This is a genomic window from Microbacterium resistens NBRC 103078 (assembly GCF_001552355.1).
Lineage (GTDB): Bacteria > Actinomycetota > Actinomycetes > Actinomycetales > Microbacteriaceae > Microbacterium > Microbacterium resistens.
Window position 1 is genome coordinate 1 of sequence record NZ_BCRA01000012.1, and the last position, 50988, is coordinate 50988.

The window sequence follows — 50988 nt, forward strand, 5'->3', positions numbered from 1 at the left end:
GGCCCCGCCGCCGCGGCCCCCGCACCAGCCCCAGCACCCGCCGCACCGGCTCCACCACCTGCGCCGCCAGCAGACGCTCCGGCGCTCCCACTCGACGCGGCGGCTCCGCCTCCGGCGGCAGGGGCGGCGGTCGATGCTTGTGGCGCACCACCTTGCGGTGCCGCGCCGGCACGTGAGGTGGTGTCGTCGGCTCCGTCGAGCACCTTCTTTGCCCCGTCAGCCTTGGGCACGGACGGGACGGGCACGGGGCGGTTGAGGGCGGACTTCGCTTCTTGCTCCGCGCTCATCGAGTGGTACATATCGAACCCGATGAACGTCACGAACTTATACGTCATGTACGGGGCGAACGCGGCGATGAACATCAGCACGACTCCGGCGATGGGGTCACTGATCGACGCGAGATCAAGTTCAATGGGGGCGGAGACTTGGGTGATGGCGACGAGGAAGATCACCACGAGGACGAGTTTGGAGAGGATCAGGGCGATCACGAACGTCGCCCACTTCCCGAACCATCCCTTTGTCGCATCCCAGGAGAACCCGGCCAGGGAAATGGGGGCGAACACGATCGCGACCAGCAGGAGTGCTTTGCGGATCAGGAGCGAGAACCACACGATCGCCGCCGCACTGATCGCGAGCCCGGCGAGGAAGATCGTGACGATCGCCCCCACCCCGGGAGCAGCGATGTTGATCCCCGCGAACCCTGCGGCGAGGAGGGTGATGCGGTCGCCGATGGATTCCATCGTGTTCCCCGTCGCCTGCACGATCCCGACCGCGAGCTGATCGGTGATCTCTAAGAGGAGTCCGGTGAGGCCGATCGCGACGAACGAGCCGAGGATGCTTTTCGCGGCTCCCAGGGCGGCGCGGGTGAGGGCGGTGGGGTCGCGGTGGATGAGGCCGGTGATCAGTTGCAGACAGAAGAAGATCAGCACCACGAACACTGCCACCCCGAACAGGATGTTGTACACCCCGACATAGCCGGGGTCTGACACGTCGACGAGGGTGGTGGTGTCGAACACCGCCCACACCGCCTCGAACAACCAGGCAGCCGCTCCGCCCATGGCTTGGGCGAGCCAGTCGAACGGGGCCGCGATCAGAGTCGCGGCCCCTTGGCCGACGGTGTCGCACACGGCCGAGATCACCGGCACATCACACACACTCATCGCATCCTCCTTCCCGAGCGAACGATGGGGCTAGACGGCTTGGCCGACGCCCCAGAAGAAGTTGATGAGCGTCACCGACGCCCCGCAGATGATCGCCGCCCCACAGGACACGAGCACCCCGACCTTCCCGCGCGACGCGAGGTGCGGGTTCGAGGAGTTCGCGCCGAAGCCCCACACGATCGCGGAAACGATCAGGGCGAGGACGGAGAGGATCAGGCCGACGGTCATGACCGCGCCGACGATGATGCGCAACTGCTCGATACCGGGAAGCCCAGTACCGTTCGGATCAATATCAATCACAGGGTGCTCCTTCAGCTCACACCGCCCCCAAGGAGGCGGACTTGCCAGCCAGGTGCACCACAGGCCCCTCGATACGCTGTGTTGGATGGAGAATCCCGACAGGACACCACTCACCGAGCGGAGCGACGGCTTCAACTACGGCTATGCGATGAACTGTGCCTGCGGTGAAGTCTCGGTTCTCCCCGCGGATGACTATTTCGCCGAAGCAGATGGCGCGCACATGAAGTGCTCGCACTGCGGAGCCAGCATCCACTTTGGAATCGCCGTCGCCGCTCTCCGCGATCGGAACGATCCTGCGCTCGATGACGACGCTGTTGCCCGCTTCGCCTGGTACCACACCAGCTCCGAGCCAGACTGGCCTTCGACGGACTATGCCCGCCGCTTCGTTGAGGACATGGAACAGGCAGTCCATCACCCGATGAACCGGGATCACTATGTCTCGTTTCATACAACGAAGGCGCTACATCTTGGCACCTACGAGACAGCAATCGAGAACATGCTCCGGCGTATGCACGATGAGCACGATGGCGGGGCGCAGTTCTACCTCTACCGCGTCGCGATCCGACTCCTTCCCGGACGAATCAACTCGGGCTATCGAGACGAGAACCACGATGACGCAGCCCAGCTCACAATCGCTGAGCTCGACCGAGATGACCTCGAGGCTGTCCGATACCTCAATGTCCACGAAGGAACAGGCGTCCTTTCGCTCGCCGTGCGACCAAACGTCATCGCTGCCGTTCAGCGCACTGCTCTTCCTCTTCACGAGATTGCACTGCCCCCAGTCCCTCAACTTCTCGACCGAGAGATCGAGACTTTGGCGCAGGCGAGAGACGAGATGGAACAAGCGCAAGCCAAGATCGAGTCAATCCCTCACAGTCGCCGTCGGATGATGTACTTCGGGGTCTACGACGACCCGGACGGACTTGCGAAGAAAGCCGGCGATCTTGAACACCGATACATCGAGTTGTGGAACCAACTCGAAGAGCGTTTGGCTGAGAGCTACTTGCCGGGAGTATCGAAGCCGATTCGGCGTGACTTCAACGAAGCGATGGCAAGCTGGAAGAGCGCGAACCCGACTGTTGATGCCGACGGATTCGTTGCGAGATATCGAACAATGGCCGCTCTGCTTGAAAGAAGTTCGGAAGTGATCAGGTCCGTTGCTGCTCAGCCTTCACGGTCTCTGCTTTCGCCTTGATCGTGAACGTCGGAATCAGCCGGCGAGGAAGAGTGGCGCCTACAGGCCTTCGCCGACGCTGAGGAGGAAGTTGATCCAGGCGACGCCGGCGCCGGCGAGGGCTGCTGCGCCGAGGGCGACCCAGGCGCCGAGGCGGGCTTTGGTGGCGGTGTGTGGGTTGCCGGTTGAGGAGGCGATGGCCCAGATGATCGCGGAGACGATCAGCATGAGCACCGCGATGATCAGCACGAACATCAACAGTGCGCCGATGACGGTGCGGAGGTCGTCTGCGGCGCCGACGCCGCCGAAGTCGGGGAACACGCCCATCAGCGCCCACCACCATTCAGGGTGCAGGATGCTCGTGAGGTGTTGCCGCCGGTGATGCCTTCGGCGTCGTGGTCGGTGAGCCATTGGTCGGCGTCGATCGCGGGCTGACCCTGGCCGCCGGGCCGGATTTCGAGGTGCAGGTGGGGGCCGGTGGACTTCCCGGACGATCCGACATCGCCGATGTGCTGGCCTGCGGTGATGGTCATGCCTTCGGTGACGTGGATGCCGTGCTCCCACATATGCGCGTAATAGGACGCGATACGTTCCCCGCCGACGGTGTGCTCGATGATGATCAGCCCACCCCAGTTGCCGGTGTATCCGGCGTGGGTGACGATCCCGTCAGCGACGGCGAAGATCGGGGTGCCGTCGGCGGCGCCGAAGTCGCTGCCGGAGTGGAACGCGGTCTCGAAGGTGATCGGGTCGGTGCGCCACCCGAACGGGCTGGTGCGCACCCAGGTGCCCTCCGGCAACGGGAACACCACCCGCGTGGTCTCCGGGATCACCACCTCACCACCACCGCCTCCGCTTGACGGTGCGGGTGTGGTGAGGGCGGTGAGGATCGCTTCGGCGACCGGCTGATAGTTCTGATACCGGTCCGGGTACGCCGACACCTCGACCGCCTGTGCAGCCTCGCCGGGGTCGAGCTGCTGCCACCCCGGAATGTCGAGGAGCCCGCGCGGTGAGGGGTAGTTGGGGCCGGTGGGTCCGCCGTAAAACGCCCTGGCTTGGTAGTTCGGGTCCATGAGCTCAGGCACGGTGCCCCATCCGGCTTGCGGGCGCATCTGGAACAGGCCGAGGGAGTCGTGGTCGGAGGCGTCGCCGTCGTTGGGGTAGTTCGCGGATTCGGGGTAGGTGCCGGTGTTGGCGAGCATCCGCAGATGCGACTCCGTGAGCGCCGCCATCAACGCGATCACCACACCCGGACGCCCCACCCCGTCGGTCTGCCCACCGACCGTGATGATCCTCGCGGCATGAGTGAGCTGCTGCCGGTTCAGCGTCACCGTCTCGCCGTTCTTCGTGGTCGCGGTAAGCGAGTCCGGGATCGGCCCCACGATCAACGACCCGGGTGCGCAGGCGGCGATGGCGGGGTTGGCGAGGACAGCGACGGAGAGCAGCACGGTCGCGGGGCCGAAGCACACCGCGGCGATGGCAAGAGAGGCGAGGAGTTTCTTGAGCATGACGGGTCACCGCAGCGGGTTGTCGAGTTGCGACAGTCGCAAGAGCGTGCAGGTCTCGGTGATCGGATCGGCAGGGGCTGGTGCGGGGTTTCGTTCGGGGGTGCAGGTGAGGAACACGGTGAATGCCACGTCGTGCGTGGTGGTGACAGGGTCGGTGCCCCAGTAGCCGGTGCGGTGGCGGGTGCCGGTGATCGTGTACGCGATCGCACCGTCGGGAATCTGCCCCGGCGCCGCCTGCGCAACTGCGTCCTCCCACACGGTCGGGATCTCGATCGTGTCGATGGTCAGCCACTGCCTCGTCTGATGCATACGCAACTGCGCCCACGCTTCTGTGGTGGGCAGGTAGGCGCGGATGTCGGTGGCTGCGGCGTCGGCTTCCTCGTCGGCGGTGACATCGGCGAGCATCTGCGCATAGTCCGCGGGTCCGTATCCGCTGGTGGTATCCCAGGTGAACAGCGCCTCCGCGACCGCGGCCGCAAACTCCTCTGGCCCGCCAACAGTGACTACCGGCTCCGGACCCGCAGGTGTGTCGGCGGGGTGCGTCGCTGCTGGGCTGTCCGTTGCGACTGCGTCTGCGAGTTCGGTGGTCTGGGGTCCACGGATGAGTCCGTAGACGCCAACGCCGACGAGGATGAGCAGGATGATGGCGCCTGCGATGGTGGCGATGAGCATGGTGCGGCGGCGGCGAGCGGTGGGGTCCATCCTGGTGTCCTTCCCGGCAGTGTGCGGATCACCAGACAGGTGCGCTCGGGCGTTCAGGCGCCGGAACCGACTCGGTGGGTCAGGCGGTGTGCCGGCGCGCGTCCCGTGCGGCGCGGGCGACATCCAAGAACGTGACTGTCGCGGCGACGGCCTGCTCGAACATGACCCACTGCTCGTGCGAGAGGGCGAGGCCGATGGCTTCGGGGTCGTAGCGTTCCGTCCAGGTGGAGAGTTCGTCCCAGAGGTAGACGAACGACCGCACTGGCAGGAACTCCCGTGCTGGTTCCTCGACGGCGTGGAGGCGTGCGGATGCGAGCTGGTTGGGGCGCTTTTTCGTCGCGGTCTTCGCGCGCTCGACCGCGATCTCTGCCAGGCGTTGCAGGTCCGCGGGCCTGGCGGTGTGTTCGAGTTCCCGCAGGCGTGCTGCGCCGGACGCGGCGGTATCGCGGATGCCTGCCGGCTGTGCTGGGTCGGTGGCGAGGGTGTCGAGTTCGGCCAGGCATTGTGCGGCGCGGATGCGCTGTTGTGCCCCTGTGATCGACCCGCCCGCGTCGATTCGGTCAAGCTCCTGGGATGCCCGTTCTCGGACATTGTCAGTCTGGGAGGGATCGGTGGCGATCTGCTGCAACTCGTTGATGCGTTCCAGCGAGGTGTAGGCGTTGCGTCCGGTGACCATGAGTGCGGCTTGCTGGCGGGTTTCGCCTTTCTGTGGTGCCGCCACGGTGGCGGCACCGTGTGACCTGGGGTTTTCTTGGTTCGAGGTGAACCGTGACGCTTCCTGTCGGCCTGCCGCGTCCTCGGCCATGAGGGCTTTCAGCTCGGCGTAGAGGGTGGCTTCTTCGGTGCGGGTGAGGGGCTTGTGGAGCAGGTTGTCGTCCTGTTCAGCGAGGAGCTGCCCAAGGGTGGTGGAGATGCCTGAGCGCACCCACACGTTCACGGTCTTCCAGCCGAGCTTGCGGATCGCGGCAAGGCGGCGGGCGCCGCAGATCAGCATCCCGTCCGGAGTGATCGTGATCGGCTGCAACAGTCCCTCGCGCGCGATCGACTCCACCAGCGGGTCGAGGTCGCCAAAGTCTTCCCGGTGGCGGCGTCCTGACCAGATCGAATCGACGGCCCGCTCCAGCTCGATATGCCCCGGCTCGCTCATGGCCGGCCTCGCATGATGCCAGGGGCGGCGACTTTGATCGTGGCCCCCAGTTCGGTGTCATCCATGAGATGCCAGAAGGCTTCACCGATCAGGAGGCGCAACAGCACCCCGCGGCCCGCATTCGTTCCGGCCAGGTGCGCGTCGGGAGAACCGAGGATGATCCGCAGCAGCCGATACCAAGACGGTGCTGGGATGTCCAGGAGCGCGCGGGCGTGACGATCCCGACGCAGCGACTCATATGCCCCGGCGCGGGAGACGGATTCTGCCAGGCGGGCGCAGATGCACTCGATGCTTGCGCGAGCGAGTTCTGGTTCCCACCCGTGCCAGCACAACAGCGCGATCGTGTCCTCCACCGCCGATTCCACCCCGGTCGATCCCGATGATTCGATCTCGCTACCGGTATCGGTGGCGTCGTCGTCGGTGAAGGGGTCGGCGCGGAACGCGGGGTGGTAGTCGGTGAGCGGGTTCTCGCGGTCGGAGAAGCGTTCGGCGTCATGGAAACTCGAATATCTCGGGCGGCGTGCCTGATGCACCGAGCACAGCAGCCCGTTCGCACGGTTCTCTGCGATGCAGGTGATCTGCACGGCGCGGGTGATGACCGCCCATGGGTCATCGGCTCGGCGGACGGCGGCGGTGCGCATCGCCTCGAATGCCGCTGTTGCTGCCTCCCACGGGTCCAGCCCGTGCTTGCGCGCGAGGGCGGCGTATTTCTGGGCGGCGTGCTGCATGAGCGCGGCCGCTTCCGTGTCCGTCCGCCAGGCGTCGTGCCCCTCAGTGTTGAGGCGGGTGAGGAGTTCGCGGAGTCGTTCTGAGTTCTCGAAACCCTGCCCGCGGCGACCGGGGCTTGGGGTGTGGTGTTGTGGCATGGTGGCACCTCCTGACAGGCAGGTGCGCGCCGGCTCCCCACCGCCCCCGTCGCGCCACCGTCTTCTGCGCATGGCGGTTCACCCCAGCCCGATCCCGGACGGACGCACCCACGACGATGAGCGCGGCCGATCCTGAGGCTCGAACACATCGAACGACTCGAACACCGCAGGCCCCGCAGACGCACGCTCAGCGCGGCGATCCCGGATGTCGCGAACACCGTTACGGGTTGCTCGGTAGGCGTGGCCTGGCGCACGGCGGGCACGGTGTGCGAGTTCGGTCTGGAAGTTGATGCCGCGGCCAGCGATCCGGGGGCTGCTCGACGCGATCAGGTCAGTCGGCCTCACCCACGCAATCCCACGCCCCACCCGCGAACCAGGACCAGTGCTGGTGGTGAGCGAGGGGTCGCGGTGCACGGCGAACGCCGACCTCTCCGCCTCCGCACCCTCCACCGACCCGGGTTGCGTCTCCTGTCTCTCGGCACGGTCGGCTGCTACGTCATCGTTCACGATCTCTCCTCCTTCGTTTCACTGCCGAACCAGCGGCCCACGGTCGACGGGTGCACGCCCAGGTGCCGGGCGATCTGCTTGTTCGACCACCCCTCCGCCTCCCGGAGCCGGGTCGCTTCCGCCCGCCGCGCACTCACCGGCAGCACCTCGACCGGCGACGTTGGCGTCGGTGCGTCTGCCAGAACCGACACGGCTCTACGGGCCTCTGCCTCAGTGCGCTCACCCAGCGCCAGAGCCGACGGATTCTCACGTGCATCGGTAGCCGTCGTGGCGGGGCGGGTGAGAATGACAGTGAGGTGCGTGATCGCCAGCAGCACCAGCGGCGGGATCGCCGCGACCGACGCTGCAAGAACCGCCGGTACGTCGGTGTCGGCGGCGAGGATCGCGTGGATCGCATTCGCCGTCACCGACACCACCGCGCCCGCAGCAAGGAGCGTCCACGGGTACCAGGTGGGGCGGTGCTGGCTGGCGAGCGCGACGACGGCGACGGTCGCCACGACGATGATGCCGTCCACGATCAACGGCCACGCCCACGCCTGCCCCGAATCAATCCCTGACCGCCGCGCCAGATCAGCAAGCGCCGTGAACGACAACCAGAACGCCCCCGCGGCGATGAACACCGTGCCCGTGATCGCCGTCACGACCGCCAAGCGGCGTCCCCGCGACAGCAGCATCTCCGCAGGGCTCATGGCAACACCCGCCCCGGTGATTCGCGCACGAGACGCCGCCGATCCGACACCGGCTCCGCATCGGCATGGCGCATGGGGTGGGTGGTGCGGTAGGCGGAGCGGATCGTCGCCATAATCTCCCGCGACCCCAACCCCGCGTACTCTGCCGCAGGCCCGAGCGCTTTGAGCGTCGCATCGGGCGGGGTGCCGGCCTCGGCGAGACGACACGCGGCCCAGAACAGGCCACGGTTCCGCTCACCCTCACCACGCCCCGCCACCCAACCGGCAAGCACTTTCGCATCCGACCCCCGCCGCTCGAACCGAGCAGCGCGCGCATGGCCGATAGAGAGCGGGGTGCGGGAGTCGAGGAAGTCTCGCAGCCGTGCCGCATCCACCGGTGCCGGGGTGTTGCCGGCGACGATCAGCCGGTACGGGACCCGCACCCCGCCGGGGCGAAGCACCTTTGAGGGTGGGGCGATGATGTAGCCGCCGTCGCCACGGAAATCGACATGGGCACGCGGCGCCTGCCACGACGACTGCGACCGCTCGGGGTCCGCCGGGTAGTAGGCGTGCAGCCCTCCGGAAGGCGTGCGGACTAGCGCGGCCCACCCTGTCGCGAGGCCTTCGCGATGTGCTGCGCGGAACGCGGAGAATCCGGTGCCGGTGGCGTGCACGTCGACATCGACGACCTCCACCCCGAACGCGGCACCGGTGGGGATGCCGATGTTCGCCGCCGGCCACCTCGACCACCACGCTGCAACCTGGGTGGGATTGGCAGTGGCGTCGTGGAAGCCGCGGCGCACCAGAGGCCGCTTCTCGCCCGGCACACACGGGAACACCGGGACCCCTTGGGCAGCGAACCGTGCTGCGGCCTCCGGAAGCGGCATCCGACCGACTTCGGAGAACAGGTCGATGGCAATCATCACAGGCTCCTCGCCGAAGTGGCGACCGGGCGACGGGGCTCCTCTGTCAACGGGTCAGCGGCAGCTTCAACCGTCGGTTCAGGTCGCCTCTTCGCGGCGGTGTCGCGGGTGAGGCCGGGAGGGTCACCGTTGCTGATCTGCTCGGTGGGGAGTTGATCGAGAATCGCGGCAGCGGTCTTGCGGACTCGTTCGCCGGTGGCTTGGACGACTTCGACCGGGGACTTCTCCGGCACCGTTGCCGCCCACCCCGACACATACGGAATCGTGTAATCGGAGGTGTCCATGCCGTGAGCGGCAGCGACCATCAACGCGACAGAGTCCGCCTCCACCTCACCGATCCCACGATGACCGGACGCATCGTGATTGTCGGGTCCGTGTAGGAGGACATGCGCGAGCTCATGAACGAGGGTCTTCACCTGTGCCGCTTCGGGCATGTTCTCGCGCACGGCGACGGTCTTCGCCCTGAAGTCGGTGAGACCGTTGGCGCCGTGGATCATGCCCTCGTGTGGCACTCGCAACACTGCGAACCCCTCCGCCTCCACCAGCCGGGCGATGCCGTCCCAGAGCCCGTCGGGTGCTTCGCCTTCGAGGAGTCGCGGCGATGGTGGTGTGAGGATCGGGTCGCCGGCGGTTTGGGAGACATCCCAGACGTACGCGGGCCGAACGCCGACCATGCGGGACCGAACCGCCTCACCGGGTTTCGGCTTCTCGAACCGGCCGAGCCTGCGCCACGATTCCGCCACCTTCGGAGTGAACGACGCGAACCTGCCGGTGACGGGGGCGAGGATCATGTACCCCGACTGGCCCTTCTCGACCTTCCGCCCGAGCGCCTGCCACTGCTTGAACCCAGCCACATACGTCGGCACCGGTCCCGGCACCCTGCCCGCCTCGAACGCGCTCTGGTGCTGCACGAAGATCAGCAGGGTGTTGTTGAACGAGCGGGCCCGGAACCTGGCGGCGAACTCCAGTGCTTGCTTCCAGTCCTCACCTGACACCAACGACTCCACCCCGTCGGTGAGCTGTTCATGCAAAGCATCGAGCTTCGCATCCCGCGCCGCCCGCTGTTCCTCAGTGGTTGCCATCGTCGACCTCCTTCCGCAGGCACCTGCACACGGCGGGTGACCTCTGCGACCAGAAGGTGCGCGAAGGGACTCAGGGAACGCAATCGAGACGGACGACGGACAGATTGTGAGCGACCGCCAGGTGCATCGCTGAACCCGACGTGGTCAAACTCGGTTTACATCATTCTCTGGCGACCCGAGGATCTGCGCACCAAACATGAGCGTTTCGCCCGGACATCCGCGCGTTCACTCAGGGTTGGAGTGTGCCGGAGCAACACTGCTGATTCTGCGGTACTCGGACGGGGACACACCGATGCTCCTGCGGAACTGACGTGCAGCGAAGTCAGGATCGTTCCAACCCACCCTGGCGGCGATCTCCGAGATAGGTGCGTCCTCCACGCGCAGGAGGTGAGCCATTCGTTCGGCACGCAGCATCGTCAAGTACGAGATCGGTGACTTGCCAAACGCATCGACGAATACTCGGCGCAGTTGAGACACAGAGAGATGCGCTCTTGAGGCGAGCTCGCCCACGGTCCAGTGGCGATCCAGTTCCTCGCGCAAGGATTGTGCAATAACCAGCACCTCAGGTCGTACAGGGCGGAAGGGGCGATGACGTGGCGCGGTGGGAACCGACGAGTTTCGCCGCGCGACTCCTGTTCCTTCGCTGGTGACCACAATAAACGGAACCAAGACATCGAAGACGGCGGAGACTAGCGATTGCGCCCTATAGAACCGGTCAGGAGGCACTCCTTCGGCGCTCAACGCAGCGAGTTCGTCAAGCCATGGCATCATAAGCCCGGCCCGGTGTTTACCGATGCGGAGGACTTGAGTGGGCTCCGCATAGTGCGTATCAAGAAACTGGCTCGCGTCAGGCCGCTCCTGGAACTGTGAAGCGTACTGCCAGAACACTTGATCGATGACGTAGTCTCGGTCGAGATAGAGCGTTGTGGTCGCTACCCATCCATCTGGTTCGGCGCCACACAGAGTGTTCGCCGCCAGGACAGCAACATCACCGACGCTGACAAAGTGCGCGCCAAACTCACTAAAGAGTCGAGCTCGGCCCGCCCGAATAACAATGAACTTGACGCAATCGAAAGCGATTGGATCAATCGGGTCGTGAGCGACTTGGGTCCGGGCGAGCAACGGCGAGAACGCGGACGCCGACGCAGCCTGCATGCCAATGGGCGGCGCAACCTCTTCCCCCCGAAAATCACTGGTCATAGATGACAATCGAAGGCCACAGGCGACCGAGAACCGAGTACCCCTAACGGTACCCATACGAAGGTTGCCCGAACTCTAACGGCTACCTCGCGCAGCGCTGACCGCGTGCAGGTTGTGCTGAGGGGGAAAGGTCACCAGAACATGGGGAGGAGGGATGCGAGGAATCCGATTGCTGCGGTGCTGAGCATAGTGAGTGCGAGGGTGCGGCAGAGACGCTCCGCGTGGGAGCGTTTGTGTAGGTGAAGCCTCTCGGGCCGACGTTCGGAAACGTATCCGATGACGGTGGCCGAATCGTGGTCACGAAGATCATCGCGGGGTGTGAGGGTGCGCGTACATATGCGTTCCTTCACGCTCCATATCGCGATCCGCTGCTGATCGAGGTCCTCGACGATGGTGACGTTCGTTGGAGTGCGCTGACCATCGATGGCCGCGATGATTAGCGCTGCGATCAGGAAGGGGATGCCGATGACTGCACCGATCCAGGACAGCATCTCGCCGATGATGCCGATGGTGTCGAGAATGTTCATCGCCCGGGGGTGCTGAGCGTCAGGTGGTCATGCCATCGAGCCGATAGCCCATGCCGGGTTCGGTGAGCAGATATGTCGGATTGCTCGGGTCTTCTTCTAGTTTGCGGCGGAGTTGGGAGACATAGAGGCGGAGGTAGCCGGTGTCTTCGGCGTGTTCAGTGCCCCAGATGGTGGTGAGGATGGTTTGGCGGGTGACGAGTTTCCCGGCGTTGCGGATGAGGATATCGATGAACTGCCATTCAGTGGGGGTGAGTCGAATCTGTTTCTGCCCGTCGGCAGTTTCGCGGGTAACGCTGTGGGCGGCGAGGTCGATGGTGACGTTGCCGAGGTGCACCACGGGCGTGGCGTCTTCTTGGGGAACACGCCGTGTAAGGGCGCGAATGCGCGCGAGGAGTTCTTCGACAGCAAAGGGTTTGGTGATGTAGTCGTCGGCGCCCGCATCAAGGGCTTCGACTTTGTCGGCGGCGCCGGCGCGGCCGGACACGACGAGGATAGGCGCCTGGGACCAGCCGCGGATGCCGTGGATGACTTCGATACCGTCGAGTTCGGGCATGCCGAGGTCGATGAGGAAGATGTCCGGGTGATGGTCGATGGCCGCTGTGATCGCCTGGGCACCGTCAGCTGCGGTGAAGATCTCATACCCCTTAGCGGTGAGGGTGATGCGCAGGGCGCGAAGGATCTGGGGGTCGTCGTCGGCGATGAGGATTTTCATGACGGCTCCTGGCTCGTGCGGATCGTAGGGAGGGAGATGACCATGGTGAGTCCGCCACCGGGGGTGTCTTCGGGGGTGAGGGTGCCGTGCATGGCTTCGATGAATCCGCGAGATAGGGCGAGGCCGAGTCCCAGGCCGGTGGTGTTGTCAGTGTCGCCGAGGCGTTGGAAGGGCAGGAAGATGTCGTCCAGTTTCTCAGGCGGGATGCCGGGGCCGCGGTCGATGATGCGGATTTCGAGCCGGTCTGCGAAGGTGCTGGTGCTGACGTGGATGGGGGTGCCGGCCGGGCTGTAGCGGTGCGCATTGGTGAGGAGGTTGACGAGCACGCGTTGGAGCAGGACAGGGTCGGCGTGCGCGACCGCGTCACCGTGATTGAGCGCGAGGGTGACGTCGGTGGGGCCGAGGTGGAGTTCGTCGAGGGCGGGCGCGATGGTCTCGGCGGGATCGGTCGGGATCTCCGCGATGGTGAGCACGCCCGCCTGAAGCCTGCTGACGTCGAGGAGGTCGGTGACCAGGGTTGCGAGTGCCCCGAGGCTCTCCTCGGCGGTGTCGAGCAGTTCCCTCTTCTGCGCGGACGCCAGGTCGGGTCCTGCCGCTTTGAGCCCACCGACCGCCGCGGAGGCGGCCGCGAGCGGGCGACGCAGATCGTGGCTGAGCGCCGAGAGGAGCGCGCCGCGCACCCGGTCGGATGCGGCGATCGGCTCGATCTGTTTCGCCGTCTGGGCGAGGTGCTCGTGTTCGAGGGTCGCGGCGAATTGCGCGGTGACGACGGCGAGGAGGCGTTGCTCGGACGCGGCAAGGTCCGGGCCGTGCAGTTCCAGGGTGGTGTCGTCGGTGATCCGGATGCTGGCGTGATGGTTGTCGGGCAGCGGTTCCCCGGACCGGGCGAGGACGTCTTCGCCGCGCATGAGCCGCACGCCGGGGAGTTGGAAGGCTTCGCGGGTGCGGTCGATGAGTGCTTGGATCGCGTTGTCTCCGCGCAGGACGCTGCCGGCGATTGTCTGGATGAGTTCGGATTCGGCGGCGGAGCGTCGGGCGGCTCGGGTGTAGCGGGCGGCCCGGTCAACGACGAAGCTCACCAGGCTCGCGATGAGGACGTACAGGACCAGGGACAGTAGATGGTGCGGCTGGTGGATGTGGATCGTGTACAGCGGTTCGATGAACAGGAAATCGAGCGTGATGCCTGACAGGACGGCGGCAAACAGGGCTGGCCAGATGCCGCCGACGAGCGCGACGATGACGACGAGGAGCTGGTAGCTGAGGACGTCGGTGGTGATCGAGTCTTCGCTGCGGAACAGGCTCAGAAGACCGGTGAGCGCGGGCCCGCCCAGGAGTGCGACGACGAAGCCGAGGATGCGTCGTTTGCGGGTGAGCGCTCCGGTGAGTGGGGGCAGGGTGAAGCGTTTGCCGGCGGCGGCGTGGTTGACCATGTGCACGTCGATGTCGCCGGATTCACGGACGACGGTCGCGCCGATCCCGGGTCCGGTGAACGCGGCGGTGACGCGTCCGCGGCGGCTGGCACCGAGAACGAGCTGGGTGGCGTTGACCGAGCGGGCGAACTCCACCAGCGCGGTGGGGATGTCTTCCCCGATGACCTGATGGTAGGTGCCGTTGAGTTTTTCGACGAGCGCACGCTGCTCGGCAAGGGTCGCCGGGTTCCCGGTGCGGAGTCCGTCTTGACTGGTGATGTGCACGGCGATGAGCTCGCCGCCGGCGGAGCGGGCCGCGATCCGCGCGCCGCGGCGCAGCAGCGTCTCGCCTTCGGGGCCGCCGGTGAGGGCGACGACGACGCGTTCGCGGGCTTCCCAGGTGCTGTCGATGCCGTGGTCTTTGCGGTATCCCTTCAGCGCCTGATCGACTTCGTCTGCGAGCCAGATGAGGGCGAGTTCGCGTAGCGCGGTGAGGTTCCCGAGGCGGAAGTAGTTGGACAGGGCTGCGTCGATGCGTTCTGCCGGGTACACGAATCCGCCGCTGAGCCGGTCGCGGAGCGCTTGCGGTGCGAGGTCGACGACCTCGATCTGTTCCGCGCCGCGGAGGAAGCTGTCGGGGACGGTCTCTCGCTGGGGGACGCCGGTGATCTGTTCGACGACGTCGTTGAGGGATTCGATGTGCTGGATGTTGAGGGTGGAGATGACGTCGATGCCTGCGACGAGGAGTTCTTCGACGTCTTGCCAGCGTTTGTCGTTCTTCGAGCCGGGCGCGTTGGTGTGCGCGAGCTCGTCGACGAGCGCGATCTCGGGGCGGCGGTCCAGCACCGCCTGCAGGTCCATCTCCTCGAGCGTGACCCCGCGATGTTCGATGCGTGTGCGCGGGACGGCTGGGATTCCCGCGGTCATCGCCGCCGTCGCGGCGCGGCCGTGGGTTTCCACGATCCCGACGACGACATCTTTCCCGTTCCCGAGGAGGCGTCGCCCTTCTTCCAGCATGGTGAAGGTCTTGCCGACGCCGGGGGCAGCGCCGAGCAACACCCGAAGCTGCCCCCGTTTCGGCATGATCAGTCCTCCAACTCGTCCAGGGCGAGGTTCAGTTCCAGAACGTTCACCCTCGATTCTCCCAAATACCCGGCATCCGGGCCCTGGGTGTGTGCCGCGACGAGTTCCCGTACCTGCTCGGCGGGGATCCCGCGTGCGTCGGCGACCCGGTCAATCTGGATCTGCGCGTAGGCGGGGCTGATGTGCGGGTCCAGTCCCGACGAGGACGCGGTGACCGCATCCACGGGGACTTCGGCCTCGGTGACGCCGTTGAACTCCGCAACCTGGGCTTTGCGTTCGGTGATCGCGGCGATCAGGTCCTCGTTCTCCGGCCCGTAGTTCGACCCGGAGGAGGCGCCGCCGTCGTACCCGTCGCCGGCGGCGGAGGGCCGCGGCTGGAAGTACTCCGGCAGCGGGTTGCCGTCCGCGTCGGTGAAGGACTGGCCGATCAGCGACGACCCGACCGGGTCGCCGTCCTGGTTGGTGATGATCGACCCGTTGGCTTGGGCGGGCAGGGCGACCTGCCCGATGCCGGTGATCAGCAGGGTGTAGCCGACACCGAGGGCGAGGGTCAGGAGCGCCATGGCACGGGTGGCGACCCAGATGGTGCGCCCGATTCCACGAGCTTGTGTGTTCATGATGTTCTCTTCTTTCCGAAGGTGTGTCAGAAGCCGGGGATGAGGCGGACGAGCAGGTCGATCAGCCAGATCCCGACGAACGGGGCGATCACGCCGCCCAGCCCGTAGATGGCGAGGTTGCGGCCGAGGATGCTGGACGCGTTCCCGGGCCGGTACTTCACTCCGCGCAAGGCGAGCGGGATGAGGAACACGATCACGATCGCGTTGAAGATGATCGCCGAAAGCACCGCCGAGGCCGGCGAGTGCAGGCCCATGATGTTCAACGCGGCGAGCTGCGGGAACACGCCCATGAACATGGCGGGGATGATCGCGAAGTACTTCGCGATGTCGTTCGCGATCGAGAACGTCGTCAACGCTCCCCGGGTGATCAGCAGCTGCTTCCCGATCCGCACCACGTCGATGAGCTTGGACGGGTCGGAATCGAGGTCGACCATGTTCCCGGCCTCTTTCGCCGCCGACGTGCCGGAGTTCATCGCGACCCCGACATCGGCCTGCGCGAGCGCGGGCGCGTCGTTGGTGCCGTCACCGGTCATCGCGACCAGATTCCCGCCCTCCTGCTCCTTGCGGATGTAGGCGAGCTTGTCCTCCGGGGTGGCTTCGGCGAGGAAATCGTCCACACCGGCTTCCTTCGCGATGGCGGCCGCGGTGAGCGGGTTGTCGCCGGTGATCATCACCGTGCGGATGCCCATCGCCCGCATCTCGGCGAACTTCGCCGGCAGCCCCTCCTTGACGACGTCCTTGAGGTGCACGACCCCGAGCAGGTGCCCCGCACCGGTCGCGTCCTTGGTGGCGACGACCAGCGGGGTGCCGCCGGACTGGGAGATGTGCTCGACATACTCGTCGAGCTCCGCGACCAGCGACGACGGCAACCGGTTCCCGCCCTCTTCCAGCCACGCCATCACGGCGGAGCCGGCGCCCTTACGGATCTGGGTGCCATCGGGCAGGTCCAGGCCCGACATGCGCGTCTGCGCCGTGAACGGGACGATCTCCCCAGTGGTGTTCCGGTCGAACTCTCCGTGCTCCTGCTCGGCGAGCTCGACGATCGACACGCCCTCCGGGGTCGGGTCGGCCAGCGAGGACAGCGCGGCGGCCCGGACCAGCTCCTGCTCCCGCACCCCGCCGAGGCGGACGAACGCGCTGGCGCGCCGGTTGCCGTAGGTGATGGTGCCGGTCTTGTCCAGCAGCAGCGTCGTCACATCGCCCGCGGCTTCGACCGCGCGCCCGGACATCGCCAGCACATTGCGTTGCACGAGCCGGTCCATCCCTGCGATACCGATCGCGCTGAGTAGCGCCCCGATCGTCGTCGGGATCAGGCACACCAACAGCGCGACCAGGACGGTGACGCTCACGGGGGCGGCCGCGTAGGACGCGATCGGGTTCAGGGTGAGCGCGACGACGACGAAGATGATCGACAGCGACGCGAGCAGGATGTTCAACGCGATCTCGTTCGGCGTCTTCTGCCGTGCCGCGCCCTCGACGAGGGAGATCATCCGGTCCACGAACGTCTCACCCGGCTTGGAGGTGATGCGCACCACGATCCGATCCGACAGCACCCGGGTGCCGCCGGTGACCGCGGAACGGTCACCGCCGGACTCGCGCACCACAGGGGCGGACTCACCCGTGATGGCCGACTCGTCTACCGAGGCGATACCCCACACGATGTCCCCGTCGCCCGGGATCAGCTCGCCAGCGGTCACAACAACCACATCACCGAGCGTGAGATCCGAAGAGGACACCTGCGTGGTCGCGGCCCGCTCCGCAGCGGCATCGGCCTTCGAGTCGTAGCCGCTGACGCGGTTAGCCATGGTGCTGGTGCGGGTCTTGCGCAGGGTCTCCGCCTGCGCTTTGCCGCGGCCTTCGGCGACAGACTCGGCGAGGTTCGCGAACAGCACGGTCAGCCACAGCCACACCGCGATCGCCCAGGTGAACGACCACGGCACGACCGTGCCGCCGGAATCGGCAGGTCCGCCGATGAACGGTTCCGTGACGGCGAGGACCGTGGTGAGCGCGGCGCCGACCCAGACAAGGAACATGACGGGGTTGCGCCACTGCTCTTTGGGGTTGAGTTTGCGGAACGCGCCGGGCAGGGCGGCCCGGACCTGTTCCCAGGTGAACCCGCCCTTCCGGGTGGGGGTGCCCGCCGTTTTCGGGCGGGGTTCGGTGATAGTGGACATGGTTTACATCAGCCCTTCCGCTAGCGGACCTAGCGCGAGAACGGGGAAGAAGGTCAGTGCGGTCACCAGGATCGTGACCACGGTCAGCAGCCCAATGAACATCGGACGGTGCGTGGGGAGGGTGCCGGAGGTGGTCGGAACCTTGTCCTGAGCGGCGAGAGAGCCCGCCAGGGCGAGGACGAACACGATCGGCACGAACCGTCCCAGCAAGATCGCGAGCCCCAGTGTGGTGTTCAGCCACGGCGTGTTCGCGGTGAGACCGGCGAACGCGGAACCGTTGTTGTTCGCTGCGGACGTGAACGCGTACAGCACCTCGGACATGCCGTGGATGCCGGGGTTCCAGATCGACGTGTTCTCCACCTCTTCCCGGACACCGGGGATCGCGAAGCTCAGCGCCGTTCCGGCCAGCACCAGGGTGGGCATGACGAGGATGTAGAGCGCGGCGAGCTTGATCTCGCGCGGGCCGAGCTTCTTGCCCAGGTACTCCGGCGTGCGTCCGATCAGCAGACCCGAGATGAACACGGCGATGACCGCGAGGATCAGGATCGCGTAGATCCCGGAGCCGACGCCACCAGGGGTGACTTCACCGAGCATCATGTTCAGCATCGGCATCATCCCGCCCAGGGCGGTGTACGAGTCGTGCATCGAGTTCACCGCGCCGGTGGAGGTGCCGGTGCTGGTGGTGGCGAACAGGGTCGATCCGATGATCCCGAACCGCTGCTCCTTGCCTTCCATCGCGCCGCCGGCAAGGCCGGGGGCGGTGCCCATGCCGGCCGATTCCAGCGCGGTGAGGATGCTGAACGACGCCACGTACAGGATCGCCATCACGGAGACGATCGCGTAACCCTGACGGTTGTCACCCACCATCCGCCCGAAGGTGCGGGGCAGGGAGAATGGGATGACGAGCATCAGCAGCACCTGGAACACGTTCGTCCACGCGGTGGGGTTCTCGAACGGGTGAGACGAGTTCGCGTTGAAGAACCCGCCGCCGTTGGTGCCGAGCAGCTTGATGACCTCCTGCGACGCCGTCGGCCCGCCGGGGATCGTCTGTGTGGCGCCGGTGATCGTGGTGACGGTGGTGAACCCGTTGAAGTTCTGGATCACTCCGCCGATCATCAGCACGATCGCACCGACCACGGCGATCGGCAGCAGAATGCGCAGCGTGCCGCGGATCAGGTCGACCCAGAAGTTCCCGATCGTGCCTGAGCGCCGGTAGGCGAAACCGCGCACCAGAGCGATCGCGACCGCGATACCGACTGCGGCGGACACGAAGTTCTGCACCGCGAGACCGGCGAACTGGACGGTGTAGCCGACGGTGAGCTCCGGCGAGTACGACTGCCAGTTCGTGTTGCCGACGAACGATGCCGCGGTGTTGAACGACAGATGCTCCGAGGGAGCCGTCAGGCCCAGCGAGTACGGCAGCCACTGTTGGAGGCGTTGCAGGCCGTAGACGATCAGCAGGCCGATCGCGGAGAACGCGAGCACGCTGCGCAGGTAGGCCTGCCAGGTCTGCTCGGTCTTGGAATCGACGCCGATGATCTTGTAGATCCCGCGTTCGACTTTCCAGTCCTTGCGGGACGTGTAGACCCAGGCCATGTAGTCACCGAACGGGCGGTGCAGGATGCCCAGGATGATGGCGACGGTGGCGAGGGCGAGAAGCGCGTACACCCAGGTCATCAGAAGCGCTCCGGTTTCACGAGAGCGAACACGAGATACACGATCGCCGCGACCCCGAGACCGGCGGCGAGAAGTTCAAAGACGATCACAGCTTCTCCACCGCCTTCCCCAGCAGCCCGACGACGACGAACAAGGCGATCACGCCGAGCGCGTAGACGATGTCAAGCACAACAAGCTCCATTCGGATAACAAGCGACAGCAGGACCACTAGCCGCGCAACCCGAAACAGCGGGTGCAACTCACGATCAAACACCCGCCCACACCCCCGAAACAGGCGTCCTAACAGAACCCATACGAGGATCGGGCGGACTCTGACGGGCCGCTAACACCACAGGCCCGCAGAGCGCGCCGACGGCACGGACGCGAGTGGCCGCGCCCTCTGCGTGGTGCTGTTAGCGGCAGGCCGAGAAGGCGCATGAGTTCCGTGAGGGGCTGTTCCCTGCCCGGTGGTTGCCGCGTAGAAGTGGAGGCATGACCCTCACCGCCATCCTCCCCTCCCTCAGACGCAGCATCCCCGCCCCTCTCCAACCCCGACGTTGGCCCGAGCACACCGTCCCCACGGTCTCGGATGTCGTGATCGGCGGAGTGTCCCTGAGGCGACTGGTGGACATCACCGGCACCCCGGCGCTACTCACCGGGGACCTGCCGCACCCGAAACCGGCCCAGGCGCACGCCCAGGGGATCGGCAACGACGTCACCGTCCTGGTCTTCCAGGTCACCCTCCGCGTCGACACCGACACCGATAAACGCGTCGCCCTCACCGACTGCGGATTCGCCCGGGTGGCCCCCTACTGGGACGAGTGCCGGCTCATCGGCCGCACGTCGACGGCGAAGAACACCACCATCGAACTCATCCCCGGCGAAACCGGGTCTGCGCCGTGGCCGTACCCGATCGTCACCCTTCCCGCAGACATCCACCAAGGCGACCTTCTCGCCGTCCCCTGCGCCGGCGCAGTCACGCTCAGCGACGTGCGCCCACGCCCACAGGAAGCCTTCGTACGCGCAGATCAGGTCCGGGAACTCGCGGTGACCCGATGAGCATCATGCACACCCTGATCTCGTCCCGGGCGATGGCTCTTGCCGCCCTGTACGAGGACTGCCCACCCTGGCCCGCAGACACCGCCTTCGCCGACCGCGACATCAGCATCGGCGCGCAATCACTCACCGCCCTCGCAGCACAGCGCGGCACCCCCTGTGTCCTGATCGCGCCCAGCAGCGCGTCGGCGCGAGGAGAGGAGTACCGCACCGTCATCGTCACCACCATCCTCGCCCGCACATCGCGCCGCGGGCTGCGGCACCCCTTGGAACTGACGGTCGACTGCGACCTGGCCGCCCTCGACTCCCGCGTCCTCGACGTCCTGCCCCTGCAGTGCCCGAACGCGCGGCACCGCAAGACGACTCTGCTGCGCTCCCCGCACACGCAGACCGCCATCAGGGTGCTGCTTCCGCAGACCTGCGCCCCCGGTGACCTCCTCGCCCTCACCTGCGAAGGCACGATCGCACTCGGGCAGATCACCAGCCACCCCACCCGCATCCACCCGGGCAGTGACGACGAGGAGTGGCAAGGCAGGTGCCTCAAATAATGGACACCATCCGACACACCACCCGCTCGTCCCCGGCAGGCCCGCAGTCTGGGAAGGCTCGTTTGCTCCTCTACGGCGACTCGCTCGACAGCCTCGCCTATCTTGCCATGCCCGTTCCTTACGATCACGACGCACTCGACGACCGGAGAGCGCGAACCATGATCGTGGGAATCCGCGTGCCCGACACGAACCACCCTCGGCAAGCGCTCCGGAGTCAGCTCCGGGCAGCGCATGACATCCTCACGAAGCCGCTGCGCACGCACCCCCTGGTGCGGCACATCTTCTACATCGTCGAAGTCCCGTCTGACTCACCGACCCCTGACCGCGCCGTCAACGCATTGTCCGCAGCGATCTGCGCACACCACGCTGAGATCGAAATGCGCCACGGCCGCGACATCTGCATCACCGGAATCATCACCACCCCCCACACCGACCCCGTGACACTCACCGAACGCGTACACCAAAGGATCACCACCACACCCTTCGAGAGCTACTACGCGACCTCGTGGGACCAAATCGCACACAGATCCATTGCCGCCGCCGCCGCAGAAGCACTTCTCTAGCGTCGCCGAATCCCTACCAGTGGACCCATCGATGGTCACGGGCGCCAGCTCCCAGCGCGAATCCGCGTGCTTACTAATCTCGCGCGGGAGACAGTGCATGCGTCTCCTCGTAGACGGCCATCCACACGCGGTCGTACACGCTTCGCGTGATCCTCCCGTGACGAAGATCCTCTGTTGCGCGCTCCATCAGCAACGACAGCGTCGTGATCATCTCTTCACGATCCTCATCATCACGACGAGGCCAGAACACGAATCGGCTCGACCACGCCATTGCCACCCGTACACGAAGCGGACGTGCCTTCCACCAAAGGAACACTCCGGCCGACACCCCCACCAGCACGATCCCGACCGCCGACGCCTCAGGAGACGCGCCAACCGCGATAAGCACAAGCCACAGCAGCAGACCCATGCTCAGGGCCGCCGGCACGAAAGCACTCGCCAACCGTGCCCAGAACCGTTCACGCTCCGACGACACCGGCGAATACACGACCAGGCGGGACGTCCCCACACCGTGACGCGCGACAGTGTGACAAACGGATCCCCAGCGCACGGGTCGCGGCAACCGGGAACCGCTGGGCTGTCGCGACCGGCCAGCTGTGGGACTTACACGAGACATGCACTGATGCTCACCCGCTCACGGGACCGCCGCGAGAGCGCCATACGGAGCCCATGCAGCAAACCGGCAGATCACCGCGGTTCGCTAACGCATTCCCAACACTAACGCCCCCGTTTACCGGGCACATCCGACCCATCAAACGCCCGAGCACCGCGCCGCAGGGGGCAGCCGGAGCCGCTGATCGTTCCCAATCCCTTGGCTCTCGCGTACGGATCGAGCGCGATATCGGCAGCAGCTTCGCCATGCTCCGCGTCGGTGAGCATGCTGGCAACAAGCAGGTCCTCACAGTGCTGGTGTATCTCAGAAGTTGAGCATCTTCCGGGCCGCTCCCAAAGCCGCGACAGCTTGCCTCGGGAGAACACCGTTCCCGAGCGACGCAAGTTGTTGGTTGGCGGTCAGCCCATGACACGCATCGGTCACCCATCCGGCCGGTAGCCCCATAAGCCATTCGACGAACGGGGGCGCCGGACGCGGACCGGTCTTGTCGCTCAGAAGCGCCGGTGACGGAGCGGAGCGGCCAGTGATTCGCTCCCATCTGGTCACGGCTTCGGCGTATCGTCCCCAGCGTCGAAGAGCTGCCCGATCAACGACCACAGGCTCTCGGGCTCCTGGGTGCGCGGGTATCCGTGTGGTCCGTGGAGGGCGAGGTCGATAATCTGATGGCTCAGAGCGATCGTGCCCCGCCGTGCTTTCACCTGTTGCAGGGTCTCCCCGCCCCGAGACGCGTCCGACGCGAGTGGGGTCCGGAACAGCGCGGTGGGCGAGGATGAAGACCCGGTATCGGGGATGAGGTGCGCCGATAGCGGAAGCGGGTAAACCGATCCATTGCGCGTCATACCGGAGGTCGGCCAGGTCTCCCAAAACTGCTCCCGCTGCCCGAAGAGGTCGAGTTGCGGTTTCTCCCAAATGCCACGAATCGGATTCCACACTGCGAGAGGCTGCGTCGCTGGGGGTTGCGTCTTTGGGGTTGCGCTGCTCATCGTTGTCTCCTTCGGGAATCGCGCGGATCGCGGGTGCAGATAGCAGCCCGCGCACGTTCTCGATCACCACCCGTTCCGGTTGCAGAACGTCGATCGCTGCTGCCATGTGCGCCCAGAGTCCGGATCGAGTGCCGAGTTTCAGGCCGGCCATCTTCCCGACCGTGGATACGTCTTGGCAGGGGAACCCGCCGCAGAGGATGTCCACCGGCGGGACAGTGTTCCAGTTGATGGTGGTGATGTCGCCGAGGTTGGGGGCGTCGGGCCAGTGGTGGGAGAAGACGCGGGCAATGAGTTCGTTTATCTCAGAGAACCAGATCGTTTTCGCCCCGAACACTTCCTCGACGGCGAGATCGAGTCCGCCGTAACCAGAGAACAGCGACCCGACGCGTAGCGGCGCGGCCGGGTCGCTTGGAACCCTATTTGCCATCGGCGAGCCTCCTGGGTCGGTGATCCTCGGAGCCGTGATGCTGCTCCGAGCTGGTCACCAACGAGGTGCACGGTCGGCCCCACCGGCCTACGCCCAGGCCGCTCGCCACGCCCCGCGTGCCGCGCCCAAAAGTTCGCTCGTCTGACCCCTTCGCGGTTCGCTCAAACGGGTTGTCACGCGTCTTGCAAGCGAGGTTCGCCGCCTCCGGAAAGTGCCCTCAAAAGTCACCGCGCCCGCGGGCTGTGAAGCTCACCTTCGGGGTGAGGAGAGGCGGTGCCTGGTGACGGTTTCGATGCGGGTGATGTCCGCCGGTGACGGCTACAAGTACCTCCTGCGCACCGTCGCCACCGGCGACGGTGACCGAGTGCTCTCCACACCGCTGACGAGGTACTACACGGAGGAAGGAACACCACCGGGCCGATGGCTCGGATCAGCCGTCACCGCACTCGGCGGCGGAACGATCGCCGTCGGTGACGAGGTTTCCGAGTTGCAGCTTCAACGTCTGATCGGGCAGGGCCGCGACCCGGTGACCGATCAGGCGCTCGGCAGTCCGTATCGGAAGTACCCGACGCTGACCGAGCGCATCGAACACCGCACGTCGAGGCTCGATGCTGACCTTCATGTGACCGAGCGTGCGGAAGCGGTCGCCGCAATCGCGGCTGAGGAGAATGCTCGTGGGGTGCGGAAGGCGGTTGCTGGGTTCGATTTCACGTTCTCGATTCCGAAGTCCGCGTCGGTGCTGTGGGCGGTGTCGGACGCGGGGACGCAATCGCTGATTGCGGACGCGCATCACGCGGCGGTTGCGGAGATGGTTGCGTTCATCGAGCGCGAGGTTGCAGCAACCCGTGTCGGCGCAGCAGGGCGCAATGGGGCGGTTGCACAAGCCGATGTGTCCGGGGTGATCGCGACCGCGTTCGATCACTACGACTCACGGGCGGGTGACCCGCATCTGCACACGCATGTCGTGATCTCGAACAAGGTGCAGACCGTCCACGACGGCAAATGGCGCTCCCTCGACGGCCGACCCCTCCACGCCGCGACCGTCGCCCTCTCTGAACTTCACGAGGCCGTGTTCGCTGATCACCTCACCCGTGCGTTCGGCGTCGAGTGGGAGGCGCGTGACATGGGACGCGACCGCAACCCTGCCTGGGCGATCACTACCGTGCCCGAGCCACTGGTGGCGGAGTTCTCATCCAGGTCCAGGCAGATCGATCAGGAGAAGAACCGTCTCATCGCTGAGTACGTTGCCCGTCACGGTCGGCAGCCGTCGCTGGCGACGGTCATCAAGTTGCGGGCGCAGGCGACGTTGGCGACCCGGCCGGAGAAGCAGGTGCGTTCCCTCGCGGACCTCACGAGTGAGTGGAGGGGTCGTGCGTCGCACCTTCTCGGTGAAGACGCCACCCGCTGGGCTCGCACCGTCGCCGCCAACGACGCCCCCATGCTGTTGCGCGCGGACGATGTGCCTTTGGACGTGATCGCTTCGCTCGGGCGCAGCGTGGTGGAGACAGTTGGTGAGAAGCGGTCGACCTGGCGGCGCTGGAACCTTACCGCCGAAGCCGCCCGCCAAACGATGCCGTACCGGTTCGCCACCACGCAGGATCGTGAAGCTGTCGTCGGGATGGTGGTCGATGCTGCCGAGCGCGCGTCGATCCAGCTCACCCCGCCCGAGCTTGCGTCCAGCCCGACCGTGTTCCGTCGGGCTGACGGCAGCAGCAGATTCCGACCAGTCGCATCGACGGTCTACTCGTCGCCTGGCATCCTTGCGGCGGAAGACCGGCTCCTCGAGCGCGCCCGCACCATGACCGCACCCACCGTGCCCGTCGAGGTGGTCGAGAAGGTCACCCATCGCCCGGACCGCGACGGCAGGCTCCTCGCCGACGACCAAACCGCAGCCCTCACCGGCATTGCGATCTCAGGCCGAGCAGTGGACGTCTTGGTCGGCCCGGCCGGGGCCGGGAAGACGACAGCGATGCGTGCCTTACGCACGGCGTGGGAGCGGGAGCATGGGCGCGGCAGCGTCGTCGGGCTGGCACCGTCGGCGGTGGCCGCGCAGGTCCTCTCTGATGATCTGGGTATCCGGACGGAGAACACCGCGAAGTGGTGGCAAGACCACCAGAACGTAGGCGTGTCATTCCGTAAGGGGCAGCTCGTGATTGTGGACGAAGCCTCCCTTGCCGGCACCCTCTCGATCGACCGGATCACGGCGCACGCGGTGGAGGTGGGTGCGAAGGTGCTGTTGGTGGGTGACTGGGCGCAACTGCAATCCGTCACCGCTGGTGGCGCGTTCTCCCTCCTCGTGCACGACCGCGGCGATGCCCCGGAACTGGTCGATGTGCACCGCTTCGTCAACGACTGGGAGAAGACCGCCTCCCTTGATCTCCGTCACGGCCACACCGAAGCCATCGACGCCTACGCCACCCACGGTCGCATCACTGGCGGTGATACCGAGGCGATGATTGACGCCGCCTACACCGCCTGGCGCGCCGATGCCCTTGCCGGGGTTTCGACGGTGTTGATTGCGGACTCGACCGAGTCCGTCCATGCTCTGAATCAGCGTGCCCGCGCTGACCTCATCCTCGACGGTACGGTGAACGCTCGCCGTGAAGTCGCCCTCCACGGTGATGCCCGTGCCGGGGTCGGCGACACGATCATTACCAGGAAGAACGACCGTCGTCTCCACACCCCGCGGGGATGGGTACGCAACGGGGACCGCTGGACCGTCACCGACATTCGCGATGACGGATCGCTGACCGTCCGCCGCGCGAACAGCCGCGGCACCGTGCTCCTCCCGGCGGACTATGTCTCCGATCATGTTGATCTGGGATACGCAGTCACGGCGCATAGGGCGCAGGGCATCACGACGGATACCTCGCATGTGCTTGTTGATTCGTCTACGACGCGGGAGAACCTGTATGTCGCGATGACCCGCGGAAGACAATCGAACCTCGTCTACATCGCCACCGACCGCCCCGACGACAACCACACCACCCCCCATCCCGCGGATGACCCGGAGGCGACCGCGCGGAGCGTGCTCTTCGGGGTCCTGCAGCACGTCGGTGCCGAGCTCTCCGCGCACGAGACGATCACGGCCGAACACGAGACCTGGGGGTCGGTGGGTCAACTCGCGGCCGAGTACGAGACGATCGCGCAAGCCGCCCAACACGACCGCTTCGCCACCCTCATCCGTCAATCCGGTCTCACCCCGGACGAAGCAGAAGACACGATCCACTCCGACGCATTCGGCGCCCTCACCGCCGAACTCCGGCGGGCGGAAGCGAACCACCACAACATCGACGCCCTCATGCCTCGGATGGTCGCAGCCCGCGGGTTCGGCGACGCCGACGACATCGCCTCCGTCCTGCACCACCGCCTCGCCCGCGCGACCGAGAGGCCGGCTGGTTCTGGGCGTACCCGCAAGGCACCCCGCCTGATCGCCGGCCTCATCCCCGAAGCAACCGGGCCCATGTCCGCCGAGATGAGAAAGGCCCTCACGGAACGGCGCGAGCTGATCCAGCAACGCGCCGAAGCAGTCCTCGACCAAGCCCTCACCGAACAGCAGGAATGGGCGCTCGCACTCGGAGACACACCGGCAGATGCGAGAGCTGCGGCAGCGTGGAAACAGCAAGCGCGAACGGTCGCCGCGTATCGCGACCGCTACGGCATCACCACACGCACGCCGCTCGACCCTGCACCCAATAGCGATGCGCAGAAGATCGACGCGGCACGAGCGAAAGCCGCCCTCGCGAGGCTCCGCGACCTCGCCGGCGGCGAGGGCAGCGATGACCTTTCGCGGACGGTGCGGCGCGAGGGTGCGAGCCGGGGCCTGTGACCGGTTGCCCTTCCGATTGTCGCTGGTGCGTCGTACTCTTGAAAGTGAGGCGGATTTCTCCTTGATATGACGCTCCTCGGGGCAGGCCGCACGGCCACCCACACACGCACCGCCTCCGACGATCAGTCGTGCATGTGAGAGGAAACCCCCGTCATGATCCGCCAGCTCTGGACTCTTAGCGTCCACACCCGCGCCTTCCTGCGCCGTTACATGCCCACCAACATCCTCCTCGACGCCATCCGCACCCGCCGAGGACTCAAATGGGGCGTACCCGCGATGCTCCTCGCCGTGCCCTACCTCCTGGCCGCGAGCACCTTCACCACCCTCATCGCGGACGGCGGACCCGGATGGCTCAACCTCCTCGTCCTCCTGTGCCTGTGGAACACCATGAAGTTCGTCATCATGGGACCTGTCAGCCTGATCCTGCTCGCCCGCGTCCGGGTACGCGAGGCTGTGGTCGCCCGCGCCGAACGAAGAACGGGTCTGCTGCACTAACAGGTGACAGTTGTGTCAGGCAGCGAGTGCGACCTGCTCGTTCATGATCGCCTCGTATTCGACTGGAGTCAAACGACCTAATCGTGTCTGCCGGCGACGCCGGTGATAGGTGCGCTCGATCCAGGTAACGATCGCGAGCCGGAGTTCATCCCTGGTTGCCCAGCTGCTCCGGTTCAGTACGTTCTTCTGGAGCAGACTGAAGAACGATTCCATTGCCGCGTTGTCACCGGCAGCACCGACCCGACCCATCGACCCGACCATGTCATGCTGGTCGAGTGCCCGGCGGAGCTTGCGGCTGCGAAATTGCGATCCTCGGTCTGTATGCAGCACACACCCCGCCACGTTCCCACGCCGCATCACCGCGTTGTTCAGAGCACTGACCGCGAGCGTCGACTTCATCCGGGAGGCGATCGAGTACCCCACAATCCGGTTCGAAAACACGTCTTTCACCGCGCACACGTAGAGCTTGCCTTCATTCGTCCAATGCTCTGTGTAGGGTCGGCCAGCAGCGCCCTGCCCGCATTGCTGCGGATGGGTTTCTGCTGGCCGCCCTCCGAACCGGACGTGCCCATTCCTGAGCATCCGGCTCTCCATGTAATTACGCCGTAGCATTCGCCCATGGAGTAGGGATACGAGTTCCTCGATACCGATAGCGAGCCACAGTGACTTGCCACGCTCGAAAGAACTCGATCCCACCAGCACGGATCACCCACCCAGGTAGGTGACGACGCACCAGGGTGCGCATATTCAACTTCGGATGCCGCTTCTTCAACCATCCAACAATCCGCCAAAAAGCGAAGTGATCGACACAGCTGAAGGTATGTTTCACGACCCCGTGCTGAAAATAGCTACACCACCCCCGTATCGCCGGGTTCAACCGGCGTAACAGGTCAGCGAGTGTCCGATGTGATGCTCTACGAGTCAACAACCTGATCTTGTCCCGAATCGAAGCCAACGACTTCTGAGACGGGTACGTGTAGATCGCTGTTTTCCCGTTATGACCCCTGACCCGGCGGCGCTGGATGCGCCACCCTAAGAAATCAAACCCCGTGTCCACATGCGTCACCAAAGTTTTCTCAACCGAGAGGCGTAAACCTATCGGTGAGAGCACCTTGGTAACTTCATCCCAGAGCGCTTCAGCATCAGCGCGACTGCCACGAACGAGAACCACGAAATCGTCCGCGTAACGCACCAATTTCATCGTCGCGCCCCCAGCACGCTGATACTTTGTACGCTCCCATTGCGAACCATACGCTTCCCACTTGCGCTGGAAGTGTTCGTCCACAACCGACAGAGCGATATTTGCCAGCAAAGGCGAGAGGATCCCGCCCTGCGGGGTGCCGGTATACGTATTCCTGTTCACACCGTCCTCAGAAAGAACTCCAGCACTCAGAAACCCGCGTATCAAACGCAACACTCGCTTATCGATGATCCGGGCACGAACCCGCTGCATGAGCGCGTCGTGATCGATTTCATCGAAACATGCGGAGATATCTGCTTCAAATACCTGCACGTAGCCGCGCGAGGCATAGAAGTGAATTTCCGCAATAGCGTCCTGCGCTCGACGACGCGGCCGAAACCCATACGACGATGGCTGAAAATCAGCCTCGAAGATCGGCTCCAATACCAGCTTCAAAGAGGCCTGAACGATTCGATCGGTCATCGTCGGAATCCCCAAGCTACGGATTTTACCGTTTGCTTTAGGGATCGATTTCTGCCTCACCGGTTCAGGGTGAAACTCTCCAAGCTTCACGCTTGCACGTAGCTCAGAAAGCATTCCTCGCACACGTTCCGGCGGTATAGATCGTGGAACGACTCCATCGACACCGGCTGTACGACCTCCTTTATTGCCCTGCACCCGATTCCACGCCGCAACGAGGAATGCTGGGTCATAGACGAGGTTGAACACATCATCGAAGCGACGAACAGAATCGTTCTTCGCCCATTGGTGCAGTTTCGTTTGCATCTTCAGTACTCGCGCCCATGCCTCTGTAGTGTCGGCTGGCCACGAAACATCCGTATTCACGGTTGTATCTCCTTTACTGCTTCCAGATTCTGCAATCACACTGAACTCCTTCGCCATGTGGCCGGCTTTCCCGACCTCGGACTACTACGAGTTCTCCGCCCCACCCCGACCCGATCAACAAGCCACGTGTCTAACCGAGTAACTCTGCTGCTGGATGCAGCGAGTACCTTCGGCGGAGCCGGGATGGTTCCCACGTTCATTCCCGAACCATTTGACGGGATTGGTACCCAGTTATGCCCCAACATCATCGCCATGGTTACGCCGCAGGCATTCACCATGGCCTCCCGGGCGGCGACATCACCCACCCAAAGAGTTCCCCTCGCTACTCATGTAGCGAGGGTGCGCAATGTAACCCGACCCGAATCCGCCAGGTTTAGAGTCGGTGGTCTTGAATTGAGAGGCTTTCAGCCACTGGTTCCTGTACGTATACCTCTCCGTCTCGCTTGCCGAGCCCGCACCATCTGGCAGTACTGGATACGACTCGTCGTTGTCGAGGACTGCTCCACCCACCTCGCTCGTACCAGCGAGGCAGATCGTCCTCCAGCTCTATCACGCGACTGCTGCGACAGACGCGGAGCGGTGTCCTTTCATCACCGCAAGGTTCAAGAACGCCTCGTGGCGCTCGATGTCCGAAAGCCACAGCTCGTTCGGACCTGCCGCCGTGAACACTCGCTGTACGAGATCGTCATGCACCGCAGGTCCTGGTCGCTTCCCCTTGCCACGTGCCTTCTTCTTCCCAAACACACTCCACCAGCCGTTGTCACGGCAGATCCGCCACGCAGTCCGGTCGCACATGGGTTCGCCTGAATACCTGGCCTCGTCTGCGAGGAAGCGGTGCCCGAACTCAGGATCTTCAAGATGGGCGTCATAAATCGAATTCGCGCGATATGCCTGCGTAATCTCACGACCGGTCGTGGGATTACGGAGCCAGCGATAGTAGGGCTGGCGTGAGAGCTTCAATACCCGGCACGACACCGCGACAGGAATCCCATCAGCGGCGAGCTCACTCACGAGCGGGTAGAGCCTTTTCCCGGCAAATGCGCCTGGGAAAGGTACGCGGCAGCTCTGCGCAGCACCTCGACTTCCTGTTCGAGGAGCTTGTTCCGGCGACGCAGTTCCCGGAGCTCGTCGTTCTCTGCACTGGTGATGCCTGGTTTCTCGCCTTGCTCGACACGAGCTTGCCTGAGCCATTTGTCGAGCGTGCCGACGTGGATGCCGAAGTCCTTCGCGATCTGCGCGAGCGTGACTTCTGGGTCTCGGCTCAACGCAACACGTACGACGTCGTTTCGGAACTCTTCCGGGTACTTAGCAGGCATGATGATCATCCTTCCAGGCCAGCCGAAACTAGCCATATCGAATGTCACCTGTTAGTGCAGCAGACCCAACAAGGACCGAGTCGGCCGAGCTAGCGGACTGACAGGCTCGACTGGCTTCGTGGCCCAGAGACATCGCTGTGATCCAGGAGACCCCCACACCTCCACTGCACCGTTGTCGATCTCCACGGTAAGATTCAAGAGTTCCCTGTCGTAAACCGCCATTGGAGTCCAATGAACACATCAACATCGTTGTTCGGACTGCTTGCCGTGGACACGCAGCGTAACGAGCCCGAACCTAAGCCCCGTCCGCAGCCTTCAACGCTCACGCACACAATCGAGACATCTGATCACGGGTTCGGGTTTTCCCCGATAGTGATCTCTCGGATGGAACACTAATGCAGACAAGAGAAGCCTTAACGTCCTTGTTTGCCGAGTTAGCACGCTACCCGCAAAGCGATGTCAATAGTGTCCGCGGGACAGCAACGATCACAGAGACAATTGAATCATCAGATACCGATGAGGCAGTCACGCAACTCCTCCTAAGTTACGTCGGGCCTCGTTGAGCTACAGAGCACCCATCCTCATCGGTGAACGTGATGATCCTCATATCGCCGCTGTCGAGAATGCCCTTATAACACGCGGAAATCGCCCACTGATCTTCGACCTTGAGTCAGTCATGAGCGGCGGTCTTTCGATAAGCGATGAAGGTTACGCCGCGAAAGTTGATGGCGCTTGGCACGACCTCACCGATGCGCGATTTGGGTGGCTACGACGTCTTCACCGGGCAGACTGGGGGCTTGCCATCAAAACAGGCTCGCTGAGAGCTTTGGAGCTTGGAACTTGGCATTCGGCGTACTCATGGCTTCTGGACGACTGCAAAGTCAGTTGGATAACAAGCCCAGTGGCGCTGCGCAGAGCTGAATCGAAGCTCTGGCAATGGAAGGCTGCAGTCAGACTTGGCATTCCATACCCAAGAACACTAGTCACGACGAGTAGCGAGGCAGTCGCGACTACCTTCTCGAACGAGGTCATTGTTAAGCCTCTCGGTACGGGCCAGTTCATCCAGGACGGTGAGACAATGACGGTCTACGCCGAGTCCATGATGCCTACAGACATTCGGCTTAGCGCACTGAACGCAGCGCCATTCATTGTCCAGGAACGGATACCGGCTGTTAAGCATCTTCGCGTTGTCACCGTCGGCGATCGTAGCTGGGTAGCAGCGCTAGATGTTGACCTAACTGCTCCCGCTGATTGGCGGCGGCGTTCACGCCATCATTCTGCATTTGTAGAAGCCCCTGACGCGAGCTCGATAGCGCCCACAGGCGCGCTGACAATTGCGAGTCATCTCGGACTCGGATACTCGAGCCAAGATTGGGTCCAAACGCCTGATGGGGAGGTATACCTTCTCGATGTGAACCCATCGGGGCAGTGGCTTTTCCTTCCGGAGCGAGTGGGTATGGCGGTCACTGACACCCTCGCAGATCTACTCGTGGGGGCCACATGAGAAAGCAGACATTTCGCGACAAGACAAGACGTGCATTCGCCGAAGTTCGCATGGTTGCGAGTACGGCGCTGGGTCTCTTCGCTGGCCGGAGAGTGTGGATGCCGAAGGAAGAGGCACCTGAAACGAAGTGGATAGACGAGTGCCCCAAACGGAACCTTGCCATGGCACGCTCGTCCTATGACGAGCGTCTGAAAAGCGAATCAGCGGGCATCGAGGCGGTTCGGCGCCGTGCAGAGTTCGCACTCACAGCGATCATTGCGGCCATCGGACTGAGCACTGCCGCCTTCGAGCGGCTCTGGGCCGTTGCCTCGACCTCCACCAGCTTGCTCGTCATCTGGTTGGTCGGCGTTCTCATTGTCATCATGGCAGTTCTGGTTTTTGCCGGTGTCGCGGTGTCGAACAAAGTCCTTGGAGTGGTCACGGTAGAAGACTTCATTCACCTTCGTGATCCCCGCCGAGAGGAGCTTCGACAGTACGTTCTGGCAGTGCATACGACATCCAGGACTCGCCGCGCGATGGTCACTGTTTTCCGTGACGGCTTCTTAATCGCGCTAGTCGGGCTAACGCTGCTCGCGATCGCTCACACCGTATCTTGGGCGGTTCCCCTGGACGATGCTCCAACTCCTGTGGATGTCAACATCGTTAGTCCTTCGCCCGCACCATAGCTTTGAACGGCGACACGAAATGTCCCGGCGCGAGACGTTAGGGGAATAACGAATCCCTAGTGATTTCGTTCGGTCAACGTGGCGTCTACGATGACGGCCAGTGGGCGCGAACTTGCTTGGCAATGAGTTCTGTCTTGGCGAGCGGCATCTCTTCCACAGGACCCCATTCGGTACCGCCAGAGTCTAGGGTTCCGGCGACGTGGAAGTGAACGTGCCTGATCGACTGGCTTGCCGTCTCACCGTTGTTCTGCCAGACGGAGATGCCTGGACGCTGGTAAGCGGCGTCGATAGCCCTGGCTGAGTTCCTTACTTCGACCATCAGCGCCGCACACTCATCATCTGTCAAATCGAGAATGGTCTCTCTGTGCACGGTAGGGATGACGAGAAGGTGCGGTTTCCCACGCTGTTCCTGCGTAACCATAACCGCTGTCAACGTGTTCCTGGTCACGAAGGTGAACGGTCGACTTCCCTTGAGGTAGGCGCAAAACGCGCACGGCTGCGCGTCAGGAAGCCGAATAGCTGACTCACTCACGACGGCCTCATCGATGACAGGAACGCTTGGAGCTCGAGCCTGTCCAGGCGATCGAACTCCCTCGGATGCACCACTATTCGCAGCTGATCGCAGACCTTCTTCGTGCGTGACGCGAACATAAAGGACATCACGATGAAGCGGATCGAGTCTTGTGCCGGCATGACCTGTGATAGCCGGGACTGTCCTCCACCGATGACGGGTACGGCTACCGCCGTTCCGTTCGCAGTCTGCGAGACCTCCTCCCACAATGATGCGAGGCTTCGCCAGATACCATCCGGCGTACTCTGTGCTTCGTTGGCCTCGTTCATCTCGCTGTAGGCCAAGAAATAGAGGCGATGAGAACCGTTTCGAAGCGTCGCCACGGCCCCAACACCGTATTTCTCGGTCTTGCCAGGCTTATGAATCGTTGACGTTACTGCTTTGCCCTGCAGTGCAGCAGCGAGTTCGCGGTCCAGTTGATCCGTATCGCCACCGTAGAGGCGTTCGAGTGCCTGACCTTGAACGCTGTTCTTCGAGATGACGTTAGGAACGGAGGTATCGAACGTATCGCACGTGCCCACAACGATATTGCAATCCTGCACGAACAGATCGCCCTTCACAATCTCGATCCTTGTGTTGGGCGAGTTGTAGTCCTGCCGGATGGGGCGCGGCCAAGCACGGACAAGTCCGTACCCGACCGAAACGACAGCAATGATGATGGCGAGCGGCCACCCCTCGATCGGAAGACTCCCGAAAATGAAGTTGGTCAGTTCGAGCAGAACCGCAAGAACTCCGACTGCGGAGAACGTTTGAATGAGGAACCAACGCCAGAACCGCCAAGTACGTAGATCGTGTATGAGGTCGCTCATTTAGAGGCCGAGCTGCTCGTAGATTTCGGACTTGTAGTAGTGCGGACCAGAGTTGTCGCTCGTCGAGTACCGGGGGGCGTAGTTGTCCAGGGCGAACTTAATTATCTTCGGCTGGAAGGAAACCGACAGTGTGTAGTAGTCAGCGTTTAGGAGCGGTGCGGGTATGAAGTTTCTGTCGATGTTCCGGTCACCGTCGAGGTTCGCAACGACAATGGGCAGGTTGAACTCGATCATTACCTTGACCTCGTGAGCGAGGAACGAGACGCCATCTCCACCCTTCCTCTTGCCATCGCTGCTGCCAAGAAGGACTACCTGCTTGGCGTTCTTCATTCGTTCACGCAGGTTCCGCTTGATCGTCTCGGGCTTGCTCGTGTCGCGGGAAATGAAGAGATCGTGAGCATCGTAGAAGTCGAAGTCGATGTTGGCATTCTCCCTCCAGGCTTCCATCAGGCGGTACTTGGAGATGTCCTCGCTGGCAAACGCGACATATGTCTTGTTTCTATAACTCATGATTTCCTCTTTTGTTCTGAGAGCGGTGTGGACTTGACCAGACGCTCGTGATTTCCCTGTCTAGATGGAGCGACTCATCAAACCAGCCGCAAAGCAGGCCGTTCATCAGCGTCACCGAGCATTCGGCGGACTTGTGCTGGTTTCCAAGCAAGCTCCTGAGCCAAGGAAGCGATGGTCACACCGTTTGCCTCGGCCATCTCGACGGCGCGGCGAAGGAGCGAAGGAACCTCACCGGGAAACTGGTAAACGGGCTGGGTTGCGATCACACCTTGCTCTGAGAGCTGGTTCAGCTGAATGTATGCGCGTCGAGCGGTGGCGTCGGATAGCAGGCCGACCTCTCTGCTCCTGTAGATGAGGGATTTGATGGATACCCCCCATTGTTCGCTCAACTGGTTCAGCTTTCGAAAGTCGATCCGTCGAGGGAGTAGGTCATGGATCACCAAACTTGGTGTCAGGAACTCGGCGGCGAATCGGTCTGCTTCTCGTTCCAATGCGGGGTCACCGCCGGCGAGTTCGCCGTGCATGACGAGGTGTCCGAGTTCGTGTGCAGCGGTGAAGCGGTGCCGGTAGATGTCGTTCGCACGGTCGGGTGACAGGACGATGATCGGTCGCGACAGCGAAAGTGTGGAGAACGCGTCGATCCGGGCAACTTCGTTCTCTGCGAAGGGGACTAATACTGCGACGATGCCCCGATTTTCGATGGTGCGCACGAGATGCGGGATCGGTTCCGCGCCTAGCCTCCATGCCTTGCGTAGTGCCCGAGCTGCCGCTATTGGGTCGTTGGGGAATGCGCCAGGTTCTATCTCGCCACCAACGAAGCCAGGCAGGTTCACGGGTGGCAGGCGCACGTGCTTCTCGACTGCATGCACCAGTTCCCACAGTTGCTCTGTGTAGGACACTGCCTTTGCGCGCTGTTTCGCCGTTGTGGCGCGAAGGCTACGGAAGAAGGCATCGGCTGTTTCCAGTCGAGCGAGCGGCCGCCCCGCGGCGAAGAACTCGCGAGGAACATCAAGTTCTCGAGCTAGAAGCGGGATGAGTTCCGCGCGGGGTGGTGTGGCGCCGGATTCATATTGCCCAATAGCGGCGGCCGAGACGCCAAGTGGTTCTGCGAGACTCTGCTTTGTGCGCAACGCGAGTTGTCGAGCTTGCCGCAGACGGTCACCGTCGAAGGTCTTTGCGATGTCGAGATCAGTGGGGGGCCCGACCGGTCTGCTCGAATCACGGGAGATCATCTGATGCACCTCCAGTTCCCGTGTCAGGGACGCCCTCGGCCTCGACGTTGGTACTCGGCAGTTCACCCGGCTTCAGAAGCGTTAGGTCGCTCTCTGGAAGAGGGGCGTCATCGAATCGTGCAGAGGAAGGCTCGCCTAGGCCGACCAGGGCAACTCCTTCTCCATCGAGCAGGTGCAGCGGCAACTCCTCGCGGTAGTGCCAGGTGACGAGTCCGGATGATTCAAGAGTCGCCTCGCCGACGTAAACGTGCTGGACACCGCCGCGGGCGGATACGTCGTAGGCGACAAGGCAAACTCTCGTGGCGGAGCCGAAGGAACCATCCTTGACGGCGGCATCGAGGTCGCCCTCCAACTCCAGCTCGAACTCCAGCTGTTCCTGCATGCGGCGGCTAGCTTCGTCTTCGAGGGAGAACACTCGGCGACGGAAATCCGAGCGGCCCAGCCTGATTCGATCAGCACCTGACGAACCGCGTCCGCACTTGGCTGGAAAGACTAAGGTGCCATCGAACACCACCAAGTCGTAGCGACTGCCCGTCGGATGGATTACTTCACGCCCTGGCAGGAATGCCAGGTGGGCCGTTACTTCCTCGGGCAAGATCACCCAGAACGAGCCGTAAGCCTCGTTCGAGGCCAGTTGGCTTCCGGTCTTGGCGTCGAGGGAACGCTCGTGAGCTGCGCGACCGGCCTTGGCGAGCGCAAGCATCACGCTTTGGCTGTGCTCTCCGAAGTGACGGTTGAACCACCGAGACGGTTCGGGCAAGTCGTTCATCGATGCTCCTGACGCTGGCTGACATCACAACCTTAGCACTATCGCTTTAGAAATACGCAGGAATCGATCACTGTGGCTTTCGGCGTGTCGCGATCGCGACCTGAATCTGTTGGCCCATGGCTATTTGGCCATTGGCCTCCTTCCTCGGGGACGGAGGCTTATGCCCTCAGCAACTACGGCGTTGCGCACGGTCTTCGGGTCGATGCCGAGACGATCGGCGACCTCCTGCAACGTGTGCCCGTCGCGGTAGAGGATGGCCGCGCTCGCACGGCGCTCGTTGCTCAGTCCTGTTGACCGCAACCTTCCACCAGATCGTAGGACGAAGGTCGGAATCGTTCCGCGATGCACGCCGTACTTCACGGCGATGGTTCGGACGGGCATCCCAGCCTCATAGTCCGCGAGCAGTTCCACACGCCGCTCGGTGGTCAATCGTGTTTGAGACTTCGCCGGATTTTTCGCGACCGCGCCTCGCGAATCGTGTCTCTTAGGGGTTCGCCCCCTCGGTACGCGTCGCGCGGAACCCCTGAGCACATGGGAAATCAACGATTTCAGCGCCGGGCGCTTGTTTGAGAATCGCCTGGGAAGGCCCACCACGCAGGAAGCCCGCTCGGCACATGCCGAGCGGGCTTCGTCGTCCTCAGTCCGGCTCACGCCCGTCGACCGGCGCGCCGGGCAGGTCGAGTTCGTCGGGATCGACGTCGACGTCACCGGTGTCGTCCGGCCCGCCCGTACCCGGGACGGCGCGGACGTCCTCCTCCGGGATGTCCGGATCGACGGTGCCGGGAAGCGGATCCCGCTGCTTCTGGGCGGTCTCCGTCTCACTCCCCGGGCTGTAGCTCATGTCCTTCCGGAGCGCCTCGTCCTCGGTGAGCGGTCGCGATCGCGCCGTCTCCGCCCGCGTCGAGTCCGCAGCGTCCGGGTTCTCACGTTCGGCCTCCATGCGCTCGACGCTAGGCGTCACAGCGGGCGGGGTCCGCCCCCTTGACAGCGAGGAGATCGGCCGGTGGCTGTCAACCCCCGTCCTCCGGTGCCCGCACGGCCGTATCGTCCCGGACGCGCGGGCCTTCCCCATCCGCGCAGGAGGACGACACGATGCGCCCATTCCGAGCCGTGCACCACGCCGTCACGGCCGCGAGCGGAGGACTCCACCGGGCGATCCGTCCCGCACGTCTGCTCCTCGCGGCGAAGGCGGCGGTGGCCGTCGCCATCGCGTGGTCCATCGCTCCCCTGGTCCCGGGGTCAGCCGACGACTATCCGTACTACGCCCCTCTGGGGGCGCTCATCAGCATGTACCCCACGTTGATGGGGTCGCTGCGATCCGGTGTGCAGACGCTCCTCGGACTCGCGGTCGGCATCGTGCTCTCCGTCGTGATCGTCCTCACCATCGGCCCCAGCGTCTGGACGATCGGGCTCGCCGTCGGTCTCGGCGTCCTCCTCTCGGGCACCGGGTGGTTCGGCTCGGGGAGCGAGTACCTGCCGATCGCCGCCCTGTTCGTACTGCTTCTCGGCCGGGGAGACCCCGACGGCTACTCCCTCGGCTATGTCACGCAGACCGCGCTCGGCATCGCGGTGGGCCTCGTGATCAACCTCGTCATCCCGCCTGCGCCGCTCGTCGCGCAAGCCGAGGGACGCGTGCAGCACTTCCAACGGGATCTCGCCCAGCACCTCGACGACATCGCCGACGCGGTGGCGGGATCCTGGCCGCCGGAGCAGGCCGGATGGGCGCGGGACTCCCGTGCCCTCGCCGAGACCGGACGCTCGTTGCACGACGCGCTCGCCGAGGCCGACGACAGCCGACGAGCCAACCCCCGCGCCTGGCTCCGTCACCACGACAGCCGCGCCGTCCACGAGCGTCTCGCCCTGCTCGACGAGGTCGCGCACCAGATCCGGGACATCGCCGGCTGCCTCGGGGACACCGTTCTGGGCCGTGGAGCCGCCCTGCCGCTCAATCCGTCCCTCGTCCCGCCGTTGTCCGGCGCCTGCCGCGCCGTCGCGGAGGTCGTGCGCGAGGCGGACCCCGGTAGCCCTTCCGCGGACACGGACGCACGCCGCGCCGCCGAAGACGCCGTCCTGCGCCTGCGCCGCATCGTGGCCACGGAGAGCATCGCTGCGGCCGAGGTGTCCGGCCCGGGCGTGCTGTCGGCGATGCACCTCGAGCGCATCCTGCAGCTCACGGCGGCTCGGGACGCCGACGAGGAGGAACCGTGACCGCGCTCAGATCCGTCGCCATCGGTCGTCGGCGATGCTGGCGCCCGCCTGCGGTCCCATCTGCAGCATCCCGCCGTCCACGACGACGGAGGTGCCGCTCACGTACCCGCCCTGCGAGGACGCCAGGAAGGCGATGAGGGCGGCGACCTCCCGTGCGTCGCCCGGTCGCCCGAGCGGTATCCCCGGACGCTCCTCGGTCCAGGGATCCCCGTCCGCCTGGTCCGTCATCGGGGTAGCGATCTCCCCGGGCGCGACGCTGACGGACGTGATGCCGTGCTCCCCCAGTTCCAGCGCGAGGTTCTTCATCAGGCCGTCCAGACCGTGCTTGGCCGCGTCGTACGCGCTCGATCCGACCATCGGCTGATGGGCGTGCACGCTCGTCACCGCGATGAGACGGCCTCCGCGCCCGGCGGAGACCATCGCGCGGGCGGCGCGCTGCAGGCACACGAACGCGCCCGTGAGATCCGTGTCGACGACGCGGTTCCACTCGTCGAGGCTGAGCTCCAGAACCGGCGTCCGGGTCCCCGCGCCGGCGTTGTTCACGAAGACGTCGATCCCGCCGAGCTCCCCGATCATCCCGTCCACCACCTCTCCGCATCGGGAGAGGTCGCTCACGTCGAGCTGCGCGACCACGGCGCGGGCGCCGTGACCGCGCACCTCCGCCGCCGTGCGCTCCGCGCCCTCCCGATCCGAGCGCCAGGTGACGCCGACGTCCATTCCCGCTGCCGCCAGCGCGACCGCGGTGGCGCGGCCGATGCCCGAGTCGGATCCCGTAACGATCGCACGTCGCGGCTCGAAGTGCTTCCCCCGCGCGGGGCTCACGGCAGGTCCTCGACGTCGATCGTGTCGGAGTCCTCGTCCTCGTCGGGTTCGTCTCCGACCGGGTCTTCGCCGACCTGCCGAGCCACGAGGTCGTCGGGCACGTCCGCCCGCTCGTCCTCGGGCAGCCGCGGGTCCTCGGGCCGTCGCGAATCGCTCATCCTCGTCCTCCTTCGTCCACCGCCCGGCGGCTCCGGGCCTGGTTCCGAGGATGCGCGGCACATCGTCCGCCGGCCCGGGGGTTGACATCCGCGTTCCGCGGGGACAGGACGACCCTCTCCGCGTCGATCGCTGCGCGACCGGCTTCCCGACGGGGTCAGGCCGTGGCCTGCAGCGTCTGGCGGCCGATCTCCAGCTCCTCGTTCGTGGGGACGACGAGCACCGTCACCAGGGAGTCGTCCGCGGAGATGACCCGGATCCCGCGATCCGTGGACTCGTTGCGGGCGTCGTCGATCACCACCCCGGCGAAGCCGAGCGTCGCCATCGACTCGCGCCGCACGAGCGGATTGTTCTCGCCGACGCCTGCCGTGAACACGATCACGTCGGCGCCGCCGAGCTGAGCGAGGTACGCGCCGGCGTAGGCGCGGAGCCGGTGGATGTACACGTCGAGCGCGAGCGCGGCGTCCAGGTCGCCCCCGCGCGCGCGCCCCTGCAGATCACGCATGTCCGAGACCCCCGCGAGCCCCAGGAGCCCGCTGCGCTTGTTCAGCAGGTCGTCGAGCTCGTCGATCGACAGTCCCGCACGGCGGGCGAGCTGGAGCAGGGATGCGGGGTCGATGTCGCCCGACCGGGTTCCCATCACCAGGCCTTCCAGGGGGGTCATCCCCATCGAGGTCTCCACCGATCGGCCTCCGTCGATCGCCGACACGGACGCGCCGTTCCCCAGGTGGAAGACGATCTGGCGGAGGTCCTGCACCGCCCGTCCGAGAAAGAGGGCGGCGGTCTCGGAGACGTACTTGTGCGAGGTCCCGTGGAAGCCGTACCGGCGCACGCGGTGCTCCCGCGCGAGCTCCTTGTCGATGGCATAGGTGTACGCCGCCGGCGGCAGGGTCTGGTGGAAAGCGGTGTCGAAGACCGCGACGTGCGCGAGGTCCGGGAAGGCCTCCTCCGCCGCGCGGATCCCCTGCAGCGCGCCCGGATTGTGCAGCGGCGCGAGGACGGACAGCTCGTCGATGCCGCGCTCGACCTCCGGGGTGATGATCGTGGGGGCGAAGTAGCGCGCCCCGCCGTGGACCACCCGGTGGCCCACGGCCCGAGGCGGGTGCTCCTCCAGGGAGGGGCCATGCGCGGCGAACGCGTCCAGCATCACCTGGAACCCGGCCGTGTGGTCGGGGATCGGGAGCTCCCGGGTGAAGGTCTCCTCGCCGGCGCCGAGCGCCTCGTCGGCGGAGACCGTGTGCGACGACACCCCGAGGGGCTGGCCGATCCGCTCCACGAGACCCGATGCCAGCGCATGCTCGCTCTCGACATCCAGCAGCTGGTACTTGAAGGACGACGAGCCGCTGTTCACGATCAGCACGACGGTCATGACGGCGCCCCCGCCTCCGCGACGGACTGCGCCTGGATCGCCGTGATCGCGATCGTGTTCACGATGTCCTCGACGAGCGCCCCGCGGGAGAGATCGTTGATCGGCCGGTTCAGGCCCTGCAGCACCGGTCCGACGGCCACGGCGCCCGCGGAGCGCTGCACCGCCTTGTAGGTGTTGTTGCCGGTGTTGAGATCGGGGAACACGAACACCGTCGCCCGCCCCGCCACCGCCGACCCCGGCATCTTCGCCCGTGCCACGGCGGCGTCCGCGGCCGCGTCGTACTGGATCGGTCCCTCCACCGCGAGCTCGGGGGCGCGCTCGCGGACCAGGGCCGTCGCCTCGCGCACCTTCTCCACGTCCGCCCCGGACCCGGACTCCCCCGTCGAGTAGGAGAGCATGGCGATCCGCGGATCGATGCCGAACTGGCCCGCGGTCGCCGCCGACGAGATCGCGATGTCCGCGAGCTGGGTGCTGGTGGGATCGGGGATCACCGCGCAGTCCCCGTACACGAGCACGCGGTCGGCCAGTGCCATGAAGAAGACCGACGACACCACCGAGACACCGGGGCGCGTCTTGATGATCTCGAACGCCGGGCGGATCGTGTGGGCGGTCGTGTGCGCCGCGCCGGACACCATTCCGTCCGCCATCCCGAGGTGGACCATCATCGTGCCGAAATAGGACACGTCGGTGACGGTGTCCGCGGCCTGCCCCACCGTGACGCCCTTGTGCGCACGCAGTCGGGCGTACTCCTCGGCGAACCGGGCGACGAGCGCCGGATCCGTCGGCGACACGATCCGGGCCGCGTGCAGGTCCACGCCGAGCTCCTGGGCGCGGCTGCGCACCGCGCTCTCCTCGCCGAGGATCACGAGATCGGCGATGCCGCGGCCGAGGACCACGCCGGCGGCCCGCAGGACCCGGTCGTCGTCCCCTTCGGGCAGCACGATCGTGCGCCGCTGGGCCCGCGCCCGTTCGAACAGCTCGTACTGGAACATCAGCGGCGTGACGACGCTGGAGTGGGCGACACCGAGCACGTCGATCAGCGCGGGCACGTCGACGTGACGCTCGAACAGCGCCAGCGCGCGGTCGGCCCGATGCGGTGCGTCGACGGACAGCCGGCCCGGCGTGTTCATCACGCGGACGGTCGTGTCGTAGGTGCCGAGATCCGTCGCGATGATCGGCAGCCTCGGGCCCAGGCCGTCCATGAGCCGGTCGACGGGCTCGGGCACGGCGAAGGGCCCGTTGAGCACGATCGCCGACACGGACGGGAAGGTCCCGGAGGCCTGCGCGAGCAGGGTCGCCAGAAGCACGTCGGCACGGTCGGCGGGGATCACGACGACCGCGCTGTCGAGCAGGCGCGGCAGTACGTTCACCATCGACATCCCGGCGATCACGACCTCCTGCACGTCACGGTCCAGGAGCGCCTCGTCCCCGCGCAGCAGCGTGCCGCCGAGGGAGCGCAGCACACCGCGGACGGAGGGCGCGACGAGCGACCGGTCCTCCGGCAGCGCCCAGACGGGGATCGCGGTTCCCTCCTCCCCGGCACCGCCGGAGAGGACTCCGCGGATCGCCGCCACGATGTCGTCGAGGCGCTCGCCGTCGGCCCGGTTCGCGACGATCGCGGCGAGCTCGGCGCGCTCTTCGGCGAGCTCGGCCAGGGCCAGAGCGGCGATCTGCGCCATGTGCTCCGGCGTGCGGGCGGCGGTGACGCCCAGCTGCTCCCCGTGCCCCTGGTGCTCGCGACCGCCCAGCACCAGGAGCACGGGCGCGCCGAGGTTCGCCGCGATGCGCGCGTTCATCCCCAGCTCGGCGGGACTGGCGACGTCCGTGTAGTCGCTGCCCAGGATCACCACGGCGTCGCACTGCGCCTGCACGGCCCGGTACCGCTCGACGATGCGTCCGAGCGCGGCGTCCGGGTCCCGTCGCAACTCGTCGTAGGTGACCCCGATCGCCTCCTCCGCGCCGATCTCGACGCCGTCCCGGGCCAGCAGCATCTCGAGCACGTCGTCGGCCCCGTCCGCCGAGCGCGTGATCGGGCGGAAGACGCCGACCCGGGGCGTCGCGCGTCGGAGCGCATCGATCACGCCCAACGCGATCACGGACTTCCCGGAATGGCCTTCGACCGACGTGATGAGGATGCTCTGCGTCACCGTCCCAGGCTACGGCGCCGGCGCTGTCGGGGCGAGGCGCATCCGCCGGGACAAGCGCGCCTCAGGCGGTCGTCCAGCCGAACCGCCGCTGCAGCACCGCGGCGACCCGATCGAACCGGCGACGGTCCAGCGCCGCGGCCTCGCGCCGCATCCCGTCCCGGTGGACGCTGTAGAGCTGGTCGACGTCCACCCAGGACTCCCGGCCCTGCGAATCCCAGGCGCCCGTCCCGATCGAGAGGTAGTCCCGATCGCGGTCGTGCGACTTGCTCGTGAGCTTGACCGCGTAGACGCGATCGGTGCCGTGCTTCGCGATCACGAGCACCGGGCGGTCCTTGCCGCGTCCGTCCCGCTCCGCGAACGGCACCCACGTCCAGATGATCTCGCCCGCGTCCGGCTCCCCGTCGCGGTCCGGACGGTACTCGAGGGCGAGCCCGGTCACCGCGCGCGGATCGAGCTCCACGGTCTCGGTGCCGCCGCCGCGCCCCGGCGACGCAGCGATGGATCCGCCGGGACGCACCGCAGGGCTCGACGCGACGCCGTTGTCGCGTCGAGCCTCGGCGGAGCGGGAGGTCAGGGCCCGGAGCACCGCCACCCCCGCTTCCACCAGCGCGGAGAGGATGCCGTTGCCGTTGCCCGTTCTACTCACGACGACACCCTATCCGCGCTCCGCCCGCCGGCCGCTCAACCGCGGGCGGAGCAGGCTGCTCACGAGGTGAGCGCGTAGCCCTCCTCGCCGTGGACGACCAGGTCGACCCCCGCGATCTCGTCCTCGCCGGTGACCCGGAACCCGATCGTCTTCTCGATCGCGAAGCCGATCGCCAGCGCGACGACGAAGGAGTAGACCAGCACTCCGCCGGAGGCGATGACCTGCACGGCCAGGAGCCGCAGGTCGCCGCCGGTGAACAGCCCCTGCCCGGTCGCGAAGAAGCCGAGATAGATCGTGCCGAGCAGACCGCCGATGAGGTGGATGCCCACGACATCCAGGGAGTCGTCGTAGCCGAGGCGGAACTTCAGCTCCACCGCCAGCGCGCACGCGACGCCGGCCAGCGCGCCGAGGAGCAGCGCCCATCCCGGGTCCAGGTTCGCGCAGGCGGGGGTGATCGCCACGAGGCCCGCGACGGCGCCGGACACCGCGCCCACCGACGTGGGCTTGCCGTCCTTGATCTTCTCCACGAGGATCCACCCGAGGATCGCCGCGGCCGTCGCGCCCAGCGTGTTGATCGCGATCAGGCCGACCTTGCCCATGTCCTCGGACACCCATTCGGCGCCGGCGTTGAACCCGAACCACCCGAACCACAGCAGCGCCGCCCCCAGGAGCGTCAGCGGGACGTTGTGCGGCTTCTGGATCCCCTTCTGGAACCCGATGCGCTTGCCGAGGACGATGGAGAGCGCCAGCGCCGCAGCGCCGGCGTTGATGTGCACCGCCGTGCCGCCGGCGTAGTCGATCACGGCGATCCCGCTGTCCTCCCCGAACAGGGTCGTCCCGAGGTTCATGATCCAGCCGCCGCCCCAGACCCATGCGGCGATCGGGAAGTACCCCAGCGTCGCGAACACGCCGACGAAGATCAGCCACGGACCAAACTTGGCCCTGTCCGCGATGGCGCCCGAGATCAGGGCGACCGTGATGATCGCGAACGTGGCGCCGTACGCGACCGTGAGGAGGGAGACGTTGGCCTCCGGCGACGCCGCGATCGACGCGAGCCCGAAGTCGGCGAACGGGTTGCCGGCGAACGCACCGGGATCCGACACGGCGCTCATCGAGGATCCGTAGAGGATCCAGAGGACGGCCACCAGGCCGATCGACCCGAAGCTCATCATCATCATGCTGACGACGCTCTTGGCCTTCACCAGACCGCCGTAGAAGAACGCCACGCCGGGCGTCATCAGCAGCACGAGTGCCGTCGCGGTCACGCCCCAGGCGATGTTCCCCGGTGCATCCATGTCCATACCTCGCATTTCGGAAAGAGTGACCCCAGTGTGGCGAGGTCGCGTTTCCGCCGAGGACGCGCGGTGTTGCGCGCGGGTTACAGGAGCGGCTCCGGTGTGAACAGCGTGTTACGCGGCGAGCGGGCCGGCGGGCGTGCGCTCGGCGTGCGTGAGGGCGTTGAGACGGGAGATGGCGCGCAGGTACTTCTTGCGGTAGCCCCCGGCGAGCATCTCCGGGGAGAACACCTCGTCCAGGGACACCCCCGTGGCCGCGATGGGGATCTGCGCGTCGTAGGCGCGGTCGACGAACGCGACGAACCGCAGCGCCTCGGACTGGTCCGTGAGCTGGTGCACGGCGCGCAGACCCAGCACGCCGACCCCCTCCACGAGGCGGATGTACCGCGACGGGTGCACGCGCGCGAGGTGCCGGATCACGTCGTCGAAGGCGTCGTCGGACACGCAGGCCGTCTCCGCGTGCCGCGCGAGCTCCGCGCTGTACTCCGCGTCGTCGAGCACCACCGCATGCCCGTCCAGCGCCCGCTGACGGAAGTCCACGCCGTCGATCCGGATGGTCTCGAAGCTGTCGGCCATCTGGTGGATCTCGCGCAGGAAGTCCTGTGCGGCGAACCGCCCCTCCCCCAGCGCGTTCGGCGGTGTGTTGGAGGTGGCGGCGAGACGGGTCCCGGAACCGACCAGTTCCCCGAGGAGCCGAGTCATCACCATGGTGTCGCCGGGATCGTCGAGCTCGAACTCGTCGATGCACAGCAGGTCGGCTCCGCGCAGGAGGTCGACGGTGTTCTTGTAGCCGAGGGCGCCGACGAGCGCGGTGTACTCGATGAAGGACCCGAAGTACTTCCGGCGTGCGGGCATCGCGTGGTAGATCGAGGCCAGCAGGTGGGTCTTGCCGACGCCGAAGCCGCCGTCGAGGTAGACCCCGGGCTTCGTCTCCGGCTCCTTGGGCGCCCGGCGGAACAGCCCCGCCCGCTTGACCGGGGCGCTCCCGCCCGCGAAGCGCATCAGCGTCTGCTTCGCGTCCTCCTGCGAGGGATAGGCGGGGTCCGACCGGTAGCTGTCGAAGGTGGCCTCGTCGAACTGGGGCGGCGGGACGAGGCTCGCGAGCATCTCGGTCCCGGTGACCTGCGGCTGACGGTCGGTGAGGTGGACGATGCCGGGTCGGGCCGTCTGTTCGGTCATGCGAATCCTGTGTCGAAGTCTTACGGAACGACCCCGTCGCGCCGCGCGGCGCTCTAGGGTCGGAGAGACGGATCCACACTACGCCGTCCCCGCACCGAACCCGCCCGCGCACCACATCGAGGAGCCCGCCGTGACCGTCGAGATCGACACCTCATCCGCCAAGTTCGCCGAGTACGCCGAACCCGGACGACTCGTGACGACCGAATGGCTGGCCGCGCATCTCGGCGATGAGGGACTCGTCGTCGTCGAGTCCGACGAGGACGTGCTGCTCTACGAGACCGGGCACATCCCCGGCGCCGTCAAGGTCGACTGGCACACCGAGCTGAACGACCCGGTGGTCCGCGACTACGTGGACGGACAAGGCTTCGCCGACCTGCTCAGCCGGAAGGGCATCGCGCGCGACGACACCGTGGTCATCTACGGCGACAAGAACAACTGGTGGGCCGCCTACGCCCTCTGGGTCTTCTCCCTGTTCGGTCACGAGGACGTGCGGCTGCTGGACGGAGGCCGGGACCGCTGGATCGCGGAGGGGCGCGAGCTCACCACCGACGCCCCGGACCGGGACCGCACCGACTACCCGGTGGTGGAGCGGGACGACACCGTCCTTCGCGCCTACAAGGACGACGTCAAGGCGTTCCTCGGGAAGGGACCGCTCATCGACGTGCGTTCCCCCGAGGAGTACAGCGGTGAGCGCACCTCGGCACCCGCGTACCCCGAGGAGGGCGCGCTGCGCGCCGGCCACATCCCCACGGCGCAGAGCGTGCCGTGGGCGAAGGCGGTGGCGGAGGACGGCGGATTCCGCCCTCGCGCCGAGCTCGAGGCGATCTACCGCGACGGCGCCGGCCTGTCGGACGGAGACGCGATCATCGCGTACTGCCGCATCGGTGAGCGCTCCAGTCACACCTGGTTCGTCCTCAAGCATCTTCTCGGCTTCGACGACGTCCGCAACTACGACGGCTCGTGGACCGAGTGGGGCAGCGCCGTGCGCGTCCCGATCGTGACGGGCTCCGAGCCCGGCACCGTGTGAGCGTGGGAGAATGGCGGGGATGACCGCCACGCTTCCGAACGCCCTCGCCGAGATCCGCGACGAGTTCCTCGAACTGCCCGAGTCCGAGCGGCTTCAGCTGCTCCTCGAGTTCTCCGGCGAGCTTCCCGACGTCCCCGCGGAGGTGGCGGATCACCCGGAGATGTGCGAACGCGTCGCCGAGTGCCAGTCGCCGGTGTACATCTACGTCGCGGTCGAGGACGGCGCCGTCGCGATGCACGCGACGGCGCCCGCCGAGGCGCCGACCACGCGCGGCTTCGCCAGCATCCTCGTCCAGGGGCTCACGGGTCTCAGCCCCGAGGAGGCGTTGGCGATCCCCGACGACTACCCGCAGTCGATCGGGCTGACGCGCGCCGTCTCGCCGCTGCGGATCGCGGGGATGACCGGCATGCTGATGCGCGCCAAGCGACAGATCCGGGAGCGCACCGGGATCAGCCCCGCCGCGCGCTGAGGCACGGGGGCGGTCACGCCTCGGTGAGACCCTGCTCGGCCAGCCACGATGTGATCGCTTCCGACCAGCGGTTCTGGTCGTAGTTCCACAGTTTCGTGTGCCGCGCCCCGGAGAACGCCGGCATCGTGACGAGATCCGGGCGCGCGGCGGCCAGGGCGTGCGAGGCGTCCGCGGGCACGAACCCGTCGTCGTCGCTGTGCAGCACGAGCATCGGCACCGAGAGCTCGCCGGCCCGGGCGACCATGTCGAGGTCGTCGAAGGGGATCGCCTGCTCCGCTCCGCTCAGCCGGGCGCTCCACTCGCGCGACAGCGCGTCCATCGCCAGCCGGGGCAGCGGATCCGGCAGCCCCATCCCCTTCGCCTGATAGCGCAGCACGGTCCGCCAGTCCACGACGGGCGACTCCAGGATCAGACCGGCGATCGCGTCGCGGTGCGCCGACGAGGTCACGGTCTGCAGGGCGATCGCGCCGCCCATCGACCACCCCATGAGGACGATGCGCTCCGCGCCGTGCCGCAGGGCGTGACCGATCGCCGCGTCCACGTCCCGCCACTCCGCGGCGCCCAGGGCGTAGGCACCGCCCCGGGTGCGCGGCGCCTCGCCGTCGTTCCGGTAGGAGGTCACGAGGACGGGCAGGCCCGCGGCATGGAGCACCGGCACCGCCCGCAGGCACTCGGCCCGGGTGGCCCCGCGCCCGTGGACCTGGATGACCCAGGTCGTCGAGGACCCGGGGAAGTACCAGGCCGGACACGGACCGGCGGGCGTCCCGATGAGGACGGACTCGTACGGGAGATGCAGTTCGCCGGGGCCTGTGTAGTAGATCCCGCTGAACGCGGCGCCGCGATCGAGCTGCGCCCCCGGCTCGATCTGCGTGAGCAGCTTCCTGCGGACGCTGTGGCCGTCGGCGGCGAGAACGGCGCCGAGCTTCACGTAACCGGGTGTCCCGCCGACGTAGAGGCCGTACCGGCCAGGGAGCTCCGTATCGGGGGTCCGGGCCAGCTCGATCGTCTGCGCGCCGGTGTCGACGGACAGGATCTCGGTGTCGAGCGCCCGGATCGACGGGGTGACCACCTTCCGCGCGATCCGGAGCACGAGTGCGCCGCCGATCGCGCCGCCGACGGCGACGGCTCCCGCAGCCGCCAGGAGCCCGATCGTCGCGGCGTGCCTGAGACTCTTCATCGCCTCCTGACTCTAGTCTGTCCGCGTGGACGCTCACCCCGGATCCGACGACGCCTTCGCGCGTGCGGCGACGGAGGTGCGCGCGATCCGCTTCCGCTCGGACATCGTCGTCCGCGAGATCCCGGCCCCGGCCGGGCTCGCCCCGTCCTCGCTGGCGCTCGCCGCTGATGTGCGGCCCGACGACGACGGCGACTCCATCTACGGCAGCGGGCGGTTCGTCCTGCTGCACGACCCCGCCGAGCCGGACGCCTGGGGCGGACCATGGCGGATCGTCTCGTTCGCGCAGGCGCCGCTGGAGCCCGAGATCGGCACCGATCCCCTATTGTCGGACGTCGCGTGGTCCTGGCTGATCGACGCCCTCGACTCCCGGGGCGCCGAGTATCACTCCGCGTCGGGGACCTCGACCAAGACGCTGTCGAAGGGGTTCGGCGGACTCGCCGCAGAGGGGGACGGCGCGCAGATCGAGCTGCGCGCGTCGTGGTCGCCGGACGGGGCGCTGACCCCGCATGCGGAGGCCTGGGCGGAGCTGGTCGGAATGCTCGCGGGACTGCCGCCGGGCTCGGAGAACATCGCCGTGTTCGGCGCCAGGAGAACCCTTCGTGACTGAGTTCGTCGTCATCGACACCCCCGTCGACTTCGCCGAGGCCTGCCGCCGTCTCGCCGCCGGCAGCGGCCCGGCCGCCGTCGACGTCGAGCGGGCGTCCGGTTTCCGCTATTCGCAGCGCGCCTACCTCGTGCAGGTGTTCCGCCGGGACGCGGGGGTCTTCCTCTTCGACCCGATCGCCATCCCCGACTTCGCCCCGCTCCAGGAGGCCCTCGCGGACGAGGAGTGGGTGCTGCACGCCGCGAGTCAGGACCTGCCCTCCCTCCGGGAGCTCGGCCTGCTGCCGGCCCGTCTGTTCGACACCGAGCTCGCCGGGAGGCTCCTGGGCCACGAACGCGTGGGACTCGCCGCGGAGGTCGAGCACGCCCTCGGCATCACGCTCGCGAAGGAGCATTCGGCGGCCGACTGGTCGACCCGGCCGCTGCCGGAGTCCTGGCTCGAGTACGCCGCGCTGGACGTGCTCCATCTCGTGGACGTCCGCGACACGCTCGTCGCCGAACTCGAGGAGCAGCACAAGACCGAGTACGCCCGCCAGGAGTTCGAAGCGACCCGGACCCGGCT

General features: G+C 66.0%; 50 protein-coding genes and 2 pseudogenes. 12 read left to right on the plus strand and 40 right to left on the minus strand.

Annotated features, from left to right (window positions below; translation table 11 throughout):
* Window positions 1-1160 (minus strand): conjugal transfer protein TrbL (locus tag MR1_RS02345; RefSeq protein WP_067243050.1); only part of this gene is annotated, 1160 nt, incomplete at its 3' end.
* Window positions 1161-1190: 30 nt separating this feature from the next.
* Window positions 1191-1460 carry a DUF6112 family protein gene (locus MR1_RS02350; RefSeq protein WP_024355940.1) on the minus strand — a complete coding sequence of 90 codons (270 nt, stop codon included), beginning with the start codon at window positions 1458-1460 and terminating at the stop codon, window positions 1191-1193.
* An 85-nt stretch (window positions 1461-1545) separates the two neighbouring features.
* Between MR1_RS02350 and MR1_RS19615 the strand changes: the two genes are divergently transcribed.
* Entirely contained in the window at window positions 1546-2655 is a 1110-nt protein-coding gene (locus tag MR1_RS19615) for a hypothetical protein (protein WP_157517865.1), read from the plus strand.
* A 39-nt stretch (window positions 2656-2694) separates the two neighbouring features.
* On the opposite strand, the gene MR1_RS02360 is transcribed toward MR1_RS19615, so the two are convergent.
* The 16 genes from MR1_RS02360 to MR1_RS02430 form a co-directional block, all read right to left on the minus strand.
* Entirely contained in the window at window positions 2695-2961 is a 267-nt protein-coding gene (locus MR1_RS02360; RefSeq protein ID WP_067243054.1) for a DUF6112 family protein, read from the minus strand.
* A complete protein-coding gene (locus MR1_RS02365) occupies window positions 2961-4139 on the minus strand; it encodes a M23 family metallopeptidase (protein WP_067243057.1) in 1179 nt (392 codons plus the stop codon). Before MR1_RS02365 ends, MR1_RS02360 begins: the two co-directional genes overlap by 1 nt.
* A 6-nt stretch (window positions 4140-4145) precedes the next feature.
* On the minus strand, window positions 4146-4841 hold the full coding sequence (locus tag MR1_RS02370; protein WP_084344305.1) for a hypothetical protein: 696 nt from the start codon (window positions 4839-4841) through the stop codon (window positions 4146-4148).
* A gap of 79 nt (window positions 4842-4920) precedes the next feature.
* Window positions 4921-5988, minus strand: coding sequence for a ParB N-terminal domain-containing protein (locus MR1_RS02375; protein WP_067243059.1), 1068 nt, complete (start codon window positions 5986-5988; stop codon window positions 4921-4923).
* On the minus strand, window positions 5985-6854 hold the full coding sequence (locus MR1_RS02380; protein WP_067243061.1) for a hypothetical protein: 870 nt from the start codon (window positions 6852-6854) through the stop codon (window positions 5985-5987). The genes MR1_RS02375 and MR1_RS02380 overlap by 4 nt, the downstream gene beginning before the upstream one ends.
* Window positions 6855-7357: 503 nt before the next feature.
* Window positions 7358-8050 (minus strand): DUF2637 domain-containing protein, encoded by a 693-nt coding sequence (locus tag MR1_RS02385; protein ID WP_255218069.1) that lies wholly within the window; start codon window positions 8048-8050, stop codon window positions 7358-7360.
* Entirely contained in the window at window positions 8047-8952 is a 906-nt protein-coding gene (locus tag MR1_RS02390; protein ID WP_067243062.1) for a bifunctional DNA primase/polymerase, read from the minus strand. The genes MR1_RS02385 and MR1_RS02390 overlap by 4 nt, the downstream gene beginning before the upstream one ends.
* A complete protein-coding gene (locus MR1_RS02395; protein WP_067243065.1) occupies window positions 8952-10034 on the minus strand; it encodes an ArdC-like ssDNA-binding domain-containing protein in 1083 nt (360 codons plus the stop codon). Before MR1_RS02395 ends, MR1_RS02390 begins: the two co-directional genes overlap by 1 nt.
* Window positions 10035-10259: 225 nt before the next feature.
* Entirely contained in the window at window positions 10260-11234 is a 975-nt protein-coding gene (locus MR1_RS19215; RefSeq protein WP_255218070.1) for a helix-turn-helix domain-containing protein, read from the minus strand.
* Between the two features lie 131 nt (window positions 11235-11365).
* Window positions 11366-11761, minus strand: a complete 396-nt coding sequence (locus MR1_RS02400) for a hypothetical protein (protein WP_067243067.1) — start codon at window positions 11759-11761, stop codon at window positions 11366-11368.
* Between the two features lie 19 nt (window positions 11762-11780).
* Window positions 11781-12473, minus strand: a complete 693-nt coding sequence (locus MR1_RS02405; protein WP_067243069.1) for a response regulator — start codon at window positions 12471-12473, stop codon at window positions 11781-11783.
* Window positions 12470-14965 carry an ATP-binding protein gene (locus tag MR1_RS02410; protein ID WP_067243071.1) on the minus strand — a complete coding sequence of 832 codons (2496 nt, stop codon included), beginning with the start codon at window positions 14963-14965 and terminating at the stop codon, window positions 12470-12472. The genes MR1_RS02405 and MR1_RS02410 overlap by 4 nt, the downstream gene beginning before the upstream one ends.
* 2 nt (window positions 14966-14967) lie before the next feature.
* Window positions 14968-15582: a potassium-transporting ATPase subunit KdpC gene (kdpC, locus tag MR1_RS02415; RefSeq protein ID WP_067243073.1), complete on the minus strand. Its 615-nt coding sequence runs from the start codon at window positions 15580-15582 to the stop codon at window positions 14968-14970.
* Window positions 15583-15608: 26 nt separating this feature from the next.
* On the minus strand, window positions 15609-17756 hold the full coding sequence (kdpB, locus tag MR1_RS02420; protein WP_067243075.1) for a potassium-transporting ATPase subunit KdpB: 2148 nt from the start codon (window positions 17754-17756) through the stop codon (window positions 15609-15611).
* A gap of 3 nt (window positions 17757-17759) precedes the next feature.
* Entirely contained in the window at window positions 17760-19433 is a 1674-nt protein-coding gene (gene kdpA / locus MR1_RS02425) for a potassium-transporting ATPase subunit KdpA (RefSeq protein WP_067243077.1), read from the minus strand.
* A complete protein-coding gene (locus MR1_RS02430) occupies window positions 19433-19522 on the minus strand; it encodes a potassium-transporting ATPase subunit F (RefSeq protein ID WP_035731468.1) in 90 nt (29 codons plus the stop codon). Before MR1_RS02430 ends, kdpA begins: the two co-directional genes overlap by 1 nt.
* A 514-nt stretch (window positions 19523-20036) precedes the next feature.
* Between MR1_RS02430 and MR1_RS02435 the strand changes: the two genes are divergently transcribed.
* From MR1_RS02435 to MR1_RS02445, 3 genes are read left to right on the plus strand one after another with little or no spacing between them, the layout of a single operon-like run.
* The gene (locus MR1_RS02435) at window positions 20037-20471 is read left to right on the plus strand and encodes a hypothetical protein (protein WP_255218071.1); all 435 of its coding nucleotides are present in this window, start codon (window positions 20037-20039) and stop codon (window positions 20469-20471) included.
* A complete protein-coding gene (locus tag MR1_RS02440) occupies window positions 20468-21016 on the plus strand; it encodes a hypothetical protein (protein WP_067243081.1) in 549 nt (182 codons plus the stop codon). The genes MR1_RS02435 and MR1_RS02440 overlap by 4 nt, the downstream gene beginning before the upstream one ends.
* Entirely contained in the window at window positions 21016-21579 is a 564-nt protein-coding gene (locus MR1_RS02445; RefSeq protein ID WP_067243083.1) for a hypothetical protein, read from the plus strand. Before MR1_RS02440 ends, MR1_RS02445 begins: the two co-directional genes overlap by 1 nt.
* 73 nt (window positions 21580-21652) lie before the next feature.
* Here the strand turns inward: MR1_RS02445 and MR1_RS02450 are convergent, their stop codons facing one another.
* The 3 genes and pseudogenes from MR1_RS02450 to MR1_RS20480 form a co-directional block, all read right to left on the minus strand.
* Complete coding sequence (locus MR1_RS02450) at window positions 21653-22195, minus strand: DUF6611 family protein (protein WP_308417943.1); 543 nt, start codon at window positions 22193-22195, stop codon at window positions 21653-21655.
* Window positions 22196-22734: 539 nt separating this feature from the next.
* Window positions 22735-23175, minus strand: coding sequence for a hypothetical protein (locus MR1_RS20475; RefSeq protein ID WP_067243087.1), 441 nt, complete (start codon window positions 23173-23175; stop codon window positions 22735-22737).
* A 46-nt stretch (window positions 23176-23221) separates the two neighbouring features.
* Window positions 23222-23602 (minus strand): annotated as a pseudogene (locus MR1_RS20480) (DNA cytosine methyltransferase); the annotation flags it as partial.
* 292 nt (window positions 23603-23894) lie between these two features.
* On the opposite strand from MR1_RS20480, the gene mobF reads away from it, so the two are divergent.
* A complete protein-coding gene (gene mobF, locus MR1_RS02465) occupies window positions 23895-27431 on the plus strand; it encodes a MobF family relaxase (RefSeq protein WP_084344313.1) in 3537 nt (1178 codons plus the stop codon).
* A gap of 153 nt (window positions 27432-27584) precedes the next feature.
* Entirely contained in the window at window positions 27585-27926 is a 342-nt protein-coding gene (locus tag MR1_RS02470; protein ID WP_067243090.1) for a sulfate permease, read from the plus strand.
* Between the two features lie 15 nt (window positions 27927-27941).
* Here the strand turns inward: MR1_RS02470 and MR1_RS02475 are convergent.
* The 4 genes and pseudogenes from MR1_RS02475 to MR1_RS20420 form a co-directional block, all read right to left on the minus strand.
* A pseudogene (locus MR1_RS02475) lies at window positions 27942-28418 on the minus strand (IS3 family transposase); the annotation flags it as partial.
* Window positions 28419-28524: 106 nt separating this feature from the next.
* Complete coding sequence (gene ltrA / locus MR1_RS19225; protein WP_169797639.1) at window positions 28525-30009, minus strand: group II intron reverse transcriptase/maturase; 1485 nt, start codon at window positions 30007-30009, stop codon at window positions 28525-28527.
* A gap of 492 nt (window positions 30010-30501) precedes the next feature.
* Window positions 30502-30963 (minus strand): transposase, encoded by a 462-nt coding sequence (locus MR1_RS20370; RefSeq protein ID WP_084344308.1) that lies wholly within the window; start codon window positions 30961-30963, stop codon window positions 30502-30504.
* Window positions 30960-31268: a transposase gene (locus tag MR1_RS20420; protein ID WP_067243124.1), complete on the minus strand. Its 309-nt coding sequence runs from the start codon at window positions 31266-31268 to the stop codon at window positions 30960-30962. The genes MR1_RS20370 and MR1_RS20420 overlap by 4 nt, the downstream gene beginning before the upstream one ends.
* A 1500-nt stretch (window positions 31269-32768) precedes the next feature.
* On the opposite strand from MR1_RS20420, the gene MR1_RS02485 reads away from it, so the two are divergent.
* Entirely contained in the window at window positions 32769-33437 is a 669-nt protein-coding gene (locus tag MR1_RS02485; protein ID WP_157517868.1) for a hypothetical protein, read from the plus strand.
* An 85-nt stretch (window positions 33438-33522) separates the two neighbouring features.
* Here MR1_RS02485 and MR1_RS19235 read toward each other — a convergent pair whose 3' ends face one another.
* The 7 genes from MR1_RS19235 to MR1_RS02505 all read right to left on the minus strand — a co-directional run bounded on the left by MR1_RS19235 (window position 33523) and on the right by MR1_RS02505 (window position 38268).
* Entirely contained in the window at window positions 33523-33969 is a 447-nt protein-coding gene (locus MR1_RS19235; RefSeq protein WP_084344309.1) for an HIT family protein, read from the minus strand.
* Window positions 33966-34817 (minus strand): macro domain-containing protein, encoded by an 852-nt coding sequence (locus tag MR1_RS02490; RefSeq protein WP_067243094.1) that lies wholly within the window; start codon window positions 34815-34817, stop codon window positions 33966-33968. Before MR1_RS02490 ends, MR1_RS19235 begins: the two co-directional genes overlap by 4 nt.
* Window positions 34818-35327, minus strand: a complete 510-nt coding sequence (locus MR1_RS02495; RefSeq protein ID WP_067243095.1) for a TIR domain-containing protein — start codon at window positions 35325-35327, stop codon at window positions 34818-34820. It lies immediately after the preceding gene.
* 77 nt (window positions 35328-35404) lie between these two features.
* A complete protein-coding gene (locus MR1_RS19240; protein WP_217996167.1) occupies window positions 35405-36559 on the minus strand; it encodes an XRE family transcriptional regulator in 1155 nt (384 codons plus the stop codon).
* The gene (locus MR1_RS19635; RefSeq protein WP_157517869.1) at window positions 36546-37328 is read right to left on the minus strand and encodes a hypothetical protein; all 783 of its coding nucleotides are present in this window, start codon (window positions 37326-37328) and stop codon (window positions 36546-36548) included. The genes MR1_RS19240 and MR1_RS19635 overlap by 14 nt, the downstream gene beginning before the upstream one ends.
* Window positions 37329-37448: 120 nt before the next feature.
* Entirely contained in the window at window positions 37449-37709 is a 261-nt protein-coding gene (locus MR1_RS20685; protein ID WP_409366235.1) for a helix-turn-helix domain-containing protein, read from the minus strand.
* Between the two features lie 256 nt (window positions 37710-37965).
* Window positions 37966-38268 (minus strand): hypothetical protein, encoded by a 303-nt coding sequence (locus MR1_RS02505; RefSeq protein ID WP_231820830.1) that lies wholly within the window; start codon window positions 38266-38268, stop codon window positions 37966-37968.
* Between the two features lie 152 nt (window positions 38269-38420).
* Between MR1_RS02505 and MR1_RS02510 the strand changes: the two genes are divergently transcribed.
* Window positions 38421-39536: an FUSC family protein gene (locus MR1_RS02510; protein WP_067243099.1), complete on the plus strand. Its 1116-nt coding sequence runs from the start codon at window positions 38421-38423 to the stop codon at window positions 39534-39536.
* A 6-nt stretch (window positions 39537-39542) separates the two neighbouring features.
* Here MR1_RS02510 and MR1_RS02515 read toward each other — a convergent pair whose 3' ends face one another.
* The 7 genes from MR1_RS02515 to zapE form a co-directional block, all read right to left on the minus strand.
* The gene (locus MR1_RS02515) at window positions 39543-40358 is read right to left on the minus strand and encodes an SDR family oxidoreductase (RefSeq protein WP_067243100.1); all 816 of its coding nucleotides are present in this window, start codon (window positions 40356-40358) and stop codon (window positions 39543-39545) included.
* Window positions 40355-40516, minus strand: coding sequence for a hypothetical protein (locus MR1_RS20485; RefSeq protein WP_255218072.1), 162 nt, complete (start codon window positions 40514-40516; stop codon window positions 40355-40357). The genes MR1_RS02515 and MR1_RS20485 overlap by 4 nt, the downstream gene beginning before the upstream one ends.
* A gap of 155 nt (window positions 40517-40671) precedes the next feature.
* A complete protein-coding gene (locus MR1_RS02520) occupies window positions 40672-41883 on the minus strand; it encodes an acetate/propionate family kinase (protein WP_067243102.1) in 1212 nt (403 codons plus the stop codon).
* A complete protein-coding gene (gene pta / locus MR1_RS02525; protein WP_067243104.1) occupies window positions 41880-44030 on the minus strand; it encodes a phosphate acetyltransferase in 2151 nt (716 codons plus the stop codon). Before pta ends, MR1_RS02520 begins: the two co-directional genes overlap by 4 nt.
* A 61-nt stretch (window positions 44031-44091) precedes the next feature.
* On the minus strand, window positions 44092-44676 hold the full coding sequence (locus tag MR1_RS02530; RefSeq protein ID WP_067243105.1) for a type II toxin-antitoxin system PemK/MazF family toxin: 585 nt from the start codon (window positions 44674-44676) through the stop codon (window positions 44092-44094).
* Between the two features lie 59 nt (window positions 44677-44735).
* Window positions 44736-45971, minus strand: a complete 1236-nt coding sequence (locus MR1_RS02535) for an ammonium transporter (RefSeq protein WP_067243127.1) — start codon at window positions 45969-45971, stop codon at window positions 44736-44738.
* Window positions 45972-46085: 114 nt separating this feature from the next.
* A complete protein-coding gene (zapE, locus tag MR1_RS02540; RefSeq protein WP_067243107.1) occupies window positions 46086-47150 on the minus strand; it encodes a cell division protein ZapE in 1065 nt (354 codons plus the stop codon).
* Window positions 47151-47280: 130 nt separating this feature from the next.
* Here zapE and MR1_RS02545 point away from each other — a divergent pair, with 130 nt between their 5' ends.
* A complete protein-coding gene (locus tag MR1_RS02545) occupies window positions 47281-48177 on the plus strand; it encodes a sulfurtransferase (protein ID WP_067243109.1) in 897 nt (298 codons plus the stop codon).
* Window positions 48178-48196: 19 nt separating this feature from the next.
* The gene (locus MR1_RS02550) at window positions 48197-48646 is read left to right on the plus strand and encodes a SufE family protein (RefSeq protein ID WP_067243111.1); all 450 of its coding nucleotides are present in this window, start codon (window positions 48197-48199) and stop codon (window positions 48644-48646) included.
* A 13-nt stretch (window positions 48647-48659) separates the two neighbouring features.
* Here MR1_RS02550 and MR1_RS02555 read toward each other — a convergent pair whose 3' ends face one another.
* The gene (locus MR1_RS02555; RefSeq protein ID WP_067243113.1) at window positions 48660-49823 is read right to left on the minus strand and encodes an alpha/beta hydrolase family protein; all 1164 of its coding nucleotides are present in this window, start codon (window positions 49821-49823) and stop codon (window positions 48660-48662) included.
* A gap of 25 nt (window positions 49824-49848) precedes the next feature.
* Between MR1_RS02555 and MR1_RS02560 the strand changes: the two genes are divergently transcribed.
* Entirely contained in the window at window positions 49849-50430 is a 582-nt protein-coding gene (locus MR1_RS02560; protein ID WP_067243115.1) for a DUF3000 domain-containing protein, read from the plus strand.
* The coding region (locus MR1_RS02565) for a ribonuclease D (RefSeq protein ID WP_255218073.1) at window positions 50423-50988 on the plus strand (566 nt) is incomplete at its 3' end. The genes MR1_RS02560 and MR1_RS02565, both read left to right, overlap by 8 nt.

Coding starts and splice junctions, on each gene's coding strand:
- MR1_RS19615 (WP_157517865.1), top strand. CDS start 1,546: ATGGAGAATCCCGACAGGACACCACTCACCGAGCGGAGCGACGGCTTC.
- MR1_RS02360 (WP_067243054.1), bottom strand. CDS start 2,961: ATGGGCGTGTTCCCCGACTTCGGCGGCGTCGGCGCCGCAGACGACCTC.
- MR1_RS02365 (WP_067243057.1), bottom strand. CDS start 4,139: ATGCTCAAGAAACTCCTCGCCTCTCTTGCCATCGCCGCGGTGTGCTTC.
- MR1_RS02370 (WP_084344305.1), bottom strand. CDS start 4,841: ATGGACCCCACCGCTCGCCGCCGCCGCACCATGCTCATCGCCACCATC.
- MR1_RS02375 (WP_067243059.1), bottom strand. CDS start 5,988: ATGAGCGAGCCGGGGCATATCGAGCTGGAGCGGGCCGTCGATTCGATC.
- MR1_RS02380 (WP_067243061.1), bottom strand. CDS start 6,854: ATGCCACAACACCACACCCCAAGCCCCGGTCGCCGCGGGCAGGGTTTC.
- MR1_RS02385 (WP_255218069.1), bottom strand. CDS start 8,050: ATGAGCCCTGCGGAGATGCTGCTGTCGCGGGGACGCCGCTTGGCGGTC.
- MR1_RS02390 (WP_067243062.1), bottom strand. CDS start 8,952: ATGATTGCCATCGACCTGTTCTCCGAAGTCGGTCGGATGCCGCTTCCG.
- MR1_RS02395 (WP_067243065.1), bottom strand. CDS start 10,034: ATGGCAACCACTGAGGAACAGCGGGCGGCGCGGGATGCGAAGCTCGAT.
- MR1_RS19215 (WP_255218070.1), bottom strand. CDS start 11,234: ATGACCAGTGATTTTCGGGGGGAAGAGGTTGCGCCGCCCATTGGCATG.
- MR1_RS02400 (WP_067243067.1), bottom strand. CDS start 11,761: ATGAACATTCTCGACACCATCGGCATCATCGGCGAGATGCTGTCCTGG.
- MR1_RS02405 (WP_067243069.1), bottom strand. CDS start 12,473: ATGAAAATCCTCATCGCCGACGACGACCCCCAGATCCTTCGCGCCCTG.
- MR1_RS02410 (WP_067243071.1), bottom strand. CDS start 14,965: ATGCCGAAACGGGGGCAGCTTCGGGTGTTGCTCGGCGCTGCCCCCGGC.
- kdpC (WP_067243073.1), bottom strand. CDS start 15,582: ATGAACACACAAGCTCGTGGAATCGGGCGCACCATCTGGGTCGCCACC.
- kdpB (WP_067243075.1), bottom strand. CDS start 17,756: ATGTCCACTATCACCGAACCCCGCCCGAAAACGGCGGGCACCCCCACC.
- kdpA (WP_067243077.1), bottom strand. CDS start 19,433: ATGACCTGGGTGTACGCGCTTCTCGCCCTCGCCACCGTCGCCATCATC.
- MR1_RS02440 (WP_067243081.1), top strand. CDS start 20,468: ATGAGCATCATGCACACCCTGATCTCGTCCCGGGCGATGGCTCTTGCC.
- MR1_RS02445 (WP_067243083.1), top strand. CDS start 21,016: ATGGACACCATCCGACACACCACCCGCTCGTCCCCGGCAGGCCCGCAG.
- MR1_RS02450 (WP_308417943.1), bottom strand. CDS start 22,195: ATGTCTCGTGTAAGTCCCACAGCTGGCCGGTCGCGACAGCCCAGCGGT.
- MR1_RS20475 (WP_067243087.1), bottom strand. CDS start 23,175: ATGAGCAGCGCAACCCCAAAGACGCAACCCCCAGCGACGCAGCCTCTC.
- mobF (WP_084344313.1), top strand. CDS start 23,895: ATGCGGGTGATGTCCGCCGGTGACGGCTACAAGTACCTCCTGCGCACC.
- MR1_RS02470 (WP_067243090.1), top strand. CDS start 27,585: ATGATCCGCCAGCTCTGGACTCTTAGCGTCCACACCCGCGCCTTCCTG.
- ltrA (WP_169797639.1), bottom strand. CDS start 30,009: ATGGCGAAGGAGTTCAGTGTGATTGCAGAATCTGGAAGCAGTAAAGGA.
- MR1_RS20420 (WP_067243124.1), bottom strand. CDS start 31,268: ATGCCTGCTAAGTACCCGGAAGAGTTCCGAAACGACGTCGTACGTGTT.
- MR1_RS02485 (WP_157517868.1), top strand. CDS start 32,769: ATGAGAAAGCAGACATTTCGCGACAAGACAAGACGTGCATTCGCCGAA.
- MR1_RS02490 (WP_067243094.1), bottom strand. CDS start 34,817: ATGAGCGACCTCATACACGATCTACGTACTTGGCGGTTCTGGCGTTGG.
- MR1_RS02495 (WP_067243095.1), bottom strand. CDS start 35,327: ATGAGTTATAGAAACAAGACATATGTCGCGTTTGCCAGCGAGGACATC.
- MR1_RS19240 (WP_217996167.1), bottom strand. CDS start 36,559: ATGATCTCCCGTGATTCGAGCAGACCGGTCGGGCCCCCCACTGATCTC.
- MR1_RS19635 (WP_157517869.1), bottom strand. CDS start 37,328: ATGAACGACTTGCCCGAACCGTCTCGGTGGTTCAACCGTCACTTCGGA.
- MR1_RS20685 (WP_409366235.1), bottom strand. CDS start 37,709: ATGCCCGTCCGAACCATCGCCGTGAAGTACGGCGTGCATCGCGGAACG.
- MR1_RS02505 (WP_231820830.1), bottom strand. CDS start 38,268: ATGGAGGCCGAACGTGAGAACCCGGACGCTGCGGACTCGACGCGGGCG.
- MR1_RS02510 (WP_067243099.1), top strand. CDS start 38,421: ATGCGCCCATTCCGAGCCGTGCACCACGCCGTCACGGCCGCGAGCGGA.
- MR1_RS20485 (WP_255218072.1), bottom strand. CDS start 40,516: ATGAGCGATTCGCGACGGCCCGAGGACCCGCGGCTGCCCGAGGACGAG.
- MR1_RS02520 (WP_067243102.1), bottom strand. CDS start 41,883: ATGACCGTCGTGCTGATCGTGAACAGCGGCTCGTCGTCCTTCAAGTAC.
- MR1_RS02535 (WP_067243127.1), bottom strand. CDS start 45,971: ATGGATGCACCGGGGAACATCGCCTGGGGCGTGACCGCGACGGCACTC.
- zapE (WP_067243107.1), bottom strand. CDS start 47,150: ATGACCGAACAGACGGCCCGACCCGGCATCGTCCACCTCACCGACCGT.
- MR1_RS02550 (WP_067243111.1), top strand. CDS start 48,197: ATGACCGCCACGCTTCCGAACGCCCTCGCCGAGATCCGCGACGAGTTC.
- MR1_RS02555 (WP_067243113.1), bottom strand. CDS start 49,823: ATGAAGAGTCTCAGGCACGCCGCGACGATCGGGCTCCTGGCGGCTGCG.